Source organism: Pseudomonas sp. B21-051 (assembly GCF_024748795.1).
GTDB lineage: Bacteria > Pseudomonadota > Gammaproteobacteria > Pseudomonadales > Pseudomonadaceae > Aquipseudomonas > Aquipseudomonas putida_A.
On sequence record NZ_CP087166.1, the window covers coordinates 1716044 to 1772927 of the forward strand.

Consider the following 56884-nt stretch of genomic DNA (forward strand, 5'->3'; position numbering starts at 1 on the left):
TCGACGAGTTGCACGGCAAAGGCAAGTTCACCGACGTTGGCGCCGCTACTGCAGGCACCGCGTCGACCGTGGCTGCGCCTGCCGCCAAGGCCGTCGCCGCTCCGGCTGCTGCGCCGAAGGCTGCGCCCAAGCCTGAGCCGAAAGCCGAAGCGCCAAAACCGGCCGCTGCTGCTGCACCGGCTCCGGCCCGTGCTGCCGCTGCTCCGCCGCCGGAAAAACCGGCGAGCGAAGCCGAGACCACCGTGCGGGTCGATACCGCGCGTCTCGACGAAATCATGAACATGGTCGGCGAACTGGTGCTGGTGCGTAACCGTCTGGTGCGCCTGGGTCTCAACAGCGGCGACGAAGCCATGTCCAAGGCCGTGTCGAACCTCGACGTGGTCACGGCTGACTTGCAGACCGCGGTGATGAAGACCCGGATGCAGCCGATCAAGAAGGTCTTCGGGCGCTTCCCGCGTCTGGTTCGCGACCTGGCACGTCAGCTGAAGAAAGAGATCAACCTGGAACTGGTGGGTGAAGAAACCGACCTCGACAAAAACCTGGTCGAGGCCCTGGCCGACCCGCTGGTCCACTTGGTGCGTAACGCTGTCGACCACGGCATCGAGTCGCCGGAAGAGCGCGAAGCCTCGGGCAAGGCCCGTGGCGGTCGCGTGGTGCTGGCAGCCGAGCAGGAAGGCGACCACATCCTGTTGTCGATCTCCGACGACGGCAAAGGCATGGACCCGAACGTGCTGCGTTCGATCGCGGTAAAACGCGGTGTGATGGACAAGGACGCGGCCGATCGCCTGAGCGATACCGAGTGCTACAACCTGATCTTCGCCCCGGGTTTCTCGACCAAGACCGAGATTTCCGACGTGTCCGGCCGCGGTGTCGGCATGGACGTGGTGAAAACCAAGATTTCCCAGCTCAACGGTTCGATCAACATCTACTCGACCAAGGGCCAGGGCTCGAAGATCGTCATCAAGGTGCCGCTGACGCTTGCGATCATGCCGACCCTGATGGTGATGCTCGGCAATCAGGCGTTTGCGTTCCCGCTGGTCAACGTCAACGAAATCTTCCACCTCGACCTGTCGACCACCAACGTGGTGGATGGCCAGGAAGTGGTGATCGTGCGGGACAAGGCGCTGCCACTGTTCTACCTCAAGCGCTGGCTGGTCAGCTCCGCCGCTCACGAAGAGCAGCGCGAAGGCCATGTGGTGATCCTTTCGGTGGGCACCCAGCGGATCGGCTTTGTCGTCGATCAACTGGTCGGCCAGGAAGAAGTGGTCATCAAGCCATTGGGCAAAATGCTGCAGGGCACTCCGGGCATGTCCGGCGCCACCATCACCGGTGACGGCCGCATCGCGCTGATTCTCGATGTTCCAAGCATGCTCAAGCGTTACGCGACGAAGCGTATTTGAATCCGGGGCAGCGGGGCGACGACGTCCCGCTGCACCTAATGGAGTGTTTATGGCAGTCAAAGTCCTGGTGGTGGACGATTCGGGTTTTTTCCGCCGCCGCGTCTCGGAAATTCTTTCAGCGGATCCGAGCATCCAGGTGGTCGGTACGGCCACCAACGGTAAAGAGGCGATCGATCAGGCCCTGGCCCTCAAGCCGGACGTGATCACCATGGACTACGAGATGCCGATGATGGATGGCATCACGGCGGTGCGGCACATCATGCAGCGCTGCCCGACCCCGGTGTTGATGTTCTCCTCGCTGACGCATGAAGGCGCCCGGGTCACCCTGGATGCGCTGGACGCCGGTGCGGTGGATTTCCTGCCGAAGAATTTCGAAGACATCTCGCGCAACCCCGAGAAGGTCAAGCAACTGCTGTGCGAGAAGGTCCACAGCATCTCGCGCAGTAACCGTCGTTTCAGTGCCTACAGTGCGCCGGCTCCGGCCGCTGCACCGACGCCTGCGCCAGCCCCGGCGGCTTCGAGTTTCAGCAGCCACAGCGTTGCTGCTCCGACGCGTCCGGCGCCGGCTCCAGCACCTGCTCGTGCGCCAGCCGCCAGCGCGTCGTCGCCGGCACCGAAACGCAAAGCCTACAAACTGGTTGCCATCGGTACTTCGACCGGCGGCCCGGTTGCCCTGCAACGGGTGCTGACCCAGTTGCCGGCGAACTTCCCGGCGCCGATCGTGCTGATCCAGCACATGCCGGCGGCGTTCACCAAGGCGTTTGCCGAGCGCCTGGACAAGCTGTGCCGCATCAGCGTCAAGGAAGCCGAGGATGGCGACATCCTGCGTCCGGGCCTGGCGCTGCTGGCGCCGGGTGGCAAGCAGATGATGATCGACGGCCGTGGCGCGGTGAAAATCCTCCCGGGCGACGAGCGTCTGAATTACAAGCCGTGCGTGGACATCACCTTCGGTTCCGCAGCCAAGTCCTACGGTGACAAAGTTCTGGCGGTGGTGCTCACCGGCATGGGCGCCGACGGCCGCGAAGGCGCACGTTTGCTCAAGCAGGGCGGCAGCTCGGTATGGGCACAAGACGAAGCAAGCTGCGTGATCTACGGCATGCCGATGGCCATCGTCAAAGCCGATCTGGCTGACGCGGTCTACGGCCTGGACGACATCGGCAAGCACATCGTCGAGGCGTGTATCTGATGGATGTTCTAAGCCTTATCGGGATTATCCTGGCGTTCGTCGCCATCATCGGCGGCAACTTCCTTGAAGGCGGCCACCTCGGCGCGCTGGCCAACGGCCCGGCGGCGCTGATCGTTCTCGGGGGCACCATCGGTGCAGCGCTGTTGCAATCGCCGATGAGCGCCTTCAAGCGTGCCATGCAGATTCTCGCCTGGATCCTGTTTCCGCCACGGGTGGACCTGGCCGGCGGCATCGACCGCGTGGTCAACTGGAGCCTCACCGCGCGCAAGGAAGGCCTGCTCGGTCTGGAAGGCGTCGCCGATGCCGAACCGGACAACTACTCGCGCAAAGGCCTGCAACTGCTGGTCGATGGTGCCGAGCCGGAAGCGATCCGCAGCATCCTCGAAGTGGATTTCTACACTCAGGAAGCCCGCGACATCGAGGCTGCCAAAGTCTTCGAAAGCATGGGCGGCTACGCGCCGACCATCGGCATCATCGGTGCGGTGATGGGCCTGATTCATGTGATGGGCAACCTCGCTGATCCGACCCAATTGGGTAGCGGCATTGCCGTGGCATTCGTCGCGACCATCTACGGCGTGGCCAGTGCCAACCTGGTGTTGCTGCCGGTGGCGGCCAAGCTCAAGTCAATCGCGTTGCGGCAGTCGCGTTATCGCGAAATGTTGTTGGAAGGTATTTTGTCGATCGCCGAAGGTGAAAACCCTCGCTCTATCGAGCTGAAGCTTCAGGGCTTCATGGATTGATGGGGGTAATGGACTATGGCTCGCCGCAGGCATCAGGAAGAACACGTTAATCACGAGCGCTGGCTCGTGTCCTACGCGGATTTCATCACGCTGCTGTTCGCGTTCTTCGTAGTGATGTACTCGATTTCTTCGATCAACGAAGGCAAATACAAAGTCATTTCCGAAGCGCTGATCGGGGTTTTCACCGACTCCGATCGCTCGCTCAAGCCGATCCCGATCGGTGAAGAACGACCAAAGACCGTGACCCCGGCCAAGCCGCTGGTCAAGGACAGCGAGCAGGTTGACGCCGGCATTGCCGGGGCCAGCGATCCGCTGAAAAGCATCGCCGATGACATCAGTGCCGCGTTCGGCGACCTGATCGCTTCCAACCAGATGACCGTGCGCGGCAACGAGTTGTGGGTCGAGATCGAACTCAATTCCAGCCTGTTGTTCGGCAGTGGCGATGCAATGCCGAGTGATATCGCCTTCAACATCATCGACAAGGTCGCGGCGATCCTCAAACCGTTCGACAACCCGATCCACGTTGAAGGCTTCACCGACGATCAGCCGATCCGCACCGCGCAATACCCGACCAACTGGGAACTGTCCTCGGCGCGTTCGGCGAGCATCGTGCGGATGCTGGCAATGCAGGGCGTCAACCCCGGGCGTCTGGCCTCGGTGGGTTACGGTGAGTTTCAGCCGGTGGCCAACAACGCCACCGCCGAAGGCCGGGCGAAAAACCGTCGCGTGGTGCTGGTGGTGTCGCGCAACCTCGATGTGCGCCGCAGTCTGACCGGTACCGGAACCGCCAATGCGCAACCGGACGCGGCATTGAAGCGCGCTGGCACACAAACTGCACCGACCCCGGTCAAGACGCCGGGACGCGAGAGTGCCGTCAATTCTCCGTCACCCGCATTAATACGCTGAGCTATGTCTCGGTCGAGCATCTCGGCCGGGAGGAACGAACCGAATGAGAGTCTGGGCAGTCGCCAATCAAAAGGGTGGTGTCGGTAAAACCACATCTTCCATCGCTTTAGCCGGATTGCTGGCGGAGGCGGGCAAGCGCGTGGTTGTGGTCGACCTCGACCCACACGGCTCGATGACCAGCTATTTTGGCTATGACCCCGACAGCCTGGAACACAGCAACTACGACCTGTTTCTGCACAAGGGCACGGTGCCTCAAGGCTTGCCCGGGCAGTTGCTGCTGTCGACCAGCGACGAACGCATTTCCCTGTTGCCGTCGAGTACCGCACTGGCCACCCTCGAGCGCCAGTCGCCGGGGCAGAGTGGTCTGGGCCTGGTGATCGCCAAGAGTCTGGCGCAGCTATGGCAGGACTTCGATTACGCGATCATCGACAGCCCGCCGTTGCTCGGTGTGTTGATGGTCAACGCCCTGGCCGCGAGCCAGCAACTGGTGATCCCGGTGCAGACCGAGCACCTGGCTGTCAAAGGCCTGGAACGCATGGTCAACACCCTGGCGATGATCAACCGCTCGCGCAAACAGGCGCTGCCGTTCAGCATCGTGCCGACCCTGTTCGACCGCCGCACCCAGGCGTCGCTGGGCACCTTGCGCGTGCTGCGTGACAAATTCCCCGAAGAGATCTGGCAGGGTTACATCCCGGTCGATACCCGTCTGCGCGACGCCAGCCGGGCCGGGGTCACGCCTTCGCAGTTCGACGGCAAGAGTCGTGGCGTGCTGGCTTACCGCGCGCTGCTCAAGCATCTGCTGGCGCAACAACTTGTTCCGCAGGTGGCTTGAATGACGTTGACCTCTGTAGGAGCTGCCGCAGGCTGCGATCTTTTGATCTTGCTTTGTGGCGCTCCTGAAAAGATCAAAAGATCGCAGCCTGCGGCAGCTCCTACAGGGGACTGCGTATGAATCGGCCGGTGAAGTTGACGTCGAAGCCGCAACTGGCGTTGCAGTCCTATCTGGACAGCTTGCTGCAGGAAATCCCTGATGAGTTGCCGGTCGAGGCGCCGGTCGAGGTGGTCGAAAGTGCTGCGGCGCTGGATGAATTCCAGGCAGCGGTACTGGAAGAGCAGGCGCGTGATGCGCAGAAAACCGCCAAGCCTGCCGCCCCGGTTGCCTCGCCTGCGGCCGCACCGATCGCCAAGGCGCCAGTGGCGTTGATCGAAGAAGCCGAGCCGCCACGCGCGCCGGTTTCGACACTCGCACCGCTGTTGCAAACCCAATTGCTGAAAACCGCGCCGGAACCGGTCGTGGCCGAACCGGCGCCGGTGGCACCGGCACCCGTCGAACAGACGCTGGTACCGCCGGTGGTGGAAGTGCACCTGCCGCCCAGCAACACGCCGCCACCGGTGGAAACCGATGGCCGTCCGGCCTGGGCTTCGGAAGCCTTCGAATGCCTGTTGTTCGATGTCGCCGGGCTGACCCTGGCCGTGCCGCTGGTGTGCCTCGGTTCGATCTATTCGCTGGCCGGCCACGAGTTGACGCCGCTGTTCGGGCAGCCGGAATGGTTCCTCGGGATTCTGCCGAGCCAGGCTGGCAATCTGAAAGTGTTGGACACGGCGCGTTGGGTCATGCCGGATCGCTATCGCGATGACTTCCGTCAGGGCCTGCAGTACGTGATTTCGGTACAAGGTTACGAATGGGGCCTGGCGGTGCATCAGGTCAGCCGATCGTTGCGTCTGGATCCGAATGAAATCAAATGGAGAAGTCACCGGGGTCAGCGGCCATGGCTTGCCGGCACGGTGATCGAGCACATGTGTGCATTACTTGATGTAGCCGCACTGGCCGAGTTGATCGCCAGCGGCGGGGCAAAGCACTTGGGTGGCCACAAGCCGCTACATAAATCGACATAGCAGCCGACATAACAGTCAGGCGATGGCATTTTTCAATGCCTCCACACAGAACACACACCGCCCAGTGCGGTTTTTTCGAGGGGTCAGGGTATGAGTAGTCAGGCGACGAATGCAAAAGGTTCTGAAGATCCGATCCTGCAATGGGTGACCTTCAAGCTGGACAACGAAACCTACGGCATCAACGTGATGCGCGTTCAGGAAGTCCTGCGTTACACCGAAATCGCTCCGGTACCGGGTGCGCCAAGCTACGTGCTGGGCATCATCAACCTGCGCGGTAACGTGGTCACCGTGATCGACACCCGTCAGCGCTTCGGCCTGAACAGCGGCGAGATCAGCGACAACACCCGTATCGTCATCATCGAAGCCGACAAGCAAGTGGTCGGGATCATGGTCGACAGCGTGGCTGAAGTGGTTTACCTGCGTCAGTCGGAAATCGAGACCGCGCCGAACGTCGGTAACGAAGAGTCGGCCAAGTTCATCCAGGGCGTGTGCAACAAGAACAACGAGTTGCTGATCCTGGTCGAGCTGGACAAGATGATGAGCGAAGAAGAATGGTCGGAACTGGAGAGCATCTGATTGATTCTCGAGGTTGCGGTCATTGTCCTGTTCCTCTTCTGGGCAGGCACGCTGGCAATGTTTCTGGCGTACATCAAGGCGCAGCGGGTGATCGCTGCGCAACAGGCTCAGGGCGATGCGCTGCGTGATCAGCGCATCAAGGACCTGGCCAAACGCGTCGACGACTATCAGAACGGCAACGTGCGCATGGGCGAAGCCCTGCACGAGCTGCGCTCGGTCGTCGGTCCGTTGCCGGACAAAATTGTCGCGCTGGAACAACGCGACCCGTCGAGCCTGTCGTTCGCCCAGGCGGCGAAACTGGTAGGCATGGGCGCGAGCGTCGATGAGCTGACCCAGTCCTGCGGCTTGACCCAGGCTGAGGCGGAGTTGATGCGCAAGCTGCACAGAAGCTGATATGTGTAGAGGCCTGTCATTTGAATAAGGATCGCCGGCCATGCCGGCGATTTTTTTGCGCTCGATTTTGTTGCCTGATTCGCCCATGACCGTCTATCTGAACTGGTATTTTTGACAGTAGAGAATTTCGCTCATCGCTCCTCACACTTCTCGTGACTCGCGATAGTCCCGTCGCCTTACCAGGCAGACGCTTCTGATCGCCAGTTCACCGATTCAGCCAATCGTGGAGTGGGTATGCATTTGCCAGCCAGAATCGAACGCGTGAAAAAAGTGCGGTCACCCGGTGTTGCCGTCCTGTGGCTGGTAATCGTGCTGCTCCTGACGGCTTGTGGGGCTCAGGTCAGCAGGCTCGCTCCAGAGGCGAATATTGCCGACCGGCAAAATTGTCACGGTGTCCACCTGGTCAATGTCGTGGCGCATATGGACGACGATCTGCTGTTTATTGATCCGCGGATTTCGCAAGTTCTGGCGGCCGGCGGCTGTGTGACCAGTATATTCATGAACGGTGGCAGTTCTGGCGCCGACTTCGAATATGTGCTGAAGCGCGAAAGCGCGTCGACAAAAGCCTATGAAAAAATGCTGGGTTTTGCGAGCGGATGGACGTCTTACCTGATATTCACTGATTCAGCCATTGTGAAGAGCGTCAAGGCCAGTGCACGACCTGGATTGAAGCTCATATTTTTGCGTGTGCCGGGAGGGAACGTTCGCGGTGGAGATGTGCCGCTGGCCGATTTGCTCGACCTCGATAAAACTGTTCGGAGTTGGCCATATCTGGACTCGGCTTCAGGTCCGGTAAACCTCTACAGTCGAACATCTTTTGTGCAGCTCTTGACTGAACTGATCGTCAATGAAGGAGCCACCCGGGTGTATGCACTCAATCCGGACACTGTTGCGTACACGGAGCATCCTGACCATATTTATTCAGCACGTTTGACGCGCCTGGCCTTGCGCGGGATCAGTGCAGATATTCCGGTGATTTATCACGAGACCTATCCCTCGGCGGCAGTCGCTCCTAACGTGGACCCAGCAGCTGTGCAGGCGAAACGGCATGTTGTCGCAAGTTACTTTCATTTTGAAGGGACTGAGTCAGTCAGCAGTGCGTACAGTGAAGCGACCTGGAATGGCAATTGGGTGGCGCGACTGAATTTCACGCTTAGCCATGCTCACGCCGCCGGGCCACTGGTCAATATCCCTTTCAGACCGCTAGTCAATTTCCAGACGCAACAGTGCCTGGTTGCCAATGGATTGGGGCAGCAGGTGACACTGGAAGGATGTGAGCCAGACGCTGACCAGCGCTGGGCGTTTGTGCCCTCCGACATTGCAGTCGGCGCGAGCAGGGGAATTGCACTGTTGAAAACAGCCTCTGGCCATTGCATAGCGCGTCAGAATGGCCAATTGATCGAGCGCGCATGTGAGAGCAATGAGCCCTCTCAACACTGGACTCCGTGGGATTTCGGGAAAATCTATGTTCCCGGAGCGCAGGGGCAATGCCTGGACGGAGTACAGCCGAGCTTGATAGCGGATTGCAGGGATTTTGCGGGTTCTACATTGTGGGTGCGCAGCATCGATAACATCGACAGCAATGATTCGATGGAAGTGGCACTGACGGGGGATGTAATCGGTGACGGGACGCACCGGACTGTACAAGTGCAGCGCCGGGAGGATGGTCCAGGTGTCGATATTTGGGTCACGTCGCTGGACGCAGACGCGATTGCTTCCGAGAAATGGTATGAGGACAGACTTCCATTCGATCCAGACTCTTTTGATTCCGGGTGTGCTACAGCCATTTGCTACGACTCTACGCGCTATCTTCTGGCTGATTTCACTGGTGACGGCAAGGCTGATCTGATGGCGATATCGCCCGGAAAAGCTGACGAAACCATTTTCAGGCTATTGAAGAATGAAGGCGGGCATTTTGCTGAACCGGTTATCTGGCGTTCGGTTCAGCAAGGGCATGCCTACCGGCAAGCTCAGCAATATCTGGCTGGCGACTTCAGAGGCGTCGGCAAGCAAGATGTGTTGATCGTGCAGACCCTGAATAACACAGTGTCCGATTTCTGGCTGATGGAGAATGAAGGGTCGAGTCTGGGCATTCCTGCTCATTGGGGAGATGCTCGAAAGAACCCATTGCCGGCCCGATTCTACAGCGCCAGGCTGGACAACGATGACAAGGATGATGTGCTCGCTGTCGATTCAAGTGCGCAGTTCCTGAAGCTGCTCACCTACAGGAGCAGTGGCCGTTCTCTGGATTTTGAGAAAGCCTTGGATTTGCCGGGCTTCTATTCTGCGCGTTCAAAGACCGCAGTGCTGGATTCGCCGATTACCAGACTGACCGATGTATGGGTGCTGCACGCTCGATCAGACGGGAGTGATATCAATTTCTGGAAAGTCAAAAATCTTGGCGGCGGAGGGTTCGAAGAGCCTTCGTCTCCGGCTTTCGTGACGAGCGTGCTTAATTGGGCTGACGTGCGGCCTTATGGCCTGAGAACGGGTATGCAGATCCTGCTTCCCTATCGCGTCAACGATCCTGTGCATGAGTATTACTGGCGAATCGGAAAAGTCGGCTTCAAGGCACTGAGTCTGTCCGAGCAAGGTATGCCCGTCGGGATCAAGGATTATGGTCGCTCACAACGGTTTGAATGGGCGAACCTGCAGTGGCGAGCGCGCTTGAACTGACTATCGAGCGAGAACGCGTGCACTTGAGCTTGTATCCGGCGCGGCCTAGTAATCAGCCCCGCGTTCGGTAACGTCCTTCTCGACCATCGGCGCATCCGGATCCTGCCCGTCGGGGAATTTCCCCTTCAGATTCCACGCGAACGCGATGATCTCGGCGATGGTGCGGTACAGCTCCTCGGGGATGCTGTCGCCCAGTTCCATCCGCGCCAACAGCCGCACCAGCTCGGCGTTTTCATAGATCGGCACTTCACAGTCGCGGGCGATGCGCAGGATTTCTTCGGCCAGTTCCTCGTCGCCCTTGGCGGTGAGCGTCGGGGCGTGGTTGCCGTCGTATTTGAGGGCGATGGCCTGACGTGGAGCAGTGGAATCGTTCATGCGGTTTCGTCGACCCAGCGGTGTTCGAGGCGGGTTTGGTTGCCTTGCGGCGGGGTGCCGAGGTGGCAGTCGAGATCGCCGACGTTCAGCCCGCGATCGAGCAGGCGCTGGCGCAGGGCGAACAGATTGGTTTCGATCAAGTCGGCGGTGTACGGGCGTTCGGCCCAGAGCTGACTCGACAGGCTGCCGGCAATCAGCTGCGCCTGAATCTGCATCGGCCCCAACGGCTCCATGTCGAAGGCCAGATCGACGCGCCACAGCTGCTGTTTGGGTTCGCGCTCGTCGCGGCGTTCGTTGGGTTGCGGTTCTCTTTCCGGCGCTTCTTCGCGCTGAAACTTGACCTGCAACGGCACGATGTCCTGCAGGTTGCGCATGGGGATTTCCAGCTGCCAGGTGCTGAGCAGACGGCCGTCATCGGTGACACCGGTCTGTTCCAGGCTCGACAGCTGATGGCTTTGCAGGCGCGACACGGCGGCCGCAGCGAGGCGCAGCAGATGCTCAAGATCGCCTTCGCCGTCGAGGCTTTGCAGCAGACGGTCGGGCAGCGGGAAACTGCTCGGCACGGGTTTGGCGCTGACCTGACCGAGAGTGCCGAGGGCATTGCGCACGAAACTTGGCAGCGCCTGCGCCAGAGTGTTGGCAGCGATGATCGCGTTGAAACTGGCATTGCCCGGCGCACCCGGCGACAGCTGCGCGATCAACTTGAGCAGATCGGCTTTCATGTCCGGGGCCAGCGCAGGATTCTGTCCGGTCAGCAATTTGGCTTCGAGAAAGGCACCGCTGTTGGCCAGGGCCAGGGCCACGCCTTTGGCGCTGCTCATCTGCTGCACATCGGGCAGATTGGCAAGCAGACGCACGACGGCAGCGCGTAGATCCTGCGAGGTCTGATCGTCGTCGCTCGGCAGGTTTTGCAAAGCATTGAGCAAACCGTCCAGCGAGCCTTGGCGACTCTGCTGGCCGAGCAGTTGCTGGCTCACCGCCAATTGCTCCTGACGGCTGCTCAGTGGCACGAACTTGAGGGTTTGCGAGTCTTCGACCAGTGCCGATAGCAGAGTGCCGATACGCAGCGGCGTCGGGCTGTCGATGTCCAGTGTGGCGCCACTTTGCGCGGTGTTGAGCAGGCTCACCAGCGAGCGGTACACCGTCGGCTGTCCCGGCACTTGCGGCAGTGTTTGCGAGGTCAGCACCTTGCCTTGCAGAAGCGTGCCGACCGGCAACTGCGCCGTATCGATGCGGGTGAGGGCGGCGACGCCGCTGGCAATCGCCTGTTGCACGGTGATCGCCAGATTACCCGCCGACGGCTGGGTGACGGCCAGGTTGGTGCCGGTCGGCAACGGCAGGTTGCTGCTGGCTTGCACGGTGGTCTGCCGGCCGCCGTCGACGGTGACCTTGAGCAGCAGTTGAAAGGTCTGGTCCGCCTGCTTGAGTGACAACACCTCGGCCTGGGCGCTTTGCCCGGCGCCGATCAAGCCTTCGACCGGGGTCAACAGCTTGAGCAACTCACCGCTCATCACCAGCGGACGCGTGTTCGCCGGCGTGGTGGGCGGCAGCGGGAGGATGTTCATTTCGCCTGTCATACGCGGATACAACCTGAGGAAATTGCGCTCTTGGGAGTAAGGCACGGCATGTATAATGCCGCGCGTCTTGCGCTTCGTTCAGAAAACATAGCAATTGTTTGATCCAGCTCTCTGCTTCGCACCGTCATTGCATTTATCCTGCATCTCTTTAACGGCCGCGCCAGAGCCGACTTGAACCGTATAAGGCCCGTGATCCATTGACCAGTCCTGTCCTGCAAACCGTTGCCCTTGCCTGTGAGCGAGACCTGCGGCTGCTCTTCGAAAATCTCGAATTAAGACTGGCTAGTGGCGATATGGTGCAGATCAGCGGCCCCAACGGCAGCGGCAAGACCAGTCTGCTACGCCTGTTGTCCGGGTTGATGCAGCCGACCAGCGGTCAGGTGCTGCTCAACGGCCAGCCCTTGACCGCCCAGCCGAGTGAACTGGCGCGCAACCTGCTGTGGATCGGCCACGCTGCCGGGATCAAGGATCTGCTGACCCCGGAAGAGAACCTGTCCTGGCTCTGCGCCCTGCATCGGCCGGCCGAGCGCGAGGCGATCTGGCAGGCACTGGCAGCCGTAGGATTGCGCGGTTTCGAAGATGTTCCCTGCCACACCCTGTCCGCCGGTCAGCAACGCCGCGTGGCGCTGGCGCGGCTGTATCTGGACAGCCCACCGTTGTGGATTCTCGACGAGCCGTTCACCGCGCTCGACAAACAGGGCGTGGCGCAACTTGAAGAACACTTGGCCGGGCACTGCGAGCGCGGCGGTCTGGTGGTTCTGACCACGCACCACACACTGAGCCGGATGCCGGCCGGTTATCGCGATATCGATCTGGGGAACTGGGCAGTATGAGTGTGTTCGGCCTGCTGGTTGCCCGTGAGTCCCGTTTGCTGTTTCGTCGCCCGGCGGAACTGGCCAATCCGCTGATTTTCTTCGCCATCGTCATTGCCTTGTTCCCGCTGGCCGTCGGCCCGGAAACTCAAGTCTTGCAAAACCTGTCCCCGGGGTTAGTCTGGGTGGCCGCGTTGTTGTCGGTCCTGCTTTCGCTGGACGGACTGTTTCGCAGTGATTTCGAAGATGGCTCCCTGGAACAGTGGGTCCTTTCGCCGCACCCGCTGCCCCTACTGGTGCTGGCCAAGGTGCTGGCACACTGGCTGTTCTCGGGACTGGCACTGGTTCTGCTCTCGCCGTTGCTGGCGTTGATGCTCGGTTTGCCGGTCGCCTGCCTGCCGGTGTTGCTGTTGTCGTTACTGCTGGGTACCCCGGTGCTGAGCCTGCTTGGTGCGGTGGGCGCGGCGCTGACGGTTGGTTTGAAACGCGGCGGCCTGTTGCTGGCGTTGCTGATTCTGCCGTTGTACATCCCGGTGTTGATCCTTGGCAGTGGCGCCTTGCAGGCCGCCTTGCAAGGCATGCCGGCGACCGGGTATCTGCTGTGGCTGGGTAGCCTGACCGCCCTGGCGATCACCCTGACACCTTTTGCAATAGCTGCTGGCCTGAAGATCAGCGTCGGCGAATAATGAGGTCTGGTTAAAATTTAACCAGCAAAGACCCTGAGACTGCTCACACCGATGAGCGGCACCCGTGATGGAAACAGTATGAACTGGACCTGGTTTCACAAGCTCGGCTCGCCCAAGTGGTTCTACGGCATCAGCAGCAGGTTTCTGCCGTGGCTGAGCATTGCCGCGTTGCTGCTGATCAGCATTGGCGTGGTCTGGGGCCTGGCCTTCGCGCCGCCGGATTATCAGCAGGGCAACAGCTTCCGCATCATCTACATCCACGTGCCTGCGGCGATGCTGGCGCAGTCGATCTACGTGATGCTGGCGGTGTGCGGCGTGGTCGGGCTGGTGTGGAAAATGAAACTGGCCGACGTCGCCCTGCAATGCGCGGCGCCGATCGGCGCGTGGATGACTGCCGTGGCGCTGGTCACCGGGGCCATCTGGGGCAAGCCGACCTGGGGCTCGTGGTGGGTCTGGGATGCGCGGCTGACGTCGATGCTGATTCTGCTGTTTCTGTATTTCGGCGTGATTGCGCTGGGCAACGCCATCAGCAACCGCGACAGCGCCGCCAAGGCCTGCGCGGTGCTGGCGATTGTCGGGGTGATCAACATCCCGATCATCAAGTACTCGGTGGAGTGGTGGAACACCCTGCACCAGGGTGCGACCTTCACCCTCACTGAGAAACCGGCAATGCCGGCCGAAATGTGGCTGCCGCTGCTGCTGACAGTGCTGGGTTTCTACTGTTTCTTCGGCGCCGTGCTGTTGTTGCGCATGCGCCTCGAAGTGCTCAAGCGCGAAGCGCGCGCCAGTTGGGTGAAAGAAGAAGTGCAGAACAGTCTGGAGGCCGTGCGATGAGTTTCACTTCATTCGGCGACTTTCTCGCCATGGGCCATCACGGCCTGTATGTCTGGTCGGCCTACGGCATCTGTCTGGCGGTACTGATCCTCAACGTGGTCGCACCGATCGCGGCCCGCAAGCGCTATCTGCAACAAGAGGCGCGTCGTCTGCGCCGGGAGAACGGCAAGTGAATCCGCTGCGCAAAAAACGTCTGACCCTCATTCTGGCGATCCTGGTCGGGGTCGGCGCTGCCGTCGGCCTGGCCCTGAGCGCCCTGCAGGAAAACATCAACCTGTTTTACACGCCGACCCAGATCGCCAACGGTGAAGCGCCGCACGACACGCGCATCCGCGCCGGCGGCATGGTCGAGAAGGGCTCGCTGCAACGTTCGCCGGACTCGCTGGACGTCAAATTCGTTGTCACCGACTTCAACAAAGCCGTGACCATCACCTACCGCGGGATCCTCCCGGATCTGTTCCGCGAAGGGCAGGGCATCGTCGCATTGGGCAAACTCAATGCCGACGGTGTGGTGGTGGCCGATGAAGTGCTGGCCAAGCACGACGAGAAGTACATGCCGCCGGAAGTGACCAAAGCGCTGAAAGACAGTGGTCAATCGGCACCGACCCAAGCCAAGGAGGGTTGATTGATGACTTCTGCACTGTTTATTCCTGAACTCGGTCATCTGGCGATGATTCTGGCGCTGTGTTTCGCGCTGGTGCAGGCCGTGGTGCCGCTGCTCGGTGCGTGGCGTGGCGACCGTCTGTGGATGAGCCTGGCCCAGCCGGCGGCGTGGGGCCAGTTTGCGTTCTTGCTGTTTGCCTTCGGCGCGCTGACCTACGCATTCATGACCGATGATTTCTCGGTCGGCTATGTGGCGATGAACTCCAACAGCGCCTTGCCGTGGTACTACAAGTTCAGCGCGGTGTGGGGCGCCCACGAAGGTTCGCTGTTGCTGTGGGCGCTGATCCTCGGCGGCTGGACGTTCGCCGTGTCGGTGTTTTCCCGGCAGTTGCCGCAAGTCATGCTCGCTCGCGTACTGGCGGTGATGGGCATGATCAGCACCGGTTTCCTGTTGTTTCTGATCCTCACCTCCAACCCGTTCTCGCGGATTCTGCCGCAGATTCCGGCCGACGGGCGTGACCTCAATCCGCTGCTGCAAGACATCGGCCTGATCGTGCATCCACCGATGCTCTATATGGGTTATGTGGGTTTCTCGGTTGCATTCGCCTTCGCCATCGCCGCACTGCTCGGTGGTCGTCTCGACGCCGCGTGGGCACGCTGGTCGCGGCCGTGGACGATTGTCGCGTGGGCCTTCCTCGGCATCGGTATCACCCTCGGTTCGTGGTGGGCTTACTACGAACTCGGCTGGGGCGGCTGGTGGTTCTGGGACCCGGTGGAAAACGCCTCGTTCATGCCATGGCTGGTCGGCACCGCGCTGATTCACTCGCTGGCGGTCACGGAAAAACGTGGGGTGTTCAAGAGCTGGACGGTGTTGCTGGCGATCGCCGCATTTTCGTTGAGCCTGCTCGGCACGTTCCTCGTGCGTTCCGGTGTGCTGACGTCGGTGCACGCGTTTGCTTCCGATCCTGAGCGTGGCGTGTTCATTCTGATCTTCCTGTTGTTTGTGGTCGGTGGTTCGCTGACCCTGTTTGCATTGCGTGCGCCAGTGGTCAAGAGCCAGGTCGGCTTCAACCTGTGGTCGCGGGAAACCCTGCTGCTGGGCAACAACCTGGTGCTGGTGGTGGCAGCGTCGATGATTCTGCTCGGCACCCTGTATCCGCTGATTCTCGATGCGATCAGCGGTGCCAAGCTGTCGGTTGGCCCGCCGTACTTCAACGCGCTGTTCATCCCGTTGATGGCGTTGCTGATGGTGGTGATGGCGGTCGGCGTGATCGTCCGCTGGAAGGACACCCCGGTGAAATGGCTGGCGAACATGCTGACTCCCGTGCTGCTCGGCAGCGTCGCGTTGGCCGTGGTGGCCGGTGTCGCTTACGGCGATTTCAACTGGGCGGTGATCGCGACGTTCCTGCTCGCCGCGTGGGTGCTGCTCGCCGGTGTGCGCGACATCTTCGACAAGACTCGCCATAAGGGCCTGATCAAAGGTCTGCCAACCCTGACCCGCAGCTACTGGGGCATGCAGATCGCTCACTTGGGCATCGCCGTGTGCGCCCTCGGTGTGGTGCTGTCGAGTCAGAACAGTGCCGAGCGCGACCTGCGTCTGGCGCCGGGCGAGTCGATGGACCTGGCCGGTTATCACTTCATCTTCGAGGGCGCCAAGCACTTCGAAGGGCCGAACTTCACCTCCGATAAGGGCACTATTCGGGTGATCCGCGACGGCAAGGAAGTCAGCGTGCTGCACCCGGAAAAACGCCTGTACACCGTGCAGAGTTCGATGATGACCGAGGCCGGGATCGACGCCGGTTTCACCCGCGATCTCTACGTCGCACTGGGCGAACCGCTGGAAAACGGCGCGTGGGCGGTGCGGGTTCACGTCAAACCGTTCGTGCGCTGGATCTGGTTCGGCGGTCTGCTGACCGGTCTGGGCGGATTGCTGGCGGCGCTGGATCGGCGTTATCGAGTCAAGGTCAAAGCCAAGGTGCGTGAAGCCCTCGGCCTGCAAGGAGCGGCTGCATGAGACGTTGGTTGATGCTGGTACCCCTGGCGATTTTCCTGCTGGTGGCGGTGTTTCTTTATCGCGGTCTGTACCTCGATCCGGCGGAGCTGCCGTCGGCGATGATCAACAAGCCGTTCCCGGAATTCAGCCTGCCGAACGTGCAGGGCGACAAGATCCTGACCAAGGCTGACATTCTCGGCAAACCGGCGCTGGTCAACGTCTGGGGCACCTGGTGCATTTCCTGCCGGGTCGAGCACCCGGTGCTGAACAAACTGGCCGAGCGCGGCGTGGTGATCTACGGCATCAACTACAAGGACACCAACGCCGATGCGTTGAAGTGGCTGGCCGAATTCCACAACCCGTACCTGCTGGATATCCGTGACGACGAAGGCTCGCTGGGTCTGAACCTCGGCGTGTACGGCGCGCCGGAAACCTTCTTCATCGACGCCAAGGGCATCATTCGCGACAAGTACGTGGGTGTGATTGACGAGCAAGTCTGGCGCGAAAAACTCGCCGCCAAGTATCAGGCGCTGGTCGATGAGGCCAAGCCATGAAGCGCTTTCTTGTTGCGGTGGTATTGGGCCTGAGTCTGGCCGGCGTGGCTCACGCCGCGATCGACACTTACGAGTTCGCCAAGGAAGGTGATCGCGAGCGCTTTCGTGAACTGACCAAGGAACTGCGCTGCCCCAAGTGCCAGAACCAGGACATCGCCGACTCCAATGCACCGATTGCCGCCGACCTGCGCAAAGAGATTTTCCGCATGCTCGGCGAGGGCAAGGACGACCAGCAGATCATCGATTTCATGGTCGATCGCTACGGTGATTTTGTCCGCTACAAACCGGCGCTCAATGCCAAGACCGCACTGCTGTGGTTCGGCCCGGCCGGGCTGTTGTTCGGTGGTCTGGTGGTGATCGCGGTAATCGTTCGCCGGCGTCGCGCACAGCGCACCGAGACCCCGCCATCGCTGTCCACCGAAGAGCGTCAGCGCCTCGACCAACTGTTGGATAAAAACCAAGAATGATTGATTTCTGGCTTGCCGCAGGGCTGTTGCTTCTGGTCGCCCTGAGTTTTCTGCTGATCCCGGTTCTGCGTGGCCGTCGCGCCCAGCGTGAAGAGGATCGTACTGCCCTGAACGTGGCGCTGTATCAGGAGCGCGTCGCCGAACTGCAAGCGCAGCAGGCCGAAGGTGTACTCGATGCGGCGCAAATGGACAGCGGTCGCGCGGAAGCGGCGCGTGAGCTGCTCGCCGATACCGAAGGCGTTGCCGCACCGCGTGTGTCGAAGCTGGGCAAGCCGTTGCCGTTGTTGGCCGCGGTGCTGGTGCCGGTATTGGGCCTGGGGCTGTATCTGCATTTCGGCGCTGCCGATAAAGTCGAGTTGACCCGCGAATTCGCCCAGGCGCCGCAGTCGATGGAAGAGATGACCCGGCGTCTGGAACGAGCCGTCGCCGCGCAACCGGATTCGGCGGAAGGTCTGTACTTCCTCGGGCGCACCTACATGGCTCAGGATCGTCCGGCGGACGCGGCAAAGATGTTCGAACGCGCCGCCAACCTTGCCGGTCGCCAGCCGGAGCTGCTCGGCCAGTGGGCGCAGGCACAGTATTTTGCCGACGGTAAAAAGTGGTCGGACAAGATTCAGGCCCTGACTGACGAAGCGCTGAAAGCCGATCCGAAAGAAGTCACCAGCCTCGGCCTGCTCGGCATCGCCGCGTTCGAAGGCGAGCGTTACCAGCAAGCGATCGATTACTGGAGCCGTCTGCTGGCGCAATTGCCAGAGAACGACAAATCCCGCGAAGCGCTGCAGGGCGGCATCAACCGCGCCACCGAACGTCTGGAAGCCAGTGGCGGCAAGGTCGCTGCGAGCCCGGCCGCCAAGGTTGCCGCGCTGCTCAAGGTGCGTGTCGATCTGGCCAGCGAACTCAAAGGTAAGGTGCAACCCGGCGACAGCGTGTTCATCTTCGCCCGCGCCGTTTCCGGCCCGCCGGCACCGTTGGCGGCCAAGCGCCTGACCGTGGCCGATCTGCCGGTGACCGTCGAACTGGGCGATGCCGACGCCATGATGCCGCAGTTGAAACTGTCGAACTTTCCTGAAGTCCAACTGGTTGCGCGCGTCTCCCGTGCCGGTCAACCGACCGCCGGGGAGTGGGTAGGTCGCAGCGGCCCGCTGGCCAGCAGCACCACCGCGCCGCAAACACTGACCATCGACAGCCCGGACCAATAATCGGAACAACAGGAAAGCACCGCCATGCACAGTCTCGCCCGAATCGCAGTCATCACCATGGCCCTGGGCATGAGCGCCTGTGCGGTGCACCGACCGGAACCGACCACCAACCTGCCGCCGATCCCGCCGTCACAACCGAGCCCGACCCCGTCGACCTCGCCGACACCGGGCAAAAGCATCCCGGCCAAACCGTCCAAGCCAGTCCCACGCACCTCAGCCAGCTTCGCCCCGCCACCGGGCGGCAATAGTCACTGGGACCAGAAGCTCGGCGTCTACGTCCTCGACGACCAGCCCAACACCTTCTACCGCCAGCGCACCTACTTCCGCTGGAACAACGGCTGGACTCGCTCCGTCAGCCCCAACGGCCCTTGGGAAGACACCGATATCCACGGTGTGCCGCCGGGATTGGGCAAACAGTTCGGGCAGTGATGAAAAAAACGGCGATCTCTGGATCGCCGTTTTTTTTGATGACCCTGTAGGAGCTGGCGAAGCCTGCGATCTTTTGATCTGCTGTTTTCAAAGTTCGCTGGTCAACAACCCTTGCACATAATCCACAAACGCCCGCGCCTTCGCACTGGCCATCCGCCCCGTCGGAAACACTGCCCACAAGTCCTGATCCGGCAAACCCCAATCACCCATCACCGCCCTGACCGCGCCGCTCGCCAGCTCCGGGGCGAACATCCATTGCGAGGCGATGGTCAGGCCCTGATCAGCCAGCACGGCTGCACGCAAACCCTCGGCGGCGCTGACCCGCAGGCGGCCGGTCAGGGTTTGCGTCTGTTGTTCGCTGCCTCGGCGGAAGGTCCAGGTGGCGCCACCGCTGAGGTTGTAGACGATGCCTTGGTGCTGATCCAGATCGGCTGGGCGGGTGGGTTCGCCGTGGCGAGCAAAGTACGCCGGGGTGCCGAGCACCACGCGGCGGCAGTCGGCGATCTTGCGGGCGGTGAGGCTGGAGTCGCTGAGGGGGCCCATGCGCAGGGCGACGTCGATGCCTTCTTCGACCAGATTGATGTTGCGGTCATCGAGCAGCAGGTCGATGTTCAATTGCGGATGCTGATCGAGAAACGGCCCCAGTTGCGGCACGACGTGCAGGCGTCCGAAAGTCACCGCAGCGCTGATTCGCAGGTTGCCGCGCAAACCGCCGGCGCTGCCACGGGCGGCGTTATCGGCTTCGTTGGCTTCATCGATGGCGCGTCTGGCCCGCTCGAAAAACGCCAGTCCGGCTTCGGTCGGGGTCAGGCCGCGAGTCGAGCGCAGCAACAGGCTCACAGCCAGGCGTTTTTCCAGCTGAGCGATGGTTTTCGACACGGCGGGCTGGCCGATATTCAGGCGTCGGGCGGCAGCGGAAAACGAGCCGGTTTCGACGACGCAGACGAAGGTTTCCATGGCGGCGAGGCGGTCCATCTTTGGTCCTTGCGCAATCTTCAAGCATTCAGGGGAACCCTGTGGGAGCGAGCTTGCTCGCGAATACGGTCTGACATTCAGCAGATGTGTTGACTGATCCGGCGCCTTCGCGAGCAAGCCCGCTCCCACAGGGAATAGGGTGCTGAGCGTAATCCGGGTCCATTCAATCACATGCGGTAAAACAACCGAACGTCGTTCTGCAGATTTATGTGCTTGAGTAAAGATAACTCTAGAGTTACTTTTATTCGGCCGGAGCAAGGAGGCGCCAGGTGCAAAGCAGGCTATTGATCAAGGAGCTGGAGGAGGCAGGCTGGACGCTGGATCGAGTCACCGGCAGTCATCACATCTTCACGCATCGTTACAACCCGTACACCATTCCCGTTCCCCATCCGAAAAAGGATTTACCGCTGGGGACGGTCAAAAGCATCAGGAGGCGTGCCGGGTTGTACCACCCGCCAGCCAGCAACAAGGGAGATCCATAATGCAATATCCGATCTGCATCGAATGGGGTGACGACAACACCGCCATCGGCATTCAGATACCCGACATTCCCGGCGCCGTCACGGCTGGGGACACCTTCGAGGACGCCTATAACGCCGCTGTTGAAGTCGCCCATCTCATGCTGCAGGAGATGGCGGCGGACGGGGAATCTATTCCCATGCCGACATCGGCAGCGGCGCATCGCAATAATCCGGAGTTTGCCGACATGGGCTGGGGGATGCTTGAGCTGGATATCTCCCCGTACATGGGCAAGACCGAGAAGGTCAACGTGACGTTGCCTGGCTATGTGATCCAGCGCATTGATCGCTATGTGCGTGAACACAATGTCAAAAGCCGCTCTTCCTTTCTGGCAGATGCGGCGATGGAAAAACTGGTTCGGTATTAAGCGGCATCGCTCCCATAGGCCCTTTGAGCAACCTGTGGGAGCGAGCCTGAACGCCTACGCCGTTGCCAATGAACCACGCTGCGAAGCACTCAAAAACCGCACCAGCGCCAGCAGCGGGAACGCGCTGCCGACAATCACGATCCACAACCAGCCGCCATGCTCATACACCGCGCTGGCGACCGACGAGCCGAAGGCGCCGCCGATGAAGATGCTGGTCATGTACAGCGCATTCAGGCGCCCGCGGCTTTTGGCGTCGAGCGAGTAGACCGCGCGCTGGCCAAGAACCATGTTCATCTGCACGCAGAAATCCAGTACCACACCCGTCACGGCGAGGCCGATCACGCTGTAGGCCGGATGAATGAAGGCTGGCAGGAAACTCAGGCTGGCGAACAGCATGGCCAGCAGCGAAGCGACGCGGGTGTGGCCGGCGTCAGCCAGGCGTCCGCTGATCGGCGCGGCGATGGCACCGATGGCGCCGACCAGAGCGAAGATCGCGATCTCGCTTTGCGACAGGCCATGGTTGCGCGCCAGTTCCAGCGGCACCGCTGTCCAGAACAGGCTGAAGGTGGCGAACATGCAGCCCTGATAAAACGCGCGCTGACGCAGCACCGGTTGCTGGCGCAGCAGGATCCACAGCGAGCCGATCAGTTGGCCGTATGTAGCGCTGTGATCCGGTTGGCGCTTGGGTACGGTCAACGCCAGCACCACGCTGATCGCTGCCATCAACGCGGCGGCAATCATGAACATCGCGCGCCAGCCGAAATGGTCAGCCACCACGCTCGACACCGGCCGCGCCAGCAGAATACCGAGCAGCAGGCCGCCCATGATCCCGCCGACCACTCGGCCACGGGATTCTTCCGGCGCCAGGTGCGCGGCCAGCGGAATCAGGATCTGCACCGACACCGAACTGAAACCCACCAGCAACGAGATCAGCAGGAACACATTCGGCTGACTGGTGAACGCCGCACCCAGCAGGCTGGCAATCGCCACTACAGTGGTGATGATCATCAGCCGGCGGTTTTCCAGCAGGTCGCCCAGCGGCACCAGGAAGAACAGGCCCAGCGCATAGCCGATCTGCGTCAGCGAGACGATGAAGCTGGCCATGGTGTCGGAGAGGCCGATGTCCGGCGCGATCAGGCCGATGATCGGCTGCGCGTAGTAGATGTTGGCGACGATCGCGCCGCAGCAGAAGGCGAACAGCAGCACCATGCCTCGGGTCATTGCGTGAGTTGTGGCGTTCATAAGGTTTCTCGATCCAGCGAAAGGGAATGCGGTGAGGCTAAGGGACGCACCGAAGCGGCGGTAGAAGCCTTGTATCGATATCAGTTATTCCATTGCGGAATGACTGGCTTCAACGGCGGTGTCGTCCATCGGCGAACTTTGCGTCCGGCCGGGGAGGGCTGATGATACATTCACTTACATCTTCTTCGATAGCGTGCTTATGTTTACCGCTGCGCTTTAACTGTTCATCACCGGAGGATTGCCATGTTGCGCCAGCTGCTGCGTCACACCACCACGATTGCCTTGATCGGCCTGCTCAGTGCCACTGCGGTGCAGGCTGCCGATGCCCCGGGCATGCGTCTCGGCGTGCGCGGCGAGATCACCGGGGTCAGCGCCGATTCGCTGAAAGTCCAAGTCAACAGCGGCGAGAACGTGCTGATCCGGTTGAGCCCGGACACCAGGATTCGCGCTGTCACCCTGGCCAATATCGAGGACATCAAGCCCGGCAGCTACATCGGCTCGGCCGCCATGCCGCAGGAGGATGGCACGCTCAAGGCGCTGGAAGTGCACGTATTTCCGCCGGAACTGGCCGGCAGCGGTGACGGCCATCGGCCCTTTGATCTGGCCAAGGGCAGCAGCATGACCAATGGCAGTGTCGGTGATCTGGTGGTCAGCAACGGCCGGGTGCTGACGGTGAACTACAAGGGCGGGCAGCAGAAGATACTGGTGCCGGAGGACGTGCCGATCGTCAACCTGACGCCGGGGGATCGGAGTTTGCTCAAGGCCGGGGTGAAGATTGTCAGCTTCGTCACCCAGGACGCCGACGGCACATTAACGGCGCAATCGATTTCCGCCGGCAAGGATGGCGTCACTCCACCAATGTAACTGTCAGCACATGACCCCTGTAGGAGCTGCCGCAGGCTGCGATCTTTTGATCTTGGTTTTTAAAATCACAGTCAAAAGATCGCAGCCTGCGGCAGCTCCTACAGGGGTTCGCCACAAAAAAGGCGACCTGTTGAGGTCGCCTTTTTCATGTCCGCAAAATCTTACTGGCTGTAGATCTGATCAAAAATCCCGCCATCATTGAAGTGGGTCTTCTGCACCGAACGCCAGTCACCGAAGGTCTTTTCAACCGACAGGAAGTCGACTTTCGGGAAACGGTCGGTGTACTTCGCCAGCACTGCCGGGTCCCGTGGACGCAGGTAGTTGGCAGCGGCGATTTCCTGGCCTTCCGGCGACCACAGGTACTTCAGGTATTCATCGGCGGCGGCGCGGGTGCCTTTTTTGTCGACCACTTTGTCGACCACCGACACCGGTGGTTCGGCCTCGGCGGAGACGCTTGGGTAGATCACTTCGAACTGATCGCGACCGAATTCGCGAGCGATCATTTCGGCCTCGTTCTCGAAGGTCACCAGCACGTCGCCGATCTGGTTGGTCATGAACGTGGTGGTCGCGGCGCGGCCACCGGTGTCCAGCACCGGCGCTTGCTTGAACAGTTTGCCGACGAAGTCCTTGGCCTTGTTCTCGTCACCGCCATTCTTCAGCACGTAGCCCCAGGCCGAGAGGTAGGTATAGCGGCCGTTGCCCGAAGTTTTCGGGTTCGGCACGATCACCTGGACGCCGTCCTTGAGCAGGTCCGGCCAGTCTTTCAGGGCTTTCGGGTTGCCTTTGCGGACGATGAACACGGTGGCCGAGGTGAACGGCGCACTGTTGTTCGGCAGGCGGGTGACCCAGTTTTCCGGAACCAGTTTGCCGTTGTCGGCGAGGGCGTTGATGTCGGTCGCCATGTTCATGGTGATGACGTCAGCCGGCAGGCCATCGATCACCGAACGCGCCTGCTTGCTCGAACCACCGAAGGACATCTGTACGGTGATGTTTTCGTTGTGCTCGGCCTGCCAGTGTTTCTGGAACGCAGTGTTGTAGTCCTTGTAGAAATCGCGCATCACGTCGTAGGAGACGTTGAGCAGGGTCGGTGCGGCTTGAACCACGCTGCCAAAGGCAAGACCGGCGGCGAGAAGTGAGGCGCCAAAGAGTTTTTTCACTGCGCATTCCTTGTTGTTTATGTGTAGGAGCTGCCGAAGGCTGCGATCTTTCGACTTTGATTTTAAAAAGCAAGATCAAAAGATCGCAGCCTGCGGCAGCTCCTACAGGGGGTGATGTTCAATTGCCACTGACTATAACGGGGCACGCATAGTCGCTTAAAGATTAAAAAGCTCTGTGCTTATTCCATTTTCTTAAACAGTTGACTGCCACACCGCGAGCAAAACGCCGCGCTCTGTTCATGGCTGTTTTTCTTGCACGCCGGGCAGTCATGTTGCAGCTGTTCGCCGCGCATGGCGTTGGCCAGTTCTGCAGTGAAAATCCCGGTGGGCACGGCGATGATCGAGTAACCGGTGATCATCACCAGCGACGAAATCACCTGGCCCAGCGGGGTCTTGGGCACGATGTCGCCGAAGCCGACGGTGGTCAACGTCACGATAGCCCAATAGATGCCTTTGGGGATGCTGGTGAAGCCATGTTCCGGGCCTTCAATCACGTACATCAGGGTGCCGAACACCGTCACCAGGGTGCAGACGCTGACCAGAAACACCACGATCTTCTGCTTGCTGCCGCGCAGCGCCGACATCAAATAGTTGGCTTGCTTGAGGTACGGGCTGAGCTTGAGCACCCGGAAGATCCGCAGCATCCGGATGATACGGATGATCAGCAGGTACTGCGCATCGCTGTAATACAGCGCCAGAATTCCGGGCACGATCGCCAGCAGATCCACCAGTCCGTAGAAACTGAAGGCGTAGCGCAACGGTTTCGGTGAGCAATACAGCCGCAGGATGTACTCGCCGAGAAAAATGAGGGTGAAGCCCCATTCGATGTAGGCCAGCACATCGGCGTAGTTCTGGTGAATGCTGTCTATGCTGTCGAGCATCACCACCACCAGGCTGGCAAGGATGATCAACAGCAAGGTGCCGTCGAAGCGCCGCCCGGCGAGGGTGTCGCTCTGGAAAATCATCACGTAAAGCCGTTCGCGCCAACTGTTGCTGCTGTCCATGGATAACGCCTGAATTGAAGATCAGCGCAGCCTAGGTTGATTCTCCCCCTGTGCGCAAGGCGTGGCGTCGACGGCCGCTTTGCCGAGCATCTGGATCCCGGCGCGGATCAGCCAGCCGGCGAGGATGAACGGCGCGGTCAGCGTCGCCAGACCAATGGCAGCAAACAGCGGGGTGACCAGCAGCGCAAGGACGATGCCCAGCAGCGGCAGCCACGGTTGTTGGCGCTGCGCACTGAAGGCGAGGGCGGCGAGCACCGCGTTGTAGCTGCCCAGCCCCAGCAACGCGGTGCTGCTTTCGTGGTGCAGCAGGCTCGACGCCAGGCCGATAGCCGACGCGAGCAATGCCCAGCAAAAAGCACGGCGATCAGCGATCAGCAAGCCGATGCCGATCAATGCGCCGGCCAGCGGATGATCGAGGAACATCACCTGACCCAATCCACGCAGTCCTGCGGCGAGCAGGTTCAGCGTGTTCATCTCGATGTGCGCCGTCGGCGCGGATGGCTCGGCGAACAGCAGCAGGATCCAGCCGATGGCCACGAACGGCGAGGTGTAGGCCGGTATCGATCGACTGCGGTACACGTGTTTGAGCCATTGCTGAGTGATCATCGCACTGAGGCCGCCAGCCGCCAGAATCAGCGGCGGCAGCAGCGGTGACCAGGGGAAATACAGGCTCAGCAACAAGCCGAGCAGCACACCGTTGTAACTGAACAATCCGGCCTGACGATCAGCCTTGGCATAGTTACGTCGCTGTGCAGTGAGCAATCCAGCGACCGCCCCGAGCAGCGCGCCGGCAAACAGCACCGGCGCAGTGAGCAGGATCGCCAGCAGGCACAACAGGCCGCACAGCGGGTGGCGCTGAAGAAATATCTGACTGAAACCGTTGAGCAAAGCCTCGGCCCAGTCGGGGCAGTGGGTATTGAAATGATTGGCAGGCATGGGCAGTTCTGAAAGTCAGTGAAACCGAGTTGCCTTCTTCGCCAGCAGGCTGGCTCCCACATTGAATCTTTGTTCAGTCATTGAGTTTGTGATGCACACAAATCAACTGTGGGAGCGAGCCTGCTCGCGAAGAGGCCGGTACAGGCGCTAAATCAATGTTTCAATCCGTAGCGAGTTAGTCGAACCAGGCTGCCCGAACGGCACCCCCGCAGTGATCAGCAGCGTATCGCCACGCTCGGCCATGCCTTGTGCCTGGGCGATTTCCAGCGCGGTCGAACACACTTCATCGACCTGACGCAGGCGATCGTTGACCACCGAATGAATACCCCACGCGACACTCAAGCGGCGCGCGGTCTGCAGGTTCGGCGTCAGGTTGAGGATCGGCGCTTTCGGCCGTTCCCGTGCGGCACGTAATGTCGAAGCGCCCGACTCGCTGTAGTTGACCAGCACCGCCACCGGCAGCACGTTGCTGATGCGGCGGATCGCGCAGCTGATCGCATCGGACACCGTCGCCTCGGCTTTCGGTCGGCTGACATCGAGCTGAGTCTGATAGTCGGGGCCGTTTTCCACTTGGCGGATGATCTTGCTCATCATCTGCACCGCTTCCAGCGGGTATTCGCCGGACGCAGTTTCGGCTGAGAGCATCACTGCATCCGCGCCTTCAGCCACAGCGTTGGCCACGTCAGTGACTTCAGCGCGGGTCGGCGCCGGAGAGAAGCGCATCGACTCGAGCATCTGCGTCGCCACCACCACCGGTTTGCCGAGTTCGCGGCAGGTGCTGATGATGTTCTTCTGGATCTGCGGCACGCTTTCCGCCGGCACTTCGACACCGAGATCGCCGCGAGCGACCATGATCGCATCGCTCAGCTCGGCGATTTCGCGCAGTTGCTCAACCGCTGACGGCTTCTCGATTTTCGCCATCAGAAAGGCCTTGTCGCCGATCAGCTCGCGGGCTTCGAGAATGTCCTGCGGACGTTGCACGAACGACAGCGCCACCCAGTCCACGCCCAGCTCCAGACCGAAGCTCAGGTCGCGGCGATCCTTGGCGGTCAGCGGGCTGAGGTCGAGCACCGCTTGCGGTACGTTCACGCCTTTGCGGTCCGACAGTTCGCCGCCATTGAGCACGGTAGTGTCGATCGCGTCGGAGTATTTGCTGACCACGCGCAGGCGCAGTTTGCCGTCATCCAGCAGCAGATCCATGCCCGCTTCGAGCGCGGCGATGATCTCCGGGTGCGGCAGGTTCACCCGGCGTTCATCGCCGGGTGTGGCGTCCAGATCGAGGCGGAACGCCTGACCGCGATGCAGCTGCACCTTGCCTTCGGCGAACTTGCCGACGCGCAGTTTCGGCCCCTGCAAGTCCATCAGGATCCCGAGCGGATAGTTGAGCTGGCGCTCGACTTCGCGGATCCACTGATAGCGCTTGGCGTGGTCGGCGTGATCGCCGTGGCTGAAGTTCAGGCGGAAGATGTTGACCCCGGCCTCGACCAGTTCACGGATGTCTTCGATACCATCGACGGCAGGCCCGAGGGTGGCGAGGATTTTGACCTTTTTATCAGGCGTCATGATTTGCAGTTCTCAAGGATCAGGATGGCGCGGAAGTCGTTGACGTTGGTGCGGGTCGGCTCGGTGACGATCAGCGCGTCGAGCGCCTCGAAGTAGCCGTAGCCGTTGTTGTTATCCAGCTCGTCGCTGGCGCTCAGGCCAAGAGCGGCGGCGCGGGCGTAGCTGTCCGGGGTCATGATTGCGCCGGCGTTGTCTTCCGAACCGTCGATGCCGTCGGTGTCGCCGGCCAGCGCGTAAACGCCGGGCTGGCCCTTGAGGCTGTCGGTCAGGCTCAAGAGGAATTCGGCGTTGCGCCCGCCGCGACCATTGCCGCGCACGGTCACCGTGGTTTCGCCGCCGGACAGAATCACGCACGGCGCTGCCAGCGGCTGCCCGTGATTGATGATCTGCCGAGCGATACCGGCGTGGACTTTCGCCACCTCGCGGGATTCACCTTCGAGGTCGCCAAGGATCAGCGTGCTGAAACCGGCCTGACGGCATTTCACCGCCGCAGCATCCAGCGATTGCTGCGGGCGGGCGATCAACTGGAAGTGGCTGCGGGCCAGGCTCGGATCGCCGGGTTTGACGGTTTCCGATTCCGCGCTTTGCAGCCAGGTGCGCACCGAGGCCGGGACTTCGATGCCGTAGCGTTTGAGGATCGCCAGCGCTTCGGCCGAAGTGCTTGGGTCGGCCACTGTCGGGCCGGAGGCGATCACTGTGGCGAGGTCGCCCGGTACATCGGAAATCGCGTAGGTATAGACAGTGGCAGGCCAGCAGGCCTTGCCGAGGCGGCCACCCTTGATCGCCGAGAGGTGCTTGCGCACGCAGTTCATCTCGCCGATGGTCGCGCCGGATTTGAGCAGGGCTTTGTTGATCGATTGCTTGTCGGCCAGGGTGATGCCTTCGGCCGGCAGGGCGAGGAGGGCAGAGCCGCCGCCAGACAGCAGGAAGATCACGCGGTCGTCTTCGCTCAGGTTGCTGACCAGTTCCAGCACGCGTTTGGCCACGGCCAGACCGGCAGCGTCCGGCACCGGGTGCGCGGCTTCGACCACTTCGATTTTTTCGCACGGGGCGCCGTGACCGTAACGGGTCACCACCAGACCGGATACTTCACCCTGCCAGCAGCGCTCGACCACCTGCGCCATGGCGGCTGCGGCCTTGCCGGCGCCGATGACGATCACCCGACCCGTGCGATCGGCGGGCAGATGGGCTTCGAGGACTTGGTTCGGATGGGCCGCGTCGATGGCTGTGGTAAACAGCTCGCGCAGCAGTTGTTGCGGATCGACCGACATGGCGGGCTCCCGGAATTCTTGTTATTCGAAAGGGCAACTCGGACCCCTTGTGGGAGCGAGCCTGCTCGCGAAGGCGGTGTGTCAGCCAACATCGATGTTGAATGTGCAACCGTTTTCGCGAGCAGGCTCGCTCCCACAGGGTTTTGTGCAGGCTTTATTTTTTGTCGCGAATCGAGAAGTTGGCCATGTGTTCCAGGCCCTTGATCAGCGCCGAGTGGTCCCAATTGCTGCCACCGATGGCCGCGCAGGTGCTGAACACTTGCTGAGCGTTGGCGGTGTTCGGCAGGTTGATGTTCAGCTCCTTGGCGCCTTGCAAGGCAAGGTTCAGATCCTTCTGGTGCAGGCTGATGCGGAAGCCCGGGTCGAAGGTGCCCTTGATCATGCGCTCGCCGTGCACTTCGAGGATCTTCGACGAAGCGAAACCGCCCATCAGTGCTTCACGCACCTTGGCTGGATCGGCACCGTTTTTCGAGGCGAACAGCAGGGCTTCAGCCACGGCCTGAATGTTCAGCGCGACGATGATCTGGTTCGCCACTTTGGCGGTCTGGCCGTCGCCATTGCCACCGACCAGGGTGATGTTCTTGCCCATGGCCTGGAACAGCGGCAAGGCGCGTTCGAAGGCATCCGCGTCGCCACCGACCATGATGCTCAGGGTCGCTGCCTTGGCGCCGACTTCACCACCGGATACCGGAGCGTCGAGGTACTGCGCGCCTTTTTCGTTGATCTTCTTGGCGAAAGCCTTGGTGGCGGTCGGCGAGATCGAGCTCATGTCGATCACTACTTTGCCTTTGCCGATGCCAGCCGCGACGCCGTCGGCGCGGAACAGTACGTCGTCGACCTGTGGGGTATCCGGCACCATGACGATGATGAATTCAGCTTCCTGCGCCACTTCGCGCGGGTTGGCCAAGGCGACGGCGCCAGCGGCAACCAGATCGGCCGGAGCGGCATCGTGGTGCGCCGACAGGAACAGGCTGTGACCGGCTTTCTGCAGGTTCGAAGCCATTGGGTGGCCCATGATGCCGGTGCCGATAAATCCGATTTTAGCCATGAGAAAATCCTCTTGTTTTTGTGTAGCCAAATAATCTGCCGAACACACTTTGTGGCGAGGGAGCTTGCTCCCGCTGGGGGGCGAAGCACCCCCGAAACCAGCCACTGTGGTGTGTCAGACAAAATCGGTTTGCAGGGTTTACGACTGGTGCGCAGCCGAGCGGGAGCAAGCTCCCTCGCCACAAGGGTTTTGCAGTGTTCGTCAGATTGCGTTGTGAGTTTTGAGCCAGCCAAGACCGGCTTCAGTGGTGGTCAGAGGCTTGTATTCACAACCCACCCAACCCTGATAACCGATGCGATCCAGGTGTTCGAACAGGAAGCGGTAGTTGATCTCACCGGTGCCCGGTTCGTTGCGCCCCGGGTTGTCCGCGAGCTGCACGTGGTTGATCTCGCCCAGGTGCGATTGCAGGGTGCGGGCCAGATCGCCTTCCATGATTTGCATGTGATAGATGTCGTATTGCAGGAACAGATTGGCGCTGCCGACCTGCTCGCGAATCGACAGGGCTTGCGCCGTGTTGTTCAGGTAGAAGCCCGGGATGTCGCGGGTGTTGATCGCTTCCATCACCAGTTTGATACCGGCCGCCTGCAGCTTGTCGGCGGCGTACTTGAGGTTGGCGACGAAGGTCTTCTCGACGGTTGCGTCATCAATGCCTTGCGGACGGATACCGGCCAGGCAGTTGACCTGGGTGTTGCCCAGCACTTGCGCGTAGGCAATCGCCAGATCGACCCCGGCGCGGAACTCTTCAACCCGATCCGGCAGACACGCGATACCGCGCTCGCCCTTGGCCCAGTCGCCGGCCGGCAGGTTGAACAGCACTTGGGTCAGACCGTTGGCATCGAGCTTTGCCTTGATTTCGGCGGAGCTGAAGTCGTACGGGAACAGGTATTCCACACCACTGAAACCGGCCTTGGCGGCGGCGTCGAAACGGGCAAGGAAATCCTGTTCGGTGAACAGCATGGACAGGTTGGCTGCGAAACGCGGCATGGTGGTCTCCTGTTGCGAATTAATGATGATGGCTTTGTGTAGGAGCTGCCGCAGGCTGCGATCTTTTGATCCTGATCCTGAAATACAAGATCAAAAGATCGCAGCCTGCGGCAGCTCCTACAGGGGAGTAACCGCGGCCATCAAATCCCGGCAGATCAGTCGAGCAACGAAATCGCCGTTGGCGCGTCGTTGCCGACCAGTGCCAGGTCTTCGAATTCGTTGACGGCGTTGATCTCGGTCCCCATGGAGATGTTGGTCACACGCTCCAGGATGATCTCGACAATCACCGGTACCTTGAACTCTTCGATCATCTGTTCTGCCTTGCGCAGGGCAGGGGCGATTTCCGATGGTTCGAACACGCGCAGGGCTTTACAGCCTAGGCCTTCGGCGACTGCGATGTGGTCGACACCGTAGCCGTTGAGTTCCGGCGCGTTCAGGTTATCGAAGGACAGCTGCACGCAGTAGTCCATTTCGAACCCGCGCTGGGCCTGACGGATCAGGCCCAGGTACGAGTTGTTCACCACGACGTGGATGTAAGGCAGTTTGAACTGAGCGCCGACCGCCAGCTCCTCGATCATGAACTGGAAGTCATAGTCCCCCGACAGGGCCACGACTTTACGGTTCGGATCGGCCTTGACCACGCCCAGCGCTGCCGGAATGGTCCAGCCCAACGGGCCGGCCTGACCGCAGTTGATCCAGTGACGCGGCTTGTAGACGTGCAGGAACTGCGCGCCGGCAATCTGCGACAGACCGATGGTGCTGACGTAGCAGGTGTCTTTGCCGAACACCTGGTTCATCTCTTCGTAAACGCGCTGCGGCTTGACCGGCACGTTGTCGAAGTGGGTCTTGCGCTGCAGGCTGGCCTTGCGCTGCTGGCAATCCTGCAGCCAGGCGCTGCGGTTTTTCAGCTTGCCGGCGGCTTGCCATTCACGGGCGACTTCGATGAACACGGTCAGCGCGGCAGCGGCGTCGGACACGATGCCCAGGTCCGGGGTGAACACGCGGCCGATCTGGGTGCCTTCGATGTCGACGTGAATGAACTTGCGCCCTTCGGTGTAGACGTCTACCGAACCGGTGTGACGGTTGGCCCAACGGTTACCGATACCCAGCACCACGTCGGACTTGAGCAGCGTGGCGTTGCCGTAACGGTGCGACGTCTGCAGACCGACCATGCCGACCATCAGCGGGTGATCGTCAGGGATGGTGCCCCAGCCCATCAGGGTCGGGATGACCGGAATGCCGGTCAGCTCGGCGAATTCCACCAGCAAATCGCTGGCGTCGGCATTGATGATGCCGCCACCGGCCACCAGCAATGGGCGCTCGGCCTGATCCAGCAAAGCCAGCGCCTTCTCGACCTGAACGCGGGTCGCGGTCGGTTTGGCCAGCGGCAGTGGCTGGTAAGCGTCGATGTCGAATTCGATTTCAGCCATCTGCACGTCGAACGGCAGGTCGATCAGCACCGGGCCTGGACGACCGGAGCGCATTTCGTAGAAGGCTTTCTGAAACGCGTAAGGCACCTGGCCCGGCTCCAGAACCGTGGTCGCCCACTTGGTGACGGGCTTGACGATGCTGGTGATGTCGACGGCCTGGAAGTCTTCCTTGTGCATACGGGCGCGGGGTGCCTGGCCGGTAATGCAGAGGATGGGGATCGAGTCGGCCGAGGCGCTGTAGAGCCCGGTGACCATGTCGGTACCGGCCGGGCCGGACGTACCGATGCACACGCCGATGTTGCCGGCCTTGGTGCGGGTGTAACCCTCGGCCATGTGCGACGCGCCTTCGACGTGGCGAGCGAGGACGTGATCGATGCCACCGACTTTTTTCAGTGCGGAGTACAGCGGGTTGATCGCAGCACCCGGAATGCCAAAAGCGGTATCAACCCCTTCACGGCGCATCACCAGAACGGCGGCTTCGATTGCTCTCATTTTGCTCATGGTTTTGTGCCTCTTTACGTTTTGTAATTGTATACAAGTGGCTTTGCGCAGAGTGTATTCACGGCGGACGGCGCAGGTCAATCCATTTTCTCAAGCGCCTGTTTCATTCGTCGCAAGCCCGGTTCTGCTGTGGCTTTTCGTCGCATATGGCGCTTTTCGAGAATTATTGTATACAAAAAAATAATTAATTGTGTTCTATTTGTGGCATCGAGCTGCGGCACTTGAGCGCAGCCCCACGACTTTCCCAATAACAAAATGAGGACGGCACCATGAGCGCTTTAACCTTGAAAGTCGCAGTCAATCTGGTCAACGAAGCCATCAGCGTGGGGCGCGGTATCAACGCCGCGCCGCTGACCATCGCGGTACTTGATACCGGCGGCCACCTGATCACTCTGCAACGCGAAGACGGCGCCAGCCTGCTGCGCCCGAACATCGCCATCGGCAAAGCCTGGGGCGCCATCGCCCTGGGCAAGGGCTCACGCCTGCTGGCGCTGGACGCGCAACAACGCCCGGCCTTCATCGCCGCACTCAACAGCATGGGCCAGGGCAGCGTCGTCCCGGCCCCGGGCGGGGTGTTGATCCGTGATCAGGCGGGGAATGTGCTGGGGGCGATCGGGATCAGCGGCGATCTGTCGGATATTGATGAGCAGGTGGCGATCAAGGCTGTGGAGGCGTTGGATTTGAGGGCGGATGCGGGGGTGGCTGGTTGATTTTGTAGCGTCTGATTAACCGCTTTCGCGAGCAGGCTCGCTCCCACATTGAATTTGTGTTTAGACACCAAATGTCTGAATACCCAAGTCCACTGTGGGAGCGAGCCTGCTCGCGAAGGTGATCTTCCGTACACATCCTGCTAACCGTCTGACGCTTGCTCAGAAATTCACTGAACTAGCCTTTTCATAATCAGGACATGAAAAGGCAAAGGAATGCTGGATCTATCTGCTTCAAATCGTTTGCGCATTGGTCGCTACTCTGAACAAAATCGCATCTACTTACTGACTACCAATACGGCGGGAAGGCAGCCTGTTTTCAGCGACTTTGCACTGGGTCGATTGGTCGTCAGCCAATTTCGCATCGCAGAGGAGATGGGGTTTGCCAATTCGTTGGCCTGGGTCGTCATGCCAGATCATTTTCATTGGCTGATTGAATTGAAGCGTGGTTCGCTCAGCGAGTTGATGCAGCGTACGAAATCCCTCAGCACCAAAGCCGTGAATCTCTCGACGGGTCGAAAGACCAGTCTTTGGCAATCTGGCTTTCATGATCGTGCATTGCGCAGAGAAGAAGATCTGGTGAAGTTGGCTCGGTATATCGTGGCCAACCCGTTGCGGGCAGGTTTAGTGCAGAAGCTTGGCGACTATCCGCTGTGGGATGCCATTTGGATTTGAGCTGAAATCGAGTTGCAGCCATTCGCGAGCAGGCTCGCTCCCACAGGGATTTGTGAACGCCACAAATCCAATGTGGGAGCGAGCCTGCTCGCGAAGCAGTCACCGCGGTCTATCAGTCCGGTTCACACCCCTTCAACACCAACCGGATAATCGTCTGCGCCGCCGCCTCGTAATCCGCCTCGTCCAGCTTGTCCTTGCCTGTGACCGCAGAAATCTGCCAGTCGAAATCGGCGTAGGTCTGGGTCGCGGCCCAGATGCTGAACATCAGGTGGTTGGGGTCGATCGGGGCGATCTGGCCTCGGTCGATCCAGCTCTGGATGCAGTCGATGTTGTGCTTGGCCTGGCTGTTGAGTTGTTCGACCAGGTCGGCGCTCAGGTGCGGAGCGCCGTGCATGATTTCGCTGGCGAACACCTTGGAGGCGAAGGGCAGGTCGCGGGAGATGCGGATCTTCGAGCGGATGTAGCCACTGAGCACTTCGCTCGGTACGCCGTCCGGGTTGAACGGGGTCGAGGCCTGCAGGATCGGCACGATGATGCTTTCCAGGACCTCGCGGTAGAGGTTTTCCTTGGATTTGAAGTAATAGTAGACGTTGGGCTTGGGCAATCCTGCCTTGGCGGCGATGTCGCTGGTTTTGGTCGCAGCGAAGCCCTTGTCGGCAAATTCCTCACTGGCGGCACGCAGGATCAGTTCTTTGTTGCGCTCGCGGATTGTGCTCATAAACCCGGTGGTTCCTTGCCTGTTCTGGCGGTTGCGCATGGTAGCACCGGCCTCGCGCATGGCTCAAGAATGCCCCGTCTGGCCCGCAGTCGCGGTATGCTGCGCGGCATTATTCACATAAGGAAACAAGATTCATGGCAGGAAGCAGTTTGCTGGTGCTGATCGACGATATTGCCACCGTTCTGGATGATGTGGCGTTGATGAGCAAAATGGCCGCGAAGAAGACCGCCGGCGTACTCGGCGATGACTTGGCGCTCAATGCCCAGCAAGTCTCCGGCGTGCGCGCCGAGCGGGAAATTCCGGTGGTCTGGGCCGTCGCCAAGGGCTCGTTTCTCAACAAACTGATTCTGGTGCCCTCGGCCCTGGCGATCAGTGCGTTTGTGCCGTGGCTGGTGACGCCGCTGTTGATGGTCGGCGGCGCCTATCTGTGCTTCGAAGGCTTCGAGAAACTCGCGCACAAGTTCCTGCACAGCAAGGCCGAAGATGATGCCGAGCATGCGCAACTCACCGAGGCGGTGGCCGAGCCGACCACCGATCTGGTGGCTTACGAGAAGGACAAGATCAAAGGCGCGATCCGTACCGACTTCATCCTCTCGGCGGAAATCATCGCCATCACCCTCGGCACCGTGGCCGACGCTTCGCTGACCCAGCAAGTGATCGTGATGTCCGGCATCGCCATCGTCATGACCGTCGGTGTTTATGGTCTGGTGGCCGGCATCGTCAAACTCGACGACCTCGGCCTGTGGCTGACGCAGAAATCCGCTTCGGCAGCAAAAAGCATCGGCAACGCGATCTTGCGCGCCGCCCCGTACATGATGAAAGGCCTGTCGGTGATCGGCACGGCGGCGATGTTCCTGGTGGGCGGCGGTATCCTCACCCACGGCATCCCGCTGGTGCATCACTGGATCGAAAGCGTCGGCGCAGCGGCGGGTAGCGCCGGGTTTGCAGTGCCGGTGCTGCTCAATGGTGTGGCCGGGATTATTGCCGGGGGCGTGGTGTTGCTCGCGGTGAGCCTGGTTGGCAAGTTGTGGAAGGCCGTGCGGGCGTAATGACGCCCGCAGGTGTTCATGCCGGGTGATCAGCGCTCTTCAGCAGGTGCCTGGACAGGTAGTGCGCGACGGCTTCATCGGTGTGTCGGCCGATGATCTCCGCTTCGGGCAGTGCCTGTATCAACTCCGCATGTGCGTTGCCCATGAGCACGCCTTTGCCGACACCGGCCAACATGTCGGCGTCGTTCATGGCGTCACCAAAAGCGATGCAGGCATGAATGGGCACGTTGAGGAATTCGGCCAGTTGCTTCAGGGCATTGCCCTTGGAGACGTCTCTGGCCATGACCTCCAGGCACCATGGAAAGGTGAATACCGTGCCGATCTGATCGCCCAGCTGTTGTTCCAGCCGCGCCTGCAGCCTGACCAGCGCCTCATGATCCTTGCTGCGCTGAAAGAAAAATACTTTCTGCACAGCCTGCAGCGGCAGATTCTCGGCCGCGCAGAGTGTCGGCTGGAAGTCCGGGTTCTGACTGAAGTCCTTCAGGTTTTCGTCTTCTCGACTGATCAGCCAGCCGGATCGGCAATAAAGGTTGATGGTCAGATCGCTGTCGGCGCTTGTTTCCTCGAGCAATGTCTGGACAACGGCGGGCGATAATTCCGTGCTCAGTGAAAGCCCGCCGCAGGCGCTGGAAATGCGTGCGCCATTGGCGGTGATCAGGTGAACCGGCGGGGAATGACTGTCGAGCAACGACTCGACGTCCGTCTGATGCCGACCCGTCGCCAGCACGATGTGATGACCTGCGCGGTTCAGGCTGTGAATCACGCTTTTGGTAAAGGCACCGAAAGTATCGCCTGGCAGCAGCAGCGTGCCATCCAGGTCAGAGGCAATAAGCAAATACATCATGGCTCCTCGGAAGGGATCGCCTGCCCACCCGATTGCCGCCTGTGCGGACAATCGAGTGGCGTCGCAAGGCTATAGGCGTTCGAGCAATTTCAGAGATTGGGCTTTGGTGAAGGTCATGCGTTCTTCCAGCCGGTGATTGTCCTTTTCGTAGTAGATGCTCATCTCGGCATGCTCCTGCGGAACCGGAACAATGCGGTCGATCATCGGCAAGGTATCCATCAGCAACTGGCGGGCGTATCCCATCGCGCGGGTATAGGTGTCGACCACTTCCTCGAACTCAGGGTAGATGCAGAAGGCCACCTGATTGAGGATCGGCCCCTCGTCTATGCCTTCGCTGATCTCGTGCAGCGTTGCGCCATGCATCCGCTCACCATTCTTCAAGGCCCAGTTGACCGGGCGTACGCCGCGGTATTTGGGCAGGTAGGAAAGGTGCAGGTTGATAATTCTCGCGCAGCAGTCAATGAAGCGTCTGGGCAATATCCGTTTGTGGAAAATGACCAGGCAAAGGTCGCAGGCGAAGGTGCCGTCGGCATAACCTGGCAGGTCTTCGATCCGGCCACTGTCGATCACCTCGATGCCGTGCTCCCGGCAATATTCGATCAGCGTCCGTTCGGTGCTGACCGGCTCGAAAGGATCGGCGACCACGTACGACACCGTATGTTTTGGGGACGCGTTGAAGTATTCGCAGGCGAAGATGGCCAGTTCGCCCTTGCCGCAAATCACGACCTGCTCAGGCGAGTTCAACGGCGTTCTCCTGCGCTTGGCTGCTGGTGGTTTTCTGCACTGCCAGGTCCTGCATCACGTCGCTCAGGGCCTGGATCAATCGGGAGTTTTCCTCAGGCGTGCGGCAGGACACCCGGAAGTACTTGTCGGAGTCGGTATTGCGTTTGCCCGAGCACTCCTTGATGTACATGTGGTGCTTGTCCAGCAACAACCTGGAAATGGTCTGCGCGTCAGCGTAATGAGCCTTGCAGTAAATGAAGTTTGCTTCGGTCTTGAAGCCGCTGATGCCTTCGATGGCGTCCAGGGCCTGTTGAAAGGCGCGAGTGTCGCTGATGACTTGTTGGCAGCTGGCCAGGTATTCCTGCTGGTATTGCGGCAGATGCAACAGGAACTCCTCGGCAAAACCGTTGATGTTCCAGATCGGCAGCAGCGAGTTGATCAGCGCCAGCAAGGTCTGGTTGGCACTGGCCAGGTAGCCGATGCGAATACCGCCGATACCGAAGGTTTTGCTCATGCTGCGAATCACCACCAGGTTGGGGTGTTCGTCGAGCACGTTGAGCAAAGTGCTGTCGGCGTGGTTGGAGAAATCGAGGAACGATTCGTCGACGATCAGCGAGATATCCAGTTCCAGCAACTGCACGGCGAGCGCCGACAGGGCGGAGGCGGGGGTCAGGGCGCCGGTCGGGTTGTTCGGCGATTCGATGATCACCACCTCAGGGCGCTGTTGCCGGCAGGTAGCGAGCAGTGCATCGATATCGATAGCGAAGTCGTCCTCCTCCCGCGTGTAGTGGCAGAGCGTGCGCTGCTCACCGAAGACGTTGGCGTATTCGTTGAAGGACGGCACGGTCACGAGCGCGCTGCCGGCATACACGGACGGAAGCAGCTTGATGATTTCCGCTGCGCCATTGGCCACACACAGGTGTCTTGGGGAGACACCGAGGAATTCGCAGAGTGACTCCTCGATGAGTCGTCGGGCGCCGGGGTAGTTGAGGAAGATGTGATCGAAGTTGTCCTTGATCCTGTCTTTCATCTGCTGTGGCGGGAAATGGAAGTTGTAGATCAAGGCGAAATCCAGCATCGGGTAGCGCCAGTAACCGCCGTGGCGGTTCTGGACGAAACCGAGGCGGTCGCGACTGGAAATGTAGTTGCAGATCGTCAGGTCGTAATGGTTGTCGACCTCATACCATTCGGTTGCCGGAACAATGACGGTCTGAATATCCCACTTGCCCTCAAGCGAAGCTTTTTTGAAGACGTCTTCGTAGTAGGCGTTGAGGTTGTTTTTCCTGACGTTGCTGGCGAGTTGTTTTTTGATGTGCTCGGCGAACGTGGCGGACCCGACCTGGTACAGGTTGACGGTCTTGTATTGCCCGTCACGAGGCTCATGGCCGATGTCTTTGGTCGAGCCGAAACCTTGCAGTCGGCTCTCTTCGAGGACGGCGTAGGTGCCTTCCATGTTCTTGCCAAGCGGCGACACCAGCGCGACCAGATCCCCCGGTTGCTGCAGCAACTGTTGCAGGCTGGCGGCCGAGAAGTAAATGTCACCCTCGATGATCAGGGTGTTCTGCGTAATGTGTTCGCGGGCCAGATACAGCGAGTAGATGTTGTTGGTCGTGGCCCAGTCCGGGTTGCTCACGAATTCGAAGGTGATGGCGGTGTCCATCGCCCGCAGATGCGCGGTAATGGTCTCCGACTGATAGCCGATCACCACGACCACGTGTTTGATACCCAGCGTTTCGAGGTTGTTCAGGGCGTTATCGATGAACGCGATATTGTTGGTCTTCACCAAGGGCTTGGGCGTGTGGCGCGTGCGCTTGCCCAGGCGGCTTCCGCGCCCGGCGCAAAGAATGATGGCTGTCTGATTATTCATTGTAATTTCCTTATTTAACGAAAATGAGTCCGGGCACCACGTGCTGGTACATCCACACGCCGTCGATCCTGCCGTGAAAGCTCTCCTCGCCGCCGCTGTCGCCACCCGTCTTGATCCCGGCTCCGAGACCGAATGCATGGAAGTTTTCCAGTACTCGACCTTCGCCGGTGAGCGGGTTGAGTTGCTGGTTGGTGAGCAATCCGAAATCGTCCTGTTGCAGCTCCAGCGCCGTGCCATCGACATCCAGTATCGGCACCAGCCCGGCCTTGTATCCGGTGCTGTGGATCAGCAGGTCCGATTGCGCGATCAGGTTCAGGACCTGATCGGCAGAGGCCTGCGCGATGTCAACGATGTTCAGGTTGCGGATCAGGCCTTGTTTGATCTTGCGAGCGAATTCGAACGAGTCATATCGCAGGCCCGAATAACGATTGACCCTTTGGCTGGCCTGGCAGATATCGGCATCGACAAACGGATAGTGCTGCTCACGCGCGGAGGCGGGGGAGTCGAAGAACAGCCTGAAATCGCGCTTGGTCAGCAAGGTGATGGTGCCTGGGAAGTCCAGCTGCTCTACCAGGCGGATAAGGCAGGAAACGGCGCTGTGCGAAGAGCCGACAATGGCCAGGTTGGTGTATTCGCCACTTTGCAGCGCCTGGTCGTGTTCGCCCTTGAGCAGCGCATCCGAATTGATGTTGTGTCGTGGGTGTTGCACGCTGGCTTGATTCAGCCGGCCACCGATGTTGAAGATGATCTTCTTGCACAACGCCTGTACGCGCTGGCCATCGAGCAGATAGCTGACGCAGTAGTGACCCTGCGCGGTCAGACGGATTTCGCAGACGGTCGACTGGGTGGAAATTTCGAAGCGTTTGTAAAGCGCCTGGTGCCGGGCCACATAGGTGCCGATGTGTTCGAGGAAGCGCCCGACATGACGCAGCTCTACCGCCTCGCTCCGCCGCTCGGTGAAATACGCCCATTCTGGCGTCCCCTGCAGGAATCGACTCAAGTCGTCCGTGCGGTCCTGGAATTTTTCCAGAAAGACCCCGCCAAGCGAGTTGGCAGTGATCCGGTATTGACCGATTTCGCCGCTGCCCAATGTGCTGGATTTCTCAAGTATCAGGCAGCGCTGTATCTGTTCATTCTGAATAAGATCAGGCAACAGCGAGATGTTGGCGGGGCCGGCGCCACAGAGGATGAGGTCATAAATCGGCGTATTCATGATGTTTTCCTGAAAGTCGGGAAGTTCGAGAAATAGGTGTTATTTAGGCAAAGAGGCGCCGCGCCAACGTAGTTGGCGTACGGCAATGCAACTTGGTAAGTTCTGCGTCGAGTGTTCAGCCGGCGGTGGGTGAAGTCTCAATGTTGGCTACTGAGGAAACTGTTTCGTCAGTGGTTTTTCTTTGTCGGAAAATCCCCATGAAGATCAGCGTCATCAGCAGGCTGGACAATGTCAGGAATATATAAAGTGCGGTTCCGCTGAGGTTCTGTATAAACAGTCCACCGACAATCGGCGAGAGAGAAAAACCGATGCTGTATAACGACGCGGCACCAAAGTAGGCGCCTCGCAAATTAGGTGGCGCCAGGCTGTCGACAAACATGTTGATGCACGGAAAGAGCAGGGTCTGGCTGATACTCATGAGCAATACAGCGCCATACCATAATGCTTTGATGTCGTAGTTGTGCGCAGCCAGCGCAAAGCCGGCCTCGCCGAGGATCAACAGGGCCGAGCCAAGATAGATCTTGGTATTCAGCGATACCGATGACAGCGCACTGGCAAGCGGCAATTGCAGTATCACGATCGTCGAGGCATGCAAGACAATCAACGAGGCGATAAAGGGCAGGTAGCCTTCGAAGGCAAGGGCGGCCATCAACTGCGGCAAGCTGGAGTCAAAACTGCCAAAGATGAACATCATGATGATGTTGTTGATCACCAGCGCCAGGAACAGATGGTCTCTGGCGAGCACGCCCATGGTGCTTTTGAAACTGGTGGTATTGACCGCCTTGAGGGTTACACCTTTACCGAAGATCACCACGCCGACCAGCAGCAGTGCATAGGACATGGTCACCAGGACGAAGGACATTGAGTCGGCGGAGATTCCCAGCTTGAGCCCGAAGTAGGGGCCTGTCGCCGCACCGGCGTTGAGGAAAAAGTAGCGTAGATGCATGGCGCGCTCGACCAGAGGTCGAGATTCGATGACATCGCCGATGATGGTTTTGATCGGGTTGTTGACCAGTGCCCACGACAGGTTTGCCAGCAGAGTCCCGGCGATGTAGCCGTAGGCGCTGCTGCTGATGCCCAGTAGCAGATAAGAACCTGCCGCCACGACGCAGCCCAGCACGATGATTTTCAAGCGGCCGATTTTGTCCGACAGGTAACCGCTGTAAAAACTCGCTATCGACGACAGGGCGATCGACAGGGTCAGGATCAGGCCGATAAACGTCGCACTGAAACCAAACCGGGTGTACAGCACGATCGAGATAAACGGCCAGACCATCATTGAAGTTGCACGGGTTACAAAGGTGCCGATAAACAATATCCAGATGAACATTGGCATCTCGGACAGATATTGGGTGATGCCGGTTTTTAATGAAGTATGCATGTTGATGACGGCCGTTTTTCAAACCCGCGACAAGTGCAGATTGAAATGGGTGGATCAATGCATTGCCGACGCTGATCGCTGAAGTAATTCATCCGCAGCTAATTGAAAGTGCACGAAACACCCTGCCATCCGGACGGCATAATGGAATGTATCGAAGGATGTCTTACTGATAAGTCGAGCGACAGGCTATGCGCAAATTTCGCTGAGTCTTGAATAGTAAAGTTCGCCGCGACCTGCGGGTTGCAGATATCGGGTAGACCAGCGTCGAAAGGGAGGATAAAGGAGAGCCGATATCATTCCTTGAATATCGTTGAACACGTCATTGCATCCTTTGCAGTGTTGGGGCGAGTCTACATAAGCTGTCACAGAATGTTAATAAAAAATTCACATTTAAATTTTCATGTTCGATTTCGAATCTGCTCGCGGCGTTGACTCACCAGTTGGTTAAGCCAGCGGGGCCTGTCTGAAAGACGAAGCGGCGGCGTCAGTCTTTACCCGGGTGGGCGCGGAGGGGCAGGCATAAGACAAGAATGTCGGGGGGGGAAAGACGCGCTGGCAAGCTCGACGGGGGCGACGCTTGCCAGCGGTTGGGAGGGGTTACTCGGCAATCTGCAGCTTGCGCGACTCGGTGTACACGTAACGCACTTTCTCGTACTCGAACGGCGAGTTCATCTGGCCGTAGCGGAAGTTGGTCTGGTAGCGCTTGTCGACCGCGCGCAGGGCCCAGATTTCCGGGTGGTTGGAGCTGACTTCCGACACGTTCAGGTAGTTGATCGCCGATTCGGCGGTGTAGTCCACGGCCAGGCCGGCGGTATCGCGGATGTTCGACGGGCCGAGGATCGGCAAGACGAAGTAGGCACCGCCCGGTACACCGTAGAAGCCCAGGGTCTGGCCGAAGTCTTCGCTCTGGCGTGGCAGGCCCATGGCAGTGGCCGGGTCCCACAGACCGGCAATGCCGATAGTGGTGTTGAGCAGCAGCCGCGCGGTGGTTTCCATCGAGCGCTTGCCCTTGAACTGCAGCAGGCTGTTGACCAGGTTCGGCACGTCGCCAAGGTTGTTGAAGAAGTTGCTCACCCCGGTGCGCAGGAAGCTTGGCGTCACGTAGCGATAACCGTCGACCACCGGCAGGAACACCCATTGGTCGAAGCGGTAGTTGAAGTGGTAAACGCGGCGGTTCCACGACTCCAGCGGGTCATAGACGTTGAGCGCGTTGAGCGTCGAGCGCTCGAACTCACGCTGGTCCAGCCCCGGGTTGAACTTGAGTTTGGACAGCGGCTCCTTGAAGCCGTCGCTGTCGACCACCACCGGCGCGTTGGCTTTGCTGTTGTCGGCCTGGGCCACGCCTGCACTGAGGAGCGCTGCAATCAGCAGGAGATATTTAGCCACGGAAAAACTCCAGCATGGCGTCGCTGTTGACGCGGTAGTTAAGGTTGCCGCAATGGCCGCCCAGTGGGTAAACGGTCAGGCGATCGCCAAAGGTCTTGCGCAGGAAACCGAGGTCGCCAGGGCCGAGGATCACGTCATCAGCATTGTGCATGACGGCGATTTTCGGGCTGTCGTGCAGGTAATCCTTGAGTGCGTACAGGCTGACCTGATCGATCAGTTGCAGCAGGCTGCCGCCGTCGGTACGGGCACGCCACATCGGGATCACTTGTTCGGTCAGGTAGCAGTCGAAGTCGCATTGCAGCGCACGCTTGAGGAACGGCGTGAGGCTGGTGCCTTCGGTGATCGGGAATTTCGGCGGAGTGATCAGGCCACGACGGTTGATCAGGTCGGAGGTGAAGGCAATGTCGGCAGCCGAGAAACGGAACGAGGTGCCGATCAGCATCGCCATCTGTTCGTTGGTCAGATGCTGCTTCGACTGTTGGAAGTCGTAGAGCAGGGCGTCATTGAGGTCGATGTAGCCTTTCTGCTGGAAGTAGCGGGTCAGTTTGTTCAGCACCAGTTCATAGAAAGTGGTGCTGTTGTTGATGCCCTTTACTTCGGTCTGCACCAGTTTGTCGAGGTTGCTGATCGAGGTGTAGAGGTTGACCGGCGGGTTGAGCAGCAGGACTTTCTTGAAGTTGAAGCTGCGTCGGGTCTCGTCCAGATGCGCGACGAACGCGGCATCCAGCGCGCCGAGGCTGTAGCCGCTGAGGTAGTACTCGGTGACCGGCAGTTTCGGATGTTGCGCGCGCACGGCCTGCATCACCCGGTACATGTCTTCGGCGTCTTCCTTGGTGATGCCCGGGGTGGCGAAGCGTGAAGCGGCGCTGATGAAGTCGAAGCTGGTCGGCGACGACAACTGCACGACGTGGTAGCCGGCTTTGTAGTAGAGCTTCTTCAGGTACTCATTGAGCGTGCTGTCATAGCGCGCGCCGGTACCGGCGATCAGGAAGATCAGCGGTGCCGGTTTGTCCTGCTCGGCGATACGGTAGGTGAGTTTTTTCACCGCCCAGAAATTGTCCGGGAGGATGAAGGCCCGTTCCGGGCGCAGGGTGATGCTGTGGTCGGACTGATTGATCTCGTCGTTCGACGGCAATTCCGGGCGCAGGTCCGGTGGCGTGGTGGCGATGGTCGCCTCGAACGGGTTGGTCAGGGGATAGCCATAACTGGCGGCATCGATATCCACCGCCAGTGCGGACGCACTCAGAATAAGGCCGCTGAACAGCGCGGCGAAGCGCAAGGAACGGAGCATGACTGGATCCCTTAAAGGAAGGTGCCGAATGAAGTTCGCAGGCTATGACCACCGGGCTTGCGCCAAAGTGCCATGCCTCGGCACCAAACAGGCAGAATTCGGAGTAATAGTAGCTGGACGATACACTTTGCAAGGCGCGGATGACCAGTTAACAGTTGTTAGTGTTTGCCAACGCGTACGGGCAGATTAAGCTGGCCGCCGATTTCGTTGATTGGAGAGTTTCATGTCCCGCCGCTTGCCCGTGATTCTGTTGCTCGTGCTGTTGCCGCTGTGGCTGGCCGCCAGTTATGGCGCGCGTTATGGCTTCATGGAGGATGGGCAGTGGGTCGGCATCTGCGTCGATGATGCGAGCCGTTGGGAATGCACGATGCGCTCGAACCTGGGGCTGATGATTCACTTCAAGGTGCTGGGCTGGGCGGCGCTGGGCGCGGCGCTGCTCGGTTTTGTCCTGCCGGGGCGGGCAGGGTGGTGGCTGGCGGTGCTGGCGCTGGTGTTCGGGTTGCCGGCGTTGGCGTTGTACAACACGACTCTGGCGGTGTTTGCGCTGGTGATTGGCGGGTTGCGGTTGGTCAGAGCGTCTCGTAGCGCCTGATAGAAAAAGATCGCAGCCTTCGGCAGCTCCTACATAGGGCGGTATAACCCTGTAGGAGCTGCCGAAGGCTGCGATCTTTTGATCTTGCTGTTTAATCAGCGATTGCGAACCCGCAGGCAGCGCCACAAAGCAGCGACCATCAACCCGCTGACCAACGCCCAACCCCACGCTTGCTGATTCAACAATCCTTCTTCATACAGTTGCGGCGCAATGCCGGCGCCGATGATAAAGGTCAGCAGGGCGATTTCCCGGCGTGGCACGCTGACCGGACGGCACACATACACCAGCGCCGGCAGGATGAATGCCATGCTGGCAAAACTGCGATAGCGTGCGTCGAAGACCATCTCCAGCATCATCACCGCCGCCGCAAAACCTGCTGCCGCAACCAGCCAGCCAGCGCGGCGCTCCAGCAAATTGAACGCGCGTTCACGCCAACCCTGACGGTTGCTCAAGGTCAGCACGGCATGCGCCAGCACCAACAGATTCAGCGCCGTCAGCAAGCCGACCCACAGCCATTCGCTGGCAAACCGCGTGGTCACTCGCGCCAGATCGCCCCAGGCGCCGATCGAGCAGGCTGCAACTGCCGCAAGCAGGGGCAGAACCAACGCCGATTGCGTGGTGCGAACCCGGCCGCCGAGCAGCAGCGTGCCGAGGAAAATCAGCCCACCGACGCCCAGCCATTCCTTCCAGTACGGCACATTGGTCACTGGCCCGGCGAGCACGCCCTTGTCCTGACGATCGGCGTCGAACAGGCCCCAGTAACCGCCGACCGCACCTTCGCTGCCACGTTTCCATGGCTGGTCGAACGCTTCGATCAGGTTGTAATGCCAGCCTTCCTTCTCGGCCATGGCGACAAAACCACGAATGAACCTGGCCTCATTGACCCGACTCGGCAGGGCGGTCTCACGCTGGCGGCCTTCGCTGGGCCAGCCGGTCTCGCCGATCATCACGTCTTTGGGCGCGAATCTGTTGCCGAACACCTGACGCACATCCGCCACATGTTGCAGAGCGACGTCAATGTTCGACGGATCATCTTCCCAATACGGCAGCAAGTGAATGGTCAGGAAATCCACCGCCGGCGCGACTTCCGGGTGCTTGAGCCAGAACTCCCAGACATCGGCATAAGTGACCGGTTGCTTGACCTGGCTTTTGACCTTGTTGATCAGCTTCGCCAGTTGTGCGCCGGTGACTTCCTTGCGCAGCAACGCTTCGTTACCGACGATCACCGCGCTGACCACATCCGGGTTGGCGTTGGCCGAGGCGATCAGCAGGTCGACTTCCTTCTCGGTGTCCACCGGGTTGCTGTTGACCCAGGCGCCGATCATCAACTTCAGACCGTGCTTGCGCGCCAGATCCGGCAGGGCTTCGAGGCCGGTCATCGAGTAGGTGCGGATGCATTCGAAACGCGTCGCCAGCAGAGCGAGGTCGGCGTCCATGCGCTCCGGGCGCAGCTTGAACGGCACGTCGAACGGCGACTGATCCTTGTCGAATGGCGTGTAGGAGGCGCATTGCAACTTGTGCGTCGGGGTCGCGGCGTCCGGCAGGATCACCGGTTTGCCGAGGCCGTACCAGAAGCCGCCAAGGGCAAACAGGCCGAGCAGACAGGCGAAGAGATAAGGAACAAACGGGAAGCGGGAAGTCGCGGACATGGTCAGGCCGAGTGGCTGCAAAGCGACGCATGTTACCTGCATTTATCCGCGGGTTGGTGGCCTGCATGATTTGCACATGCAAAGTTCGGGCGGATTGTCTGGCGCCAATTATTCAGAGGCGATTAATGGCCTTCTGATGTCGTTTCTCGGTGTATTGAGGTCGCTGACAGAGCAGGTCGCGTTTGGCGTCAGGCCGATGATCGAAAGCGTCAGTACCCTTATAGAAAAGACGACTGATGTTCGGACGAGTTTGCGGTCAGGCGTGATGGGGGCGCTGTGCACCATAACAATACGTTGACGATGCCCGGCATCCGTCGGGCGCAGCATTTCGGGGAAGTAAACGATGAAGATGCGACGACTTTTAGGCGCAGGTGCCGCTCTGGTGCTTGCGATGAGTTCCACATTCGCCAGCGCTGAAAAACAGACCCTGAACATCGGTTACGTTGACGGCTGGTCCGACAGCGTCGCGACCACCCACGTGGCGGCCGAAGTGATCAAGCAGAAACTCGGCTACGACGTGAAGCTGCAGGCCGTCGCCACCGGGATCATGTGGCAGGGCGTGGCCACCGGCAAACTCGACGCGATGCTCTCGGCATGGCTGCCGGTGACCCACGGCGAATACTGGGCGAAGAACAAGGATCTGGTCGTCGATTACGGCCCGAACTTCAAGGACGCGAAAATCGGTCTGATCGTGCCGGAGTACGTCAAGGCGAAATCGATCGAAGACCTCAAGACCGATGACACCTTCAAGAACCGCATCGTCGGCATCGACGCGGGTTCAGGCGTGATGCTCAAAACCGATCAGGCGATCAAGGATTACGGCCTGGACAAATATACGCTCAAGGCCAGTTCCGGCGCCGGCATGATTGCCGAGCTGACCCGTGCCGAGAAGAAGAACGAATCGATTGCCGTCACCGGTTGGGTGCCGCACTGGATGTTCGCCAAGTGGAAACTGCGCTTCCTCGACGACCCGAAAGGCGTGTATGGCGCGGCTGAAACCGTGAACAGCATCGGCAGCAAAGAACTCGCGACCAAGGCTCCGGAAGTCGCCAAGTTCCTGAAAAACTTCCAGTGGGCGTCGAAAGACGAGATCGGCGAAGTCATGCTGGCCATCCAGGACGGCGCCAAGCCTGAGGCGGCGGCCAAGGATTGGGTCGCCAAACACCCGGATCGCGTGGCTGACTGGACCAAATAAAAGCAATACCGCCGTACCCCACTGTGGGAGCGAGCCTGCTCGCGAATGCGATCTGTCAGTTGATACATATTTCGACTGATCCGACGCTTTCGCGAGCAGGCTCGCTCCCACAGTTTTTTTTTCTGTGCTGAAAATTGGCGAAAACGTCATGTCGTTCTAATACTAAGGTCGTCTGGAACCCGTTCCGCAGCCGCATACAGTGGATACGTTCCAACAATAATCTGTGCTGCGAGGATAAAAACAATGAACGACAGCATTTACCTCTCGATTCAAAACAGCCCGCGCTTCAAGGAGCTGGTGCGAAAAAGAGAAAAATTCGCCTGGATACTCTCGGCGATCATGCTCGGGCTGTACTCCGGATTCATCTTGCTGATCGCGTACGGGCCGCAAGTGCTCGGGGCGAAGCTCAGTCCCGGGTCGTCGATTACCTGGGGCATTCCGATTGGTGTCGGCCTGATTGTCTCGGCCTTCATCCTGACCGCGATCTACGTACGGCGCGCCAACGGCGAGTTTGACGACCTGAACAATGCGATTCTCAAGGAGGCTCAGCAATGATCCGGCGTCTACTGGCTCTTTTGAGCATCGCTGCGTTCGCGCCAGCCGTCTGGGCGGCTGACGCCTTGACCGGCGAAGTCCATAAACAACCGCTAAACGTTTCAGCGATCGCCATGTTCGTGGTGTTCGTCGGCGCCACCCTGTGCATCACCTACTGGGCCTCGAAGCGCAACAAGTCGGCCGCCGACTACTACGCAGCGGGCGGCAAGATCACCGGTTTCCAGAACGGTCTGGCGATTGCCGGTGACTACATGTCGGCGGCGTCCTTCCTGGGGATTTCCGCGCTGGTGTTCACTTCCGGCTACGACGGCCTGATCTATTCGATCGGCTTCCTGGTGGGCTGGCCGATCATTCTGTTCCTGATCGCCGAGCGCCTGCGTAACCTGGGTAAATACACCTTTGCCGACGTGGCGTCCTACCGCCTCGGGCAAACCCAGATCCGCACCCTGTCTGCCTGCGGTTCGCTGGTAGTGGTGGCGTTCTACCTGATCGCGCAAATGGTCGGTGCCGGCAAGCTGATCCAGCTGCTGTTCGGTCTCGACTACTACGTCGCGGTAATTCTGGTCGGTATCCTGATGTGCATGTACGTGCTGTTCGGCGGCATGCTGGCGACCACCTGGGTGCAGATCATCAAGGCGGTGCTGTTGCTGTCCGGTGCCTCGTTCATGGCGCTGATGGTGATGAAGCACGTCAACTTCGACTTCAACATGCTGTTCTCCGAGGCGATCAAGGTTCACCCGAAAGGTGAAGCGATCATGAGCCCGGGCGGTTTGGTGAAAGATCCGATTTCGGCATTCTCCCTGGGTCTGGCATTGATGTTCGGTACTGCCGGCCTGCCACACATCCTGATGCGCTTCTTCACCGTGAGTGATGCGAAAGAAGCGCGCAAGAGTGTGCTGTACGCCACCGGCTTCATTGGTTACTTCTACATTCTGACCTTCATCATCGGCTTCGGCGCGATCCTGCTGGTCAGCACCAACCCGGCCTTCAAGGATGCGGCGGGCGCTCTGCTCGGCGGCAACAACATGGCGGCGGTGCACCTGGCTGACGCAGTGGGTGGCAGCATCTTCCTTGGGTTCATCTCGGCGGTGGCGTTCGCGACCATTCTGGCGGTGGTGGCCGGTCTGACCCTGGCCGGTGCTTCGGCGGTGTCGCACGACCTCTATGCCAGCGTGATCAAGAAGGGCAAGGCCAACGACAAGGATGAGATTCGCGTGTCGAAGATCACCACTATCGCCCTGGGTGTGCTGGCGATTGGTCTGGGCATCCTGTTCGAGAGCCAGAACATCGCGTTCATGGTCGGTCTGGCGTTCTCCATCGCGGCGAGCTGCAACTTCCCGGTGCTGTTGCTTTCGATGTACTGGAAGAAGCTGACCACCCGCGGTGCGATGGTCGGTGGCTGGCTGGGGCTGGTGAGTGCGGTGGGGCTGATGATCCTTGGCCCGACCATCTGGGTGCAGATTCTGCATCATGAGAAGGCGATCTTCCCGTACGAGTATCCGGCGCTGTTCTCGATGGTGATCGCGTTCATCGGGATCTGGTTCTTCTCGATCACTGACAAGTCGGCGGCTGCCGAGAACGAGCGGGCGCTGTTCTTCCCGCAGTTTGTGCGTTCGCAGACTGGGTTGGGGGCGAGTGGGGCGGTTTCGCACTAAGCGTTGGTTGCATGGTTTGAGGAAATGCCCTGGTCGAGAGATCGGGGTATTTTTTTTGTGGGCGGTTATCGGACTTGGGCCTTCGTGGTTGGTGTTTATGAGTACATATCCGTTGCTGCGGTAACGGCTGCTTAGGGTTCCGCCCTTACGGCGGGTCACTTTTGACAAACGCCTCAAAAGTAACCAAAAAGGCTTTACCCTGACGTTCGGCCCTCGCTTAGGCTCGGGTTCCTTCGCTGCGGGATTCATCCGGGGGCAGCGCCTACGGTTTGCTTCGCTGCACCTCCTCTCGCTGTGTTTGGCTGCGCCAAACGGTCGCTGCGCTCCCACCCCCCGGATAAATCCCTCCACTCAGCCTGCCGACGGGCCTTCAGATCAAAAGCTTTACTCGAGCTAACGCTCATCGTGTTGAGTGGGGCGGCTTTGCCGCAGGGGCAGCGCGCAATCTGAACTGTACCTGCTGGCGATGGCGGCCTACGAGCCGCTGAATGCACTCAATCCAAATGTGGGAGCTGGCTTGCCAGCGAAGGCGCCCTGCCAGCCGACCAATCTCTATCTGAATACACCCAATCCCCTGTAGGAACTGCCGAAGGCTGTGATCTTTTGATCTGCTTTGGCTTTGGCTTTTGATCTTCAGCCCCTTCGGCAGGCCGAGCGTAGGTGCCCATCAGGGGGAAGGCGCGCAGCGCCATGCGGCGAAGCCGCATACATCGAGAGGAGGTGCAGCGAAGCAAACCGTAGGCGATGCCCCCTGATGGGCACCGTAGCGAGGGAACACTGAGCCTAAGCGAAGTGCCGTACGTCGGGGCAAAGCCTTTTGGGTTACCTTTTCGGCGTTTGGAAAAGGTGACTCGCTGTAAGAGCGAAACCGTAGGAGGCCGTTACCGCAGCAACGGATATACACCCAAAAAACTAAAAAACCAGTCGGCCCACAGGCCGCTGAGACCAAAAACAAAAACGGCCTCTATATAAGAGGCCGTTCCGGGTACAACTTCAAGACGTTATCGCAAGACAAGCCTTATTTGCGGTCTTCCAGCTTGGTGATATCACGCGACTCGTAGCCAGTGTACAACTGGCGCGGACGGCCAATCTTGTACGGGCTGGAGAGCATTTCTTTCCAGTGCGAGATCCAGCCGACAGTGCGGGCCAGGGCGAAGATCACGGTGAACATGCTGGTTGGAATGCCGATCGCCTTGAGGATGATCCCCGAGTAGAAGTCGACGTTCGGGTACAGTGAGCGCTCGATGAAGTACGGGTCGGTCAGCGCGATCTCTTCCAGGCGCATGGCCAGTTCGAGTTGCGGATCGTTGTTGATACCCAGTTCCTTCAGTACTTCGTCGCAGGTCTGCTTCATTACAGTCGCGCGAGGGTCGCGGTTCTTGTAAACACGGTGACCGAAGCCCATCAGCTTGAACGGGTCGTTCTTGTCCTTGGCCTTGGCGATGAACTTGTCGATGTTGGACACATCGCCAATCTCGTCAAGCATGGTCAGAACGGCTTCGTTCGCACCGCCGTGGGCAGGGCCCCACAGTGCGGCGATACCGGCGGCGATACAGGCGAACGGGTTGGCACCCGAGGAGCCTGCCAGGCGCACGGTGGAGGTCGATGCGTTCTGCTCGTGGTCGGCATGGAGGATGAAGATCCGGTCCATGGCCTTGGCGAGTACCGGGCTGATCGGTTTGATCTCGCACGGGGTGTTGAACATCATGTGCAGGAAGTTTTCCGCGTACGTCAGGTCGTTGCGCGGGTACATCATGGGTTGGCCCATGGAGTACTTGTAAACCATCGCTGCCAGGGTTGGCATCTTGGCAACCAGACGGATCGCGGAGATTTCGCGATGCTGCGGGTTATTGATGTCCAGGGAGTCGTGGTAGAAGGCCGAGAGGGCGCCGACTACGCCGCACATGACGGCCATCGGGTGGGCGTCGCGACGGAAGCCGTTGAAGAAGGTTTTCAGCTGCTCGTGAACCATGGTGTGGTTTTTCACGGTGCTGACGAACTGGGCCTTCTGTTCTGCAGTCGGCAATTCGCCGTTGAGCAGCAGGTAGCAGGTTTCCAGGTAGTCCGACTTTTCAGCCAGCTGTTCGATCGGGTAACCGCGGTGCAACAGAATGCCGTTGTCGCCGTCGATATAGGTGATCTTCGATTCGCACGAGGCGGTCGACATGAAACCCGGGTCGAAAGTGAAGCGGCCCGTGGCCGTCAGGCCCCGAACATCGATTACATCGGGACCAACGGTGCCGGTTAAAATGGGCAGCTCGACGGGGGCTGCGCCCTCGATGATCAACTGCGCTTTTTTGTCAGCCATGTGGCCTCCTATTTATGCTTGAACCATCAGACAGACCCCCCACGCAGGGCCCGCACCACTATAGTGAGATAAATTCGAATGTCAATTTGCCTAAAGTCTTGCTCCAGAAGGCTTTAAGCGCACTTTTTCCTCGAAATTGACTGCCATTTACGCCTTTTATACGACTTGTGCAATCAGCTATTTGGGGTAGGTGATTGCGTTGTCATTAGTAGCCTAACTGTCTATACTCGGCCACCGACCGCCAAGGGCTTTTGGGCTTGCTTTCATTGGGGGTCGCATCCCTGGGTGGTGGTTACCTGACCAGTGCACTCCCCAACAACTTTGCCCTGATTGTTAGGGGCTCTTCAGTGTGAAAAAAAAGCCGTGAAAAGCCAACGACCTGTAAACCTAGACCTAAGGACCATCAAACTCCCAGTCACTGCTTACACGTCCATTCTTCACCGAATCTCCGGTGTCATCCTCTTCGTGTGCCTTGCCATCATGCTTTACGCATTGGACAAGTCGCTGAGCTCCGAGGAAGGCTTCGGTCAGGTGAAAGCGTGTCTGACCAGTCCGCTAGCCAAGCTAGTGATTTGGGGCATCCTGTCCGCTCTGCTGTATCACCTGGTTGCCGGTGTGCGCCATTTGATCATGGACATGGGCATCGGTGAGACGCTGGAAGGCGGCAAGCTGGGCTCGAAAATCGTTATCGCCGTTTCCGTGGTGGTAATCGTTCTGGCAGGAGTCTGGATATGGTAACTAACGTCACGAACCTCTCGCGTTCGGGCCTCTATGACTGGATGGCGCAACGTGTGTCGGCGGTCGTTCTCGCGGCTTACTTCATTTTTCTGATCGGATACGTCGTGGCCCACCCAGGCCTCGAGTACGCCCAGTGGCATGAACTGTTCGCCCACAACGGGATGCGTATTTTCAGCCTCCTGGCCCTTGTTGCCCTTGGCGCTCACGCCTGGGTCGGCATGTGGACCATCGCGACCGACTACCTGACGCCAATGGCGTTCGGCAAGTCCGCGACGGCTATACGTTTCCTTTTCCAGGCAGTATGCGGCGTTGCGATGTTCGCTTACTTCGTCTGGGGTGTGCAGATTCTCTGGGGTATCTGAGTCATGGCTAACATTCCAACGATTTCTTTCGACGCCATCATTATTGGTGGTGGCGGTGCCGGCATGCGCGCTGCGCTGCAGCTGGCACAGGGCGGTCACAAGACTGCGGTGATCACCAAGGTTTTCCCGACCCGTTCGCACACTGTATCCGCCCAGGGCGGCATCACCTGCGCGATCGCGTCCGCTGACCCGAACGATGACTGGCGCTGGCACATGTACGATACCGTCAAGGGTTCCGACTACATCGGTGACCAGGACGCTATCGAATACATGTGTCAGGAAGGCCCGGCTGCCGTTTTCGAGCTGGACCACATGGGTCTGCCGTTCTCGCGTACCGAGCAAGGCCGTATCTACCAGCGTCCGTTCGGTGGTCAGTCCAAGGACTATGGTAAAGGCGGCCAGGCTGCACGTACCTGCGCAGCGTCCGACCGTACCGGTCACGCGCTGCTGCACACCCTTTATCAGGGCAACCTGAAAGCCGGTACCACGTTCCTGAACGAGTACTACGCTGTCGATCTGGTGAAAAACCAGGAGGGCGAGTTCGTCGGTGTGATCGCGATCTGCATCGAAACCGGTGAAACTTCGTACATCCGCGCCAAGGCCACCGTATTGGCCACTGGCGGTGCCGGCCGTATCTACGCCTCCACCACCAACGCCCTGATCAACACCGGTGACGGCGTTGGTATGGCGCTGCGTGCTGGCGTGCCGGTACAAGACATCGAAATGTGGCAGTTCCACCCGACCGGCATCGCCGGCGCCGGTGTACTGGTGACCGAAGGTTGCCGTGGTGAAGGTGGTTACCTGATCAACAAGCACGGCGAGCGTTTCATGGAGCGTTATGCTCCGAACGCGAAAGACCTCGCTGGTCGTGACGTGGTTGCCCGCTCGATGGTTAAAGAAATCATCGCCGGCAACGGTTGCGGTCCGAATGGCGACCACGTAATGCTCAAACTCGACCACTTGGGCGAGGAAGTGCTGCACAGCCGTCTGCCAGGCATCTGCGAACTGTCGAAGACTTTCGCCCACGTTGACCCGGTGGTTGCGCCGGTTCCGGTTGTTCCGACCTGCCACTATATGATGGGCGGCGTTGCCACCAACATTCATGGTCAGGCGATCACCCAGAACGCCGAAGGCGTGGATCAGATCATTCCTGGTCTGTTCGCCGTAGGTGAAGTGGCTTGCGTATCGGTGCACGGTGCCAACCGTCTGGGCGGCAACTCGCTGCTCGACCTGGTGGTATTCGGCCGCGCTGCCGGCCTGCACCTGGAAAAGGCGCTGACCGACGGCATCGAATACGACGACGCTACCGAAGCCGACATCGAAGCTGCCCTGTCGCGTCTGAACGCGCTGAACGGCCGTACCGATGGCGAAGACGTGGCTACCCTGCGTCGCGAGCTGCAAAGCTGCATGCAGAACTACTTCGGTGTATTCCGTACTGGCGAATACATGCAGAAGGGCATCGCTCAGCTGGCCGATCTGCGCAAGCGCATCGCCAACGTGAAGATCAACGACAAGTCGCAGGCGTTCAACACCGCGCGTATCGAAGCTCTGGAACTGCAAAACCTGCTGGAAGTGGCTGAAGCTACCGCCATCGCGGCCGAAGTACGTAAAGAGTCCCGCGGCGCTCACGCCCGTGAAGATTTCGAAGACCGTGACGACGAAAACTGGCTGTGCCACACCCTGTACTTCCCGGGTGAGAAGCGCGTCGCCAAGCGTGCCGTAAACTTCTCGCCGAAGACTGTTCCGACTTTCGAACCAAAAGTCCGGACTTATTAAGGGTGATCGCCATGTTGCAAGTCAGTGTTTATCGCTACAACCCTGATCAGGACGCTGCGCCGTTCATGCAGGAATTCCAGGTCGATACCGGTGGTAAAGACCTGATGGTGCTGGACGTGCTGGCCCTGATCAAAGAGCAGGACGAGGGTTTCTCCTATCGTCGCTCTTGCCGTGAAGGCGTCTGCGGCTCCGACGGCATGAACATCAACGGCAAGAATGGCCTGGCGTGCATCACGCCGCTGTCCGCTGTCGTAAAAGGCAACAAGTTGATCGTTCGTCCGCTGCCAGGTTTGCCGGTTATCCGTGACCTGGTTGTCGATATGAGCATCTTCTACAAGCAATACGAGAAGGTTAAGCCTTACCTGCAGAACGACACGCCGGCTCCGGCCATCGAGCGTCTGCAGTCCCCTGAAGAGCGTGAAAAACTCGACGGTCTGTACGAGTGCATCCTGTGCGCCTGCTGCTCGACCTCGTGCCCGTCCTTCTGGTGGAACCCGGACAAGTTCCTGGGTCCGGCTGCCCTGCTGCAAGCGTACCGCTTCCTGGCAGACAGCCGTGACACCAAGACGTCCGAGCGTCTGGCTTCGCTCGATGATCCGTTCAGCGTTTTCCGCTGCCGGGGCATCATGAACTGCGTCAACGTATGTCCGAAAGGCCTGAACCCGACTAAGGCCATCGGTCACATCCGTAACATGTTGCTTTCGAGCGGCGTGTGATTCAGCTGCTGTAACCGTAGAACCGCTGTAACGAAGAGGCTGTGGCGCGGGCTTCAACCCGCGTCATGGCTATAACCAGAGCAGTAGCCACAAGCTGCAGCTCTTATTTTGAAGAAATGAGACAAGCAGGGGCATCCGGGCTGGTACCCGGACTATCAGCGTGATCCTAAGTGGCTTGTTTTGGTCGCTGCATTCGGACTTCTGCAAGTTTGCTCGGTATTGACGCCGATGGTGTTCCCCTAACCGAGGGTGACCAAGCATGCAAGAAAGCGTGATGCAGCGCATGTGGAACAGCGCCTACCTTTCAGGTGGAAACGCTGC

56 protein-coding genes (2 of these 56 cut by a window edge) are annotated in these 56884 nt (G+C 59.8%); 34 read left to right on the plus strand and 22 right to left on the minus strand.

The window, feature by feature from the left end:
• The 9 genes from LOY52_RS07740 to LOY52_RS07780 all read left to right on the plus strand — a co-directional run.
• Positions 1-1400, plus strand: the 3' portion of a protein-coding gene (locus tag LOY52_RS07740; RefSeq protein WP_258678968.1) for a chemotaxis protein CheA. 883 nt of this gene lie to the left of the window's left edge; only the last 1400 of its 2283 coding nucleotides appear in the window; the start codon falls outside the window, past its left edge; it ends in the stop codon at positions 1398-1400.
• A 49-nt stretch (positions 1401-1449) separates the two neighbouring features.
• Complete coding sequence (locus LOY52_RS07745) at positions 1450-2586, plus strand: chemotaxis response regulator protein-glutamate methylesterase (protein ID WP_258678969.1); 1137 nt, start codon at positions 1450-1452, stop codon at positions 2584-2586.
• The gene (locus LOY52_RS07750; RefSeq protein ID WP_007967839.1) at positions 2586-3326 is read left to right on the plus strand and encodes a flagellar motor protein; all 741 of its coding nucleotides are present in this window, start codon (positions 2586-2588) and stop codon (positions 3324-3326) included. Before LOY52_RS07745 ends, LOY52_RS07750 begins: the two co-directional genes overlap by 1 nt.
• Before the next feature lie 15 nt (positions 3327-3341).
• Complete coding sequence (motD, locus tag LOY52_RS07755; protein WP_003222931.1) at positions 3342-4232, plus strand: flagellar motor protein MotD; 891 nt, start codon at positions 3342-3344, stop codon at positions 4230-4232.
• A 43-nt stretch (positions 4233-4275) separates the two neighbouring features.
• On the plus strand, positions 4276-5064 hold the full coding sequence (locus tag LOY52_RS07760) for a ParA family protein (RefSeq protein WP_007967833.1): 789 nt from the start codon (positions 4276-4278) through the stop codon (positions 5062-5064).
• A 116-nt stretch (positions 5065-5180) separates the two neighbouring features.
• Complete coding sequence (locus LOY52_RS07765) at positions 5181-6128, plus strand: CheW domain-containing protein (protein ID WP_258678970.1); 948 nt, start codon at positions 5181-5183, stop codon at positions 6126-6128.
• 90 nt (positions 6129-6218) lie between these two features.
• Positions 6219-6704 (plus strand): chemotaxis protein CheW, encoded by a 486-nt coding sequence (locus LOY52_RS07770; protein WP_003222936.1) that lies wholly within the window; start codon positions 6219-6221, stop codon positions 6702-6704.
• Positions 6705-7097, plus strand: coding sequence for a DUF2802 domain-containing protein (locus LOY52_RS07775; RefSeq protein ID WP_007961680.1), 393 nt, complete (start codon positions 6705-6707; stop codon positions 7095-7097).
• 234 nt (positions 7098-7331) lie between these two features.
• Positions 7332-9773, plus strand: coding sequence for an RICIN domain-containing protein (locus LOY52_RS07780; RefSeq protein WP_258678971.1), 2442 nt, complete (start codon positions 7332-7334; stop codon positions 9771-9773).
• 45 nt (positions 9774-9818) lie between these two features.
• On the opposite strand, the gene LOY52_RS07785 is transcribed toward LOY52_RS07780, so the two are convergent.
• Both LOY52_RS07785 and LOY52_RS07790 read right to left on the minus strand, forming a co-directional pair.
• Positions 9819-10148, minus strand: coding sequence for an EscU/YscU/HrcU family type III secretion system export apparatus switch protein (locus LOY52_RS07785; RefSeq protein WP_258678972.1), 330 nt, complete (start codon positions 10146-10148; stop codon positions 9819-9821).
• Positions 10145-11725: a flagellar hook-length control protein FliK gene (locus LOY52_RS07790; protein ID WP_258678973.1), complete on the minus strand. Its 1581-nt coding sequence runs from the start codon at positions 11723-11725 to the stop codon at positions 10145-10147. The genes LOY52_RS07785 and LOY52_RS07790 overlap by 4 nt, the downstream gene beginning before the upstream one ends.
• A 197-nt stretch (positions 11726-11922) precedes the next feature.
• Between LOY52_RS07790 and ccmA the strand changes: the two genes are divergently transcribed.
• From ccmA to LOY52_RS07840, 10 genes are all read left to right on the plus strand, one after another.
• Positions 11923-12558 carry a cytochrome c biogenesis heme-transporting ATPase CcmA gene (gene ccmA / locus LOY52_RS07795; RefSeq protein ID WP_045122041.1) on the plus strand — a complete coding sequence of 212 codons (636 nt, stop codon included), beginning with the start codon at positions 11923-11925 and terminating at the stop codon, positions 12556-12558.
• Positions 12555-13223: a heme exporter protein CcmB gene (gene ccmB, locus LOY52_RS07800; protein ID WP_003222942.1), complete on the plus strand. Its 669-nt coding sequence runs from the start codon at positions 12555-12557 to the stop codon at positions 13221-13223. Before ccmA ends, ccmB begins: the two co-directional genes overlap by 4 nt.
• Before the next feature lie 78 nt (positions 13224-13301).
• A complete protein-coding gene (locus tag LOY52_RS07805) occupies positions 13302-14057 on the plus strand; it encodes a heme ABC transporter permease (RefSeq protein ID WP_258678974.1) in 756 nt (251 codons plus the stop codon).
• Positions 14054-14230, plus strand: a complete 177-nt coding sequence (gene ccmD, locus LOY52_RS07810; RefSeq protein ID WP_258678975.1) for a heme exporter protein CcmD — start codon at positions 14054-14056, stop codon at positions 14228-14230. Before LOY52_RS07805 ends, ccmD begins: the two co-directional genes overlap by 4 nt.
• Positions 14227-14682: a cytochrome c maturation protein CcmE gene (gene ccmE, locus LOY52_RS07815; protein WP_007961672.1), complete on the plus strand. Its 456-nt coding sequence runs from the start codon at positions 14227-14229 to the stop codon at positions 14680-14682. Before ccmD ends, ccmE begins: the two co-directional genes overlap by 4 nt.
• A gap of 3 nt (positions 14683-14685) precedes the next feature.
• Positions 14686-16674, plus strand: coding sequence for a heme lyase CcmF/NrfE family subunit (locus LOY52_RS07820; RefSeq protein WP_258678976.1), 1989 nt, complete (start codon positions 14686-14688; stop codon positions 16672-16674).
• Positions 16671-17207, plus strand: a complete 537-nt coding sequence (locus LOY52_RS07825) for a DsbE family thiol:disulfide interchange protein (RefSeq protein ID WP_258678977.1) — start codon at positions 16671-16673, stop codon at positions 17205-17207. Before LOY52_RS07820 ends, LOY52_RS07825 begins: the two co-directional genes overlap by 4 nt.
• Complete coding sequence (locus tag LOY52_RS07830) at positions 17204-17674, plus strand: cytochrome c-type biogenesis protein (RefSeq protein ID WP_007961669.1); 471 nt, start codon at positions 17204-17206, stop codon at positions 17672-17674. The genes LOY52_RS07825 and LOY52_RS07830 overlap by 4 nt, the downstream gene beginning before the upstream one ends.
• Positions 17671-18873: a c-type cytochrome biogenesis protein CcmI gene (gene ccmI, locus LOY52_RS07835; RefSeq protein WP_258678978.1), complete on the plus strand. Its 1203-nt coding sequence runs from the start codon at positions 17671-17673 to the stop codon at positions 18871-18873. Before LOY52_RS07830 ends, ccmI begins: the two co-directional genes overlap by 4 nt.
• A gap of 24 nt (positions 18874-18897) precedes the next feature.
• On the plus strand, positions 18898-19302 hold the full coding sequence (locus LOY52_RS07840; protein WP_007961667.1) for a hypothetical protein: 405 nt from the start codon (positions 18898-18900) through the stop codon (positions 19300-19302).
• A gap of 87 nt (positions 19303-19389) precedes the next feature.
• On the opposite strand, the gene LOY52_RS07845 is transcribed toward LOY52_RS07840, so the two are convergent.
• Positions 19390-20277 (minus strand): LysR family transcriptional regulator, encoded by an 888-nt coding sequence (locus tag LOY52_RS07845; protein ID WP_258678979.1) that lies wholly within the window; start codon positions 20275-20277, stop codon positions 19390-19392.
• A gap of 269 nt (positions 20278-20546) precedes the next feature.
• On the opposite strand from LOY52_RS07845, the gene LOY52_RS07850 reads away from it, so the two are divergent.
• Both LOY52_RS07850 and LOY52_RS07855 read left to right on the plus strand, forming a co-directional pair.
• Positions 20547-20759: a type II toxin-antitoxin system HicA family toxin gene (locus LOY52_RS07850; protein WP_007961665.1), complete on the plus strand. Its 213-nt coding sequence runs from the start codon at positions 20547-20549 to the stop codon at positions 20757-20759.
• A complete protein-coding gene (locus tag LOY52_RS07855; protein ID WP_007961664.1) occupies positions 20759-21163 on the plus strand; it encodes a type II toxin-antitoxin system HicB family antitoxin in 405 nt (134 codons plus the stop codon). The genes LOY52_RS07850 and LOY52_RS07855 overlap by 1 nt, the downstream gene beginning before the upstream one ends.
• A 54-nt stretch (positions 21164-21217) precedes the next feature.
• On the opposite strand, the gene LOY52_RS07860 is transcribed toward LOY52_RS07855, so the two are convergent.
• Entirely contained in the window at positions 21218-22405 is a 1188-nt protein-coding gene (locus LOY52_RS07860; protein WP_258678980.1) for an MFS transporter, read from the minus strand.
• A gap of 243 nt (positions 22406-22648) precedes the next feature.
• Here LOY52_RS07860 and LOY52_RS07865 point away from each other — a divergent pair, with 243 nt between their 5' ends.
• Positions 22649-23269 (plus strand): DUF5666 domain-containing protein, encoded by a 621-nt coding sequence (locus tag LOY52_RS07865; protein ID WP_258678981.1) that lies wholly within the window; start codon positions 22649-22651, stop codon positions 23267-23269.
• A 161-nt stretch (positions 23270-23430) separates the two neighbouring features.
• Here the strand turns inward: LOY52_RS07865 and LOY52_RS07870 are convergent, their stop codons facing one another.
• The 8 genes from LOY52_RS07870 to gcl form a co-directional block, all read right to left on the minus strand.
• Positions 23431-24426 (minus strand): sulfate ABC transporter substrate-binding protein, encoded by a 996-nt coding sequence (locus LOY52_RS07870; protein WP_258678982.1) that lies wholly within the window; start codon positions 24424-24426, stop codon positions 23431-23433.
• Positions 24427-24605: 179 nt separating this feature from the next.
• Positions 24606-25430, minus strand: a complete 825-nt coding sequence (locus tag LOY52_RS07875; protein ID WP_258678983.1) for an ion transporter — start codon at positions 25428-25430, stop codon at positions 24606-24608.
• 21 nt (positions 25431-25451) lie between these two features.
• A complete protein-coding gene (locus tag LOY52_RS07880; protein ID WP_258678984.1) occupies positions 25452-26366 on the minus strand; it encodes an urea transporter in 915 nt (304 codons plus the stop codon).
• Positions 26367-26513: 147 nt separating this feature from the next.
• Positions 26514-27929 (minus strand): pyruvate kinase, encoded by a 1416-nt coding sequence (gene pyk / locus LOY52_RS07885; RefSeq protein ID WP_258678985.1) that lies wholly within the window; start codon positions 27927-27929, stop codon positions 26514-26516.
• Positions 27926-29200: a glycerate kinase gene (locus tag LOY52_RS07890; RefSeq protein ID WP_258678986.1), complete on the minus strand. Its 1275-nt coding sequence runs from the start codon at positions 29198-29200 to the stop codon at positions 27926-27928. The genes pyk and LOY52_RS07890 overlap by 4 nt, the downstream gene beginning before the upstream one ends.
• A 154-nt stretch (positions 29201-29354) precedes the next feature.
• Positions 29355-30248: a 2-hydroxy-3-oxopropionate reductase gene (locus LOY52_RS07895; protein ID WP_003222962.1), complete on the minus strand. Its 894-nt coding sequence runs from the start codon at positions 30246-30248 to the stop codon at positions 29355-29357.
• Positions 30249-30449: 201 nt separating this feature from the next.
• Positions 30450-31232, minus strand: a complete 783-nt coding sequence (gene hyi / locus LOY52_RS07900; protein WP_139054093.1) for a hydroxypyruvate isomerase — start codon at positions 31230-31232, stop codon at positions 30450-30452.
• A gap of 155 nt (positions 31233-31387) precedes the next feature.
• Positions 31388-33163, minus strand: a complete 1776-nt coding sequence (gene gcl, locus LOY52_RS07905; protein ID WP_258678987.1) for a glyoxylate carboligase — start codon at positions 33161-33163, stop codon at positions 31388-31390.
• A 269-nt stretch (positions 33164-33432) separates the two neighbouring features.
• Between gcl and LOY52_RS07910 the strand changes: the two genes are divergently transcribed.
• Complete coding sequence (locus LOY52_RS07910; RefSeq protein WP_258678988.1) at positions 33433-33873, plus strand: heme-binding protein; 441 nt, start codon at positions 33433-33435, stop codon at positions 33871-33873.
• A 213-nt stretch (positions 33874-34086) separates the two neighbouring features.
• Positions 34087-34545, plus strand: a complete 459-nt coding sequence (locus tag LOY52_RS07915; RefSeq protein WP_258678989.1) for an REP-associated tyrosine transposase — start codon at positions 34087-34089, stop codon at positions 34543-34545.
• Between the two features lie 112 nt (positions 34546-34657).
• Here the strand turns inward: LOY52_RS07915 and LOY52_RS07920 are convergent, their stop codons facing one another.
• Positions 34658-35263 carry a TetR/AcrR family transcriptional regulator gene (locus tag LOY52_RS07920; protein WP_007969638.1) on the minus strand — a complete coding sequence of 202 codons (606 nt, stop codon included), beginning with the start codon at positions 35261-35263 and terminating at the stop codon, positions 34658-34660.
• A 134-nt stretch (positions 35264-35397) separates the two neighbouring features.
• Here LOY52_RS07920 and LOY52_RS07925 point away from each other — a divergent pair, with 134 nt between their 5' ends.
• The gene (locus LOY52_RS07925; protein ID WP_258678990.1) at positions 35398-36312 is read left to right on the plus strand and encodes a DUF808 domain-containing protein; all 915 of its coding nucleotides are present in this window, start codon (positions 35398-35400) and stop codon (positions 36310-36312) included.
• A 16-nt stretch (positions 36313-36328) separates the two neighbouring features.
• On the opposite strand, the gene LOY52_RS07930 is transcribed toward LOY52_RS07925, so the two are convergent.
• From LOY52_RS07930 to LOY52_RS07960, 7 genes are all read right to left on the minus strand, one after another.
• Positions 36329-37207 carry a Cof-type HAD-IIB family hydrolase gene (locus LOY52_RS07930; protein WP_258678991.1) on the minus strand — a complete coding sequence of 293 codons (879 nt, stop codon included), beginning with the start codon at positions 37205-37207 and terminating at the stop codon, positions 36329-36331.
• A gap of 18 nt (positions 37208-37225) precedes the next feature.
• The gene (locus tag LOY52_RS07935; protein ID WP_258678992.1) at positions 37226-37900 is read right to left on the minus strand and encodes a formyltransferase family protein; all 675 of its coding nucleotides are present in this window, start codon (positions 37898-37900) and stop codon (positions 37226-37228) included.
• Complete coding sequence (locus LOY52_RS07940) at positions 37887-39746, minus strand: aminotransferase class I/II-fold pyridoxal phosphate-dependent enzyme (RefSeq protein WP_258678993.1); 1860 nt, start codon at positions 39744-39746, stop codon at positions 37887-37889. Before LOY52_RS07940 ends, LOY52_RS07935 begins: the two co-directional genes overlap by 14 nt.
• 10 nt (positions 39747-39756) lie before the next feature.
• Positions 39757-40959, minus strand: a complete 1203-nt coding sequence (locus tag LOY52_RS07945; RefSeq protein WP_258678994.1) for a hypothetical protein — start codon at positions 40957-40959, stop codon at positions 39757-39759.
• A 115-nt stretch (positions 40960-41074) separates the two neighbouring features.
• Positions 41075-42340 (minus strand): MFS transporter, encoded by a 1266-nt coding sequence (locus tag LOY52_RS07950; protein ID WP_258678995.1) that lies wholly within the window; start codon positions 42338-42340, stop codon positions 41075-41077.
• A gap of 597 nt (positions 42341-42937) precedes the next feature.
• Positions 42938-43726, minus strand: coding sequence for a VacJ family lipoprotein (locus LOY52_RS07955; RefSeq protein WP_007969640.1), 789 nt, complete (start codon positions 43724-43726; stop codon positions 42938-42940).
• The gene (locus tag LOY52_RS07960; protein ID WP_027613946.1) at positions 43719-45017 is read right to left on the minus strand and encodes a serine/threonine protein kinase; all 1299 of its coding nucleotides are present in this window, start codon (positions 45015-45017) and stop codon (positions 43719-43721) included. Before LOY52_RS07960 ends, LOY52_RS07955 begins: the two co-directional genes overlap by 8 nt.
• 223 nt (positions 45018-45240) lie before the next feature.
• Here LOY52_RS07960 and LOY52_RS07965 point away from each other — a divergent pair, with 223 nt between their 5' ends.
• On the plus strand, positions 45241-45609 hold the full coding sequence (locus LOY52_RS07965) for a hypothetical protein (protein WP_258678996.1): 369 nt from the start codon (positions 45241-45243) through the stop codon (positions 45607-45609).
• A 95-nt stretch (positions 45610-45704) separates the two neighbouring features.
• On the opposite strand, the gene LOY52_RS07970 is transcribed toward LOY52_RS07965, so the two are convergent.
• A complete protein-coding gene (locus LOY52_RS07970; RefSeq protein ID WP_258678997.1) occupies positions 45705-47300 on the minus strand; it encodes a beta (1-6) glucans synthase in 1596 nt (531 codons plus the stop codon).
• 301 nt (positions 47301-47601) lie between these two features.
• Here LOY52_RS07970 and LOY52_RS07975 point away from each other — a divergent pair, with 301 nt between their 5' ends.
• From LOY52_RS07975 to LOY52_RS07985, 3 genes are all read left to right on the plus strand, one after another.
• The gene (locus tag LOY52_RS07975) at positions 47602-48453 is read left to right on the plus strand and encodes a glycine betaine ABC transporter substrate-binding protein (protein WP_258678998.1); all 852 of its coding nucleotides are present in this window, start codon (positions 47602-47604) and stop codon (positions 48451-48453) included.
• Positions 48454-48696: 243 nt separating this feature from the next.
• Positions 48697-49008, plus strand: coding sequence for a DUF485 domain-containing protein (locus LOY52_RS07980; RefSeq protein ID WP_027613950.1), 312 nt, complete (start codon positions 48697-48699; stop codon positions 49006-49008).
• The gene (locus LOY52_RS07985; RefSeq protein WP_027613951.1) at positions 49005-50663 is read left to right on the plus strand and encodes a cation acetate symporter; all 1659 of its coding nucleotides are present in this window, start codon (positions 49005-49007) and stop codon (positions 50661-50663) included. The genes LOY52_RS07980 and LOY52_RS07985 overlap by 4 nt, the downstream gene beginning before the upstream one ends.
• A gap of 1018 nt (positions 50664-51681) precedes the next feature.
• On the opposite strand, the gene gltA is transcribed toward LOY52_RS07985, so the two are convergent.
• Complete coding sequence (gltA, locus tag LOY52_RS07990; RefSeq protein WP_003222994.1) at positions 51682-52971, minus strand: citrate synthase; 1290 nt, start codon at positions 52969-52971, stop codon at positions 51682-51684.
• A gap of 363 nt (positions 52972-53334) precedes the next feature.
• Here gltA and sdhC point away from each other — a divergent pair, with 363 nt between their 5' ends.
• The 5 genes from sdhC to LOY52_RS08015 all read left to right on the plus strand — a co-directional run.
• The gene (sdhC, locus tag LOY52_RS07995; RefSeq protein ID WP_016773673.1) at positions 53335-53709 is read left to right on the plus strand and encodes a succinate dehydrogenase, cytochrome b556 subunit; all 375 of its coding nucleotides are present in this window, start codon (positions 53335-53337) and stop codon (positions 53707-53709) included.
• Positions 53703-54071 carry a succinate dehydrogenase, hydrophobic membrane anchor protein gene (gene sdhD, locus LOY52_RS08000; protein ID WP_003222999.1) on the plus strand — a complete coding sequence of 123 codons (369 nt, stop codon included), beginning with the start codon at positions 53703-53705 and terminating at the stop codon, positions 54069-54071. Before sdhC ends, sdhD begins: the two co-directional genes overlap by 7 nt.
• Positions 54072-54074: 3 nt before the next feature.
• Positions 54075-55847, plus strand: a complete 1773-nt coding sequence (gene sdhA / locus LOY52_RS08005) for a succinate dehydrogenase flavoprotein subunit (protein WP_007962857.1) — start codon at positions 54075-54077, stop codon at positions 55845-55847.
• Between the two features lie 11 nt (positions 55848-55858).
• A complete protein-coding gene (locus LOY52_RS08010; RefSeq protein ID WP_003223007.1) occupies positions 55859-56563 on the plus strand; it encodes a succinate dehydrogenase iron-sulfur subunit in 705 nt (234 codons plus the stop codon).
• 259 nt (positions 56564-56822) lie between these two features.
• Positions 56823-56884: the start of a 2-oxoglutarate dehydrogenase E1 component gene (locus LOY52_RS08015; protein ID WP_258678999.1), read on the plus strand. Its footprint extends 2770 nt past the window's final position; the window shows 62 of its 2832 coding nt (coding positions 1-62); its start codon is at positions 56823-56825; its stop codon lies off the right edge, out of view.

Coding starts and splice junctions, on each gene's coding strand:
- ccmD (WP_258678975.1), top strand. CDS start 14,054: ATGAGTTTCACTTCATTCGGCGACTTTCTCGCCATGGGCCATCACGGC.
- LOY52_RS07860 (WP_258678980.1), bottom strand. CDS start 22,405: ATGAACGCCACAACTCACGCAATGACCCGAGGCATGGTGCTGCTGTTC.
- LOY52_RS07890 (WP_258678986.1), bottom strand. CDS start 29,200: ATGTCGGTCGATCCGCAACAACTGCTGCGCGAGCTGTTTACCACAGCC.
- LOY52_RS07845 (WP_258678979.1), bottom strand. CDS start 20,277: ATGGACCGCCTCGCCGCCATGGAAACCTTCGTCTGCGTCGTCGAAACC.
- LOY52_RS07920 (WP_007969638.1), bottom strand. CDS start 35,263: ATGAGCACAATCCGCGAGCGCAACAAAGAACTGATCCTGCGTGCCGCC.
- LOY52_RS07910 (WP_258678988.1), top strand. CDS start 33,433: ATGAGCGCTTTAACCTTGAAAGTCGCAGTCAATCTGGTCAACGAAGCC.
- hyi (WP_139054093.1), bottom strand. CDS start 31,232: ATGCCGCGTTTCGCAGCCAACCTGTCCATGCTGTTCACCGAACAGGAT.
- LOY52_RS07805 (WP_258678974.1), top strand. CDS start 13,302: ATGAACTGGACCTGGTTTCACAAGCTCGGCTCGCCCAAGTGGTTCTAC.
- LOY52_RS07985 (WP_027613951.1), top strand. CDS start 49,005: ATGATCCGGCGTCTACTGGCTCTTTTGAGCATCGCTGCGTTCGCGCCA.
- gltA (WP_003222994.1), bottom strand. CDS start 52,971: ATGGCTGACAAAAAAGCGCAGTTGATCATCGAGGGCGCAGCCCCCGTC.
- LOY52_RS07790 (WP_258678973.1), bottom strand. CDS start 11,725: ATGACAGGCGAAATGAACATCCTCCCGCTGCCGCCCACCACGCCGGCG.
- LOY52_RS07760 (WP_007967833.1), top strand. CDS start 4,276: ATGAGAGTCTGGGCAGTCGCCAATCAAAAGGGTGGTGTCGGTAAAACC.
- sdhD (WP_003222999.1), top strand. CDS start 53,703: ATGGTAACTAACGTCACGAACCTCTCGCGTTCGGGCCTCTATGACTGG.
- LOY52_RS07820 (WP_258678976.1), top strand. CDS start 14,686: ATGACTTCTGCACTGTTTATTCCTGAACTCGGTCATCTGGCGATGATT.
- LOY52_RS07960 (WP_027613946.1), bottom strand. CDS start 45,017: ATGCTCCGTTCCTTGCGCTTCGCCGCGCTGTTCAGCGGCCTTATTCTG.
- ccmB (WP_003222942.1), top strand. CDS start 12,555: ATGAGTGTGTTCGGCCTGCTGGTTGCCCGTGAGTCCCGTTTGCTGTTT.
- LOY52_RS07745 (WP_258678969.1), top strand. CDS start 1,450: ATGGCAGTCAAAGTCCTGGTGGTGGACGATTCGGGTTTTTTCCGCCGC.
- LOY52_RS07855 (WP_007961664.1), top strand. CDS start 20,759: ATGCAATATCCGATCTGCATCGAATGGGGTGACGACAACACCGCCATC.
- LOY52_RS07975 (WP_258678998.1), top strand. CDS start 47,602: ATGAAGATGCGACGACTTTTAGGCGCAGGTGCCGCTCTGGTGCTTGCG.
- LOY52_RS07840 (WP_007961667.1), top strand. CDS start 18,898: ATGCACAGTCTCGCCCGAATCGCAGTCATCACCATGGCCCTGGGCATG.
- LOY52_RS07970 (WP_258678997.1), bottom strand. CDS start 47,300: ATGCAGGTAACATGCGTCGCTTTGCAGCCACTCGGCCTGACCATGTCC.
- LOY52_RS08010 (WP_003223007.1), top strand. CDS start 55,859: ATGTTGCAAGTCAGTGTTTATCGCTACAACCCTGATCAGGACGCTGCG.
- LOY52_RS07765 (WP_258678970.1), top strand. CDS start 5,181: ATGAATCGGCCGGTGAAGTTGACGTCGAAGCCGCAACTGGCGTTGCAG.
- LOY52_RS07945 (WP_258678994.1), bottom strand. CDS start 40,959: ATGAATACGCCGATTTATGACCTCATCCTCTGTGGCGCCGGCCCCGCC.
- LOY52_RS07830 (WP_007961669.1), top strand. CDS start 17,204: ATGAAGCGCTTTCTTGTTGCGGTGGTATTGGGCCTGAGTCTGGCCGGC.
- LOY52_RS07750 (WP_007967839.1), top strand. CDS start 2,586: ATGGATGTTCTAAGCCTTATCGGGATTATCCTGGCGTTCGTCGCCATC.
- gcl (WP_258678987.1), bottom strand. CDS start 33,163: ATGAGCAAAATGAGAGCAATCGAAGCCGCCGTTCTGGTGATGCGCCGT.
- LOY52_RS07825 (WP_258678977.1), top strand. CDS start 16,671: ATGAGACGTTGGTTGATGCTGGTACCCCTGGCGATTTTCCTGCTGGTG.
- LOY52_RS07925 (WP_258678990.1), top strand. CDS start 35,398: ATGGCAGGAAGCAGTTTGCTGGTGCTGATCGACGATATTGCCACCGTT.
- LOY52_RS07895 (WP_003222962.1), bottom strand. CDS start 30,248: ATGGCTAAAATCGGATTTATCGGCACCGGCATCATGGGCCACCCAATG.
- LOY52_RS07880 (WP_258678984.1), bottom strand. CDS start 26,366: ATGCCTGCCAATCATTTCAATACCCACTGCCCCGACTGGGCCGAGGCT.
- LOY52_RS07770 (WP_003222936.1), top strand. CDS start 6,219: ATGAGTAGTCAGGCGACGAATGCAAAAGGTTCTGAAGATCCGATCCTG.
- LOY52_RS07785 (WP_258678972.1), bottom strand. CDS start 10,148: ATGAACGATTCCACTGCTCCACGTCAGGCCATCGCCCTCAAATACGAC.
- LOY52_RS07780 (WP_258678971.1), top strand. CDS start 7,332: ATGCATTTGCCAGCCAGAATCGAACGCGTGAAAAAAGTGCGGTCACCC.
- LOY52_RS07875 (WP_258678983.1), bottom strand. CDS start 25,430: ATGGACAGCAGCAACAGTTGGCGCGAACGGCTTTACGTGATGATTTTC.
- LOY52_RS07950 (WP_258678995.1), bottom strand. CDS start 42,340: ATGCATACTTCATTAAAAACCGGCATCACCCAATATCTGTCCGAGATG.
- pyk (WP_258678985.1), bottom strand. CDS start 27,929: ATGACGCCTGATAAAAAGGTCAAAATCCTCGCCACCCTCGGGCCTGCC.
- LOY52_RS07980 (WP_027613950.1), top strand. CDS start 48,697: ATGAACGACAGCATTTACCTCTCGATTCAAAACAGCCCGCGCTTCAAG.
- LOY52_RS07915 (WP_258678989.1), top strand. CDS start 34,087: ATGCTGGATCTATCTGCTTCAAATCGTTTGCGCATTGGTCGCTACTCT.
- ccmI (WP_258678978.1), top strand. CDS start 17,671: ATGATTGATTTCTGGCTTGCCGCAGGGCTGTTGCTTCTGGTCGCCCTG.
- LOY52_RS07940 (WP_258678993.1), bottom strand. CDS start 39,746: ATGAATAATCAGACAGCCATCATTCTTTGCGCCGGGCGCGGAAGCCGC.
- motD (WP_003222931.1), top strand. CDS start 3,342: ATGGCTCGCCGCAGGCATCAGGAAGAACACGTTAATCACGAGCGCTGG.
- LOY52_RS07865 (WP_258678981.1), top strand. CDS start 22,649: ATGTTGCGCCAGCTGCTGCGTCACACCACCACGATTGCCTTGATCGGC.
- sdhA (WP_007962857.1), top strand. CDS start 54,075: ATGGCTAACATTCCAACGATTTCTTTCGACGCCATCATTATTGGTGGT.
- LOY52_RS07965 (WP_258678996.1), top strand. CDS start 45,241: ATGTCCCGCCGCTTGCCCGTGATTCTGTTGCTCGTGCTGTTGCCGCTG.